This is a genomic window from Photobacterium alginatilyticum, assembly GCF_009910675.1.
GTDB lineage: Bacteria > Pseudomonadota > Gammaproteobacteria > Enterobacterales > Vibrionaceae > Photobacterium > Photobacterium alginatilyticum.
Map to the genome: position 1 here is coordinate 1 of NZ_RSEJ01000037.1, position 54,889 is coordinate 54,889.

Genomic DNA, 54,889 nt, shown 5'->3' on the forward strand with positions numbered 1-54,889 from the left:
GTCGGGCTCATAACCCGAAGGTCGTCGGTTCAAATCCGGCCCCCGCAACCAATTCTCYTATGAGAAWATGCGACACTAGCTCAGCTGGTAGAGCGCAACCTTGCCAAGGTTGAGGTCACGAGTTCGAACCTCGTGTGTCGCTCCAATTWRATAAGTTCTCACGGTACTTTRAACGGTGAAAATACGGACGCGGGGTGGAGCAGCTTGGTAGCTCGTCGGGCTCATAACCCGAAGGTCGTYGGTTCAAATCCGGCCCCCGCAACCAATTCTCTTATGAGAAAATGCGACACTAGCTCAGCTGGTAGAGCGCAACCTTGCCAAGGTTGAGGTCACGAGTTCGAACCTCGTGTGTCGCTCCAAATTTAAGAGAGTCATGGCACTCACGAGGAACCTCGTGYACCTAGCCGGCCGCGACGCTCCAATTTGATAAGTYCTCACRGTACTTTRAACGGTGAAAAATACGGACGCGGGGTGGAGCAGCTTGGTAGCTCGTCGGGCTCATAACCCGAAGGTCGTCGGTTCAAATCCGGCCCCCGCAACCAATTCTCTTATGAGAAAATGCGACACTAGCTCAGCTGGTAGAGCGCAACCTTGCCAAGGTTGAGGTCACGAGTTCGAACCTCGTGTGTCGCTCCAATTTCACTATCGCTATATCTGATAGTGAAACGGCAAAACTACTACTGTGAAGTATTAGTCCAAATGCAGCATTCCTGGGTTACTCGATCACCGATAGCCTTGTGTGTTGCTCCAAGTTCCGTAGCTTCGGCTACAAGGAACCATAAGAAGCAGTCAGCTTCGACGACATCATCAGAATTTTACCGAGACAGTCTTTAGTGACTGATTTTGTATCTTAGGTAAATACGATGCTCTGTAAGCCAATGCCGTGAGGTATTGGTGCCAAATGACGACACATGCTCTTTGATTTAGCTGATACCAGTAGTTGGCTTATACGCTGCTGATGAGGACTTGTGAATCGTATCTGCTCTCTTTATCCAGAATCAATAATTGCCTGAATGCTGATATATTCTGGGCTGCTGTCTTGATCTTTGGAACAAATCATTAGTTAGTACACAGACTTATCCACATGAGTCAAACTGTGGGTAAGTCAGTTGATTACGTGTGCCGACTCCGTGTGAATAACTCCTTTCTCCCAATAAATCCACCTCGGAAAAAAGTTATCCCAGAAAAATTATCAACAAGGTAAGGTGTTGATATTGCTGTATTTTAATATCTTTATTCAATATTTATATACAGCCTGATCAATATGTTTTGTCTTGGGATAACTGCTTTGATTCCCTGCATTCAGGCCTGTGTTTAATATTTTACGACTAGGGATAAAATCGTGGGGATGAAATTGTTTTCCACATTCATGCAGAAGCCTGATTTCGCTCCCAGTTTGTGTGTCCATAAATGTGCAGACGCTTAAAGGTCCCCGGGGTTACGCATCTCGCGGCAGGCCTTTTTCGACAATCCTGATCAGCCTTTTGGTTTTGCCCGGCAATATCTCAATGGCATGTTCCTGACGCCTCTTCGTTTGTATTTCCATTGCCCAGTGAATATGAATATCAAGCAATTCGTTTTCTCCAAGGCGCTGTTCCAAAGCCTCAAAGATATCTACGCTATATGGTGCGTTACCCATAGCAATCGTTAAGTTACGCAACCATTGGATATGACCGATACGCCGGATTGCCGAACCTTCCGTATTTTTCAAAAACTGTTTTTCTGTCCATTGGTACAGCACATGCAGTGGCTGTTGATACAGGCTATCACGACAATGATAGTCAACTTCTTCGGTAAGATCCGAAAAACGGTTAAACGGGCAGACCAGCTGACAATCGTCACAGCCGTAAATCCGGTTGCCAATGAGCTCTCGCAGCTCTTCAGGGATAATACCGTCAAACTCAATGGTGAGGTAGGAGATGCAGCGCCTGGCATCAACGACGCCTTCCTCAACAATGGCTCCGGTGGGGCAGCTGGTCATACAGGCAACACACTTGCCGCATTGGTTGTCGATGGGTGTATCGACTGGGAGAGGGAGATCAATGAACAATTCGCCAAGAAAAAACCAAGAGCCAGCTTCCGGGCTAAGGATTAGTGAGTGCTTCCCTGTCCAGCCCAGGCCGGCTTTTTCTGCCAGAGGGCGTTCAAGAATGGGGGCCGAGTCGACAAAAGGACGGTAGCCGAACTTGCCCACCTCTTGTTCGATAAGCTGGCCAAGGCGCTTCAGACGATTACGAATCAGCTTGTGGTAATCACGTCCCAGCGAATAGCGGCTGATGTAGGCGGTGTCGGGCTGTTTGAGGCTCTGGGCAAACCCGGCCTCAGGAGGCAGGTAGTTCATCCGCACACTGATAACCCGAACTGTACCGGGGTGCAGTTCGGCGGGACGGGCTCGCATCATACCGTGGCGGGCCATCCAGTCCATGTCACCGTGATAGCCGGCATCAATCCAGCGCTGAAGCTGAGCCTCGTGCTGGTGAAGATCTATATCGCTGATCCCCACTTGCTGGAAGCCGAGTTCCTTGCCCCATTGTTTGATTTTCTGGGTCAGTTCGCTGTAGTCGATGTTCATGCTCTGATTCACAGTGTGGCTGAATTCTTGGGGGCCGAAGTGTAACACAATCACCATTGCTTTCACTGATAATAGAAAACTCAGCAAGAATGGGAGCAGAAATACTTTTTTGACATTGTACCGGGCGGTAGTTTTGGGCACTATTTATTCATTATGTGGTTTGGTTGCCCTACCTATGCTGATTTTGGCAACCGTGAAGAACGTTAGCGGCTCAGAGGTAAGGCAATACCATGGTGACTTCGCAACTACCGACACACTTATACCGCGCCGAACAGGTTCGCCACGGCGAGCAGTTGGCGGCCAGGGCAATGCAGCTTGAGATGTACCAGTTAATGGAAAGAGCCGGGCAGGCGGTATTTTCGCATTTTCGCCAACAGTACCCGGAGGCTGCTTCACTGCTGGTATGTTGTGGTGGTGGTAATAACGGCGGGGATGGTTATGTTGTGGCCCGGCTGGCCCGGGAATCGGGGCTGGCGGTAACGCTGTGGCAGTTGGGACAGCCCGAACGCTTGTCGGGGGATGCCGCCCGAGCCCGGGATGCCTGGCTTGCCTGTGGTGGGACAATAACGCCGCCGCAGCCCAGGGTTCCGGATTCCGCCGAGGTGATCGTTGATGCCTTGCTGGGAACCGGACTGAAAGGGAGCGTCCGGGAAGACAGTGCCGGGCTGATTAGCCTAATTAATCAGGCTGGACGGCCGGTTGTCGCAGTCGACGTACCATCTGGGCTATGTGCTGATACGGGCAATATCCTTGGCACGGTTATTCAGGCACAATCGACAGTGACCTTCATCGGCCTGAAGCAAGGATTGTGTACCGGGCAGGCGGCTCAGTACTGCGGAGAGGTACTTTTTGCCGGCTTGGATGTCGATGATGCTTTTTGTCAGCAGGTGCAGCCGTCGGCTTACCGGATCTGTCAGGATGCGGTGAAGCAGTGTTTACCCCGCCGCGATCGCACTGCACACAAGGGCGATCATGGTCGGGTATTATGTGCCGGTGGTGATGTGGGGATGGCCGGTGCCATTCGGCTGGCTGCCGAAGCTTGTGCAAGAAGCGGAGCCGGGCTGACTGCGGTGATCACCCAGCCTGACAATGTGCTGTCAATTGTTACCGCCAGACCTGAGATAATGGTGCAGGGGTGGCAAGATAAAGCCCATGAAATCAGGCAGAGGCTGGAGTGGGCCGATGTTATTGTGATAGGGCCAGGCCTGGGGCAGAGTGACTGGAGCAAGGCACTGTTGTTCCACTTTGACGCTACCGAGAAAACGATGGTCGTCGATGCCGATGGATTGAACTTATTGGCCCTCTCACCAGACTATAAAAATAATCGTATAATGACGCCGCATCCGGGAGAAGCGGCCCGGTTGCTAAATACCACGGTCGCCGCTGTAGAGGCAGACCGGTTTGCTGCCGCGCAGTCGCTGCAGCAAAAGTTTGGCGGCGTCGTTGTTCTGAAAGGAGCCGGTACTCTGATCAATGACGGTCGGCAGTGCTGGGTATGTACTGCCGGTAACCCTGGAATGGCGACTGGTGGCATGGGTGATGTGCTTTCTGGCATTATCGGGGCGTTGGCAGGGCAGGGGCTTTCATTATCGGAAGCCGCCCGGACTGGCGTCTGGATCCACAGCACCGCCGCTGATCTTTGTGCCCGGGAGGGGGAACGTGGTGTATTGGCCAGTGATCTGTTTCCTTATATTCGACAATTAGTAAACCCAAGATAAAGATAACAATGCAAACATTTGAAACACTGCTTGCCGATGAACAGGCAACCGTAGATTTAGGCCTTAAATTGGCAAAGGCATGTAAGCGCCAGACAACCATTTATTTGTATGGCGACTTGGGTGCAGGCAAGACCACATTTAGCCGGGGCTTTATTCGAGCCCTTGGCCATCAGGGCAATGTGAAGAGCCCGACTTATACCTTGGTGGAACCGTACGAACTGCCACCCTGGCAGGTGTACCATTTCGACTTGTATCGCCTGGCGGATCCTGAAGAGCTGGAGTTTATGGGGATCCGTGATTATTTCAGCAGTGACGCCATTTGTTTGGTGGAGTGGCCAGATAAGGGCGAGGGCTTGTTGCCTGAACCGGATCTGGAAATCGAAATGCGCTATGCCGGAGAGCAGCGAAAAGTGGTTGTTACCGCAAGAAATGAATATGGTCTAGAGTTGATCAAGCGTTTGGAGTTGTGTTGATCAGGATGTCTTTACGGGCTTTTTTGTACTTATTATTTTTGGGGGTAGGGATGTTCGGCTCGGTGGCGATGGCCAACGAGCTGAAGAGCATTCGCGTCTGGCCCGCGCCAGATGAAACCCGCGTGGTGCTGGATCTGCAAGATGAGGTGACGTTTTCCTACTTCACTCTGACCAAGCCAGAGCGCCTGGTTGTCGATCTTAAAAATACCACCTTAAAAACCAAGTTGCCGGTAACGGTCAAAAACAGTGCGGTGTTGAAGAAAATTCGCAATAGCAGCGCACCGGAGAAAGGCACCTACCGTTTGGTGTTTGAAACCAAGACTGGCGTGAACCCAACTATTTTCAAGTTGGCACCAACGCCAGATGGCCATTATAGCCACCGTCTGGTGCTGGACCTGCCGCACAAGAAAAAGGCGGTGAAGGCCAAACCTGCGGCACCGAAAAAAACGGTGACGGAAAACCAGAAAGCCCTGTTGCCCTATGGCAATGATGACATCATCGTCGCCATTGATGCCGGTCATGGCGGGGAAGACCCTGGCTCTATCGGTCCGACACGTAAGTACGAGAAAAATGTCACTTTGGATATCTCGAAAAAAGTGGCGGCCAAAATCAATGCCACCCCGGGGATGAAAGCGGTACTGACCCGTCAGGCCGACTATTTTGTTAACCTCAACAAGCGCTCGGACATTGCCCGCCGCAATAAGGCCCACCTGCTGGTATCTATCCATGCCGATGGATTCCACAAACCACAGCCTCGCGGGGCGTCGGTATGGGTACTCAATACCCGCCGTGCCAATAGTGAAATTGGTCGTTGGATCGAACAGCATGAGAAGCAGTCAGAATTGCTTGGCGGCGGTGACGTGTTGTCCGGGGGGAACGATGATCAGTACCTGAGCATGGCCGTCCTGGACTTGCAGTTCAGCCATTCCCAAAAAGAGGGGTATGATGTGGCGACGCGGGTACTGAAAGAGCTGAGCCGGGTGACTACCCTGCATAAAAGCAAGCCGGAGCACGCTAGTCTGGCGGTGCTGAAATCGCCGGATATTCCGTCGTTGCTGGTCGAAACCGGATTCATTACCAACCCGAAGGAAGAGCGGTTGCTCAATTCACGCTCGCATCAGACCAAGCTGGCAAATGCCGTCTACAAAGGGGTGCTGGCTTACTTTAATGCCAAACCGCCGGAAGGTACTTTGTTTGCGGCGAGAAAAGGCGGGGTGAAACATAAGGTTACCTCTGGCCAATCCCTGAGTGTGATTGCCAGCAAGTACGGCACGTCGGTCGCGGCACTGAAGAAGGTCAATAAACTCAGCAGTAATACCCTGAAAGTCGGTCAGGTACTGGTGATCCCGGGGAGCACCGTTGCGGCGGCGAGCAGAACGGCGTCATCGGCCTCGTCGAAGCCTGTACAACGCACGGTCACAGTCACGACCCATACGGTGAAGCGTGGCGAGTTTCTTGGCAAGATTGCAGCCAATTATGGCGTGACGGTCGCCAGTATCCGCAGCCTGAATAAGTTACGCTCCGATGAGCTGGCGATTGGCCAGAAGCTAAAAATTGATACCAGTAACCGCAAGGCGATTAAGCATACGGTGAAGCGTGGCGAGTTTCTGGGCAAGATTGCTTCCCGTTATGGGATCAGTGTGAATAGTCTCCGCCAGGCAAATAAGCTAAGCTCAGATACATTAGCGGTAGGCCAACAGCTAACCATCCCGAGTAGTTAACCATACCTAGAAGTGAATTATGCCTATTCAGATCTTGCCCGCCCGGCTGGCAAACCAAATTGCTGCAGGCGAAGTTGTCGAACGTCCTGCCTCGGTGGTCAAAGAGCTGGTAGAAAACAGTTTGGATGCCGGTGCTACCCGTATTGATATCGATATTGATAAGGGTGGCAGCCGGACTATCCGTATCCGCGATAATGGCAAGGGGATCCCGAAAGAGGAACTCAGCCTGGCTTTAAGCCGCCACGCTACGTCGAAAATTACCTCGTTAGACGATCTCGAGGCCATTATGAGCCTGGGCTTTCGTGGCGAGGCGCTGGCCAGTATCAGCTCGGTTTCCCGTCTGACCCTGACCTCCAAGACGGCGGTTCAGGAAGAGGCATGGTCAGCCTATGCCGAAGGGCGGGACATGGATGTACAGCTGAAACCGGCGGCCCACCCGGTGGGTACCACGCTGGAGGTGCTGGACCTGTTCTTCAACACCCCGGCCCGGCGCAAGTTTCTGCGGACCGAGAAAACCGAATTTAGCCACATTGATGAATTGCTCAAGCGCATCGCACTCAGCCGGCTGGATGTCACGATCAATCTGCGCCATAACGGCAAAATGATCCGCCAATATCGAGCCTCCCAAACCCAGGTACAAAAAGAGCGCCGTCTGGCAGCGGTGTGTGGCTCTACTTTTCTTAACCATGCACTGGCTGTCGAGCTGGAACATGGTGACTTGAAACTGTCGGGCTGGATCTGTAGCCCACAGGGAGCCAGAGCCCAGAACGATATTCAGTATTGCTACGTCAATGGCCGGATGATGAAGGACAAACTCATCAATCATGCCATCCGTCAGGCGTACGAAACCAGCCTTGCAGCTGATCAGTATGCGGCCTATGTGCTGTTTATCGAGGTTGATCCGCACCAGGTGGATGTCAATGTCCATCCGGCGAAACATGAAGTGCGTTTCCATCAGGCGAGGCTGGTTCATGACTTTATCTGCCAGGGGCTGCAGAGCGCCCTGCAGCAAGGTCTGGAACACAGCCTGGAAGAGAGCAGCGAGGCTCTGTATCAGCCGCCTCGGCGGGGCAGTGCTGAAGCCAGCCAGGCTGTCGTCCCGCCAGATGATGGGATTGCCGAACCGTCGGCAGTCATGTCAGCGGTGGCGCGTACGCCTGATTATCCCAATAAGGCTCATGCTAGTGAGTGGTTGCCAACCTCAAATCATCATGAGCATGGTGGCAGCTACCGTGAGGCGGGTGCCTCAAGGGCCTCGGGGACAACTGGTGCCTCGGGGATGCCGAGAGGCCAGGGGCAGCAGCGCCAGTTCGGCCACGATGCACCGTCAAAACGCGAGGTTAGTGCTTACCAACAATTGATGCAAACACCGAAGCAGGCGGATTTTGAGCCTCTTTCTCAGGCACCTATACCGGTACCGACAGCTTCTTCTGCGCGGGAACCAGCCGTGCCCCGGCCAGAACCAACGCCTCGTGGGCCGGAGACCCGCTCTCCGACAACGCCAGTTCGCCAAACGGCCATTGATGCGCAGAATGGGATTGGTTTGGGCAAAGCTCTGTGTTTGACGCAGCAGCGGTACTTGCTGCTGAGTCGAGATAACGGGGTATTTGTTCTCTCGCTGGACAACGCACAGCGCCTGCGTTGCAAGGGTCAGCTGCAGCTGGCCCAAACGGAAGGGCTGAAACCGCAGCCATTGTTGATCCCACATTCCGTACCGGTCGAGCCAGGCATGATAGAATGTTCAGAACAGCATGCTCAATTGCTCAAGCAACTGGGCATTCATCTTAAAGCCAAGGGTAAAAACGGGCTGATCATCATGTCAGTTTGTATGCCGCTTAGGCAGCAAAACCTGCAACAGCTGATCCCGGCCCTGTTGGGGTATCTGGCTTTGGTAGCCGATGACCCTGAAGCGCAGGGGTGGGATAAGCTGCTGGACTGGTTAGCATCGCAGCTCGTGATTCCGACCGAAGGCTTCAGTTTGTCGCAGGCTATACAGCTGGTGACGGATTTGGAACAGCTATGGGGAGATTCACTTGAACACTATTATCCAAACTTGCTGCGTCCGGTTGACGTCGGCGCGGCAATAGAAGCATTTGATTTATGAGCAAGCCACTACCTCAGGCCATTTTTTTAATGGGCCCGACCGCATCGGGAAAAACAGATTTGGCCATTCGATTGCGCCAACAGTTGCCGGTGGAGTTGATAAGTGTTGATTCAGCCCTTATCTATAAAGAAATGGATATCGGTACAGCCAAGCCAGATGCGCGGGAACTTTCTCTTGCGCCTCACCGTCTTATCGATATTCGTGATCCAGCGCAAAGTTATTCAGCTGCAGACTTTCGCGCTGATGCACTGAAAGAAATGGCTGATATAGTTGCAGCAGGGAGAATTCCTCTGTTGGTTGGTGGTACTATGTTGTACTACAAGGCATTATTGGAAGGCTTGTCGCCATTGCCGGCGGCGGATCCGGAGATCCGGGCTGAGATTGAGCGAGAGGCCGAAGAGAAAGGCTGGCAGGCATTGCACGAGGAGCTAGTGCGGATAGATCCGGTATCGGGAGCCAGGATCCACCCTAATGACCCGCAGCGGCTCTCTCGGGCATTGGAAGTTTTCCGTATTTCGGGTAAAACTTTAACAGAGCTGACGAAAACCCAAGGTGAATCTTTACCATACAAGGTTCACCAATTTGCAATAACACCCAAGGATAGGGCTGTCCTACATCAGAGGATTGAGCAACGTTTTGACAAAATGATTGAAGCAGGTTTTGAACAGGAAGTTCGTGCTTTGTATGAGCGAGGTGATCTGCATCCAGATCTTCCATCGATACGTTGCGTGGGTTACCGACAGATGTGGGAATACTTGGACGGGAAGTGTGATTTGGACGAAGCGGTTTTTCGCGGAATCTGCGCCACCCGTCAATTGGCGAAGCGTCAAATTACCTGGCTTCGTAGCTGGAAAGATTTGACGTGGTTGGATAGCAGTGATGTGGATAAAGCGTTACAAACAGTCACAAACTCAGTTAGATGTGATGTTTGATTAGCGTGTATACTCTCACTGTTTTGCGTATTTTTAATTTTGTTCGTTGCTAAATACAACTACAAACAAATAAGGAAAAGAAATAATGGCTAAGGGGCAATCTTTGCAAGACCCGTTTTTGAATGCGCTGCGTCGTGAAAGAATACCGGTCTCTATCTACCTGGTGAACGGCATCAAACTTCAGGGCCAGATTGAATCATTCGATCAGTTCGTGATCCTTCTTAAAAACACTGTTAACCAGATGGTGTACAAGCATGCGATCTCTACAGTGGTTCCGGCTCGTCCAGTGAACCACCATCATGCAGGCGACCGTCCGGCTTCTGCTGAGCGTTCTCAAGAAAAAACTGAAGAATAAGAGTATTCTTCGATAAGGAGTTGATTGCTTGTTTGACCGTTATGAAGCCGGTGAGCAGGCTATTCTTGTTCATATCAACTTCACGCAAGAAGGGGAATGGGAAGACTTAAGCGAATGCGAAATGCTGGTCTCCTCTGCGGGAGTTAATACGCTACGTGTAGTTACAGGTAGTCGTAAAACTCCCCACCCTAAGTATTACGTGGGAGAAGGTAAAGCACAGGAAATTGCCGAAGCGGTTCGGGCTGAAGAAGCCGAGATCGTGATATTCAACCACTCCCTCTCTCCAGCGCAAGAGCGTAATCTGGAGCAGATTTGTAAATGCAGAGTATTAGACCGTACTGGCCTGATCCTGGATATTTTTGCCCAGCGTGCACGTACCCATGAGGGTAAACTGCAGGTTGAGCTTGCTCAGTTACGTCATATCTCCACTCGATTGATCCGCGGTTGGACCCACCTTGAACGACAGAAGGGTGGTATCGGTTTGCGTGGTCCGGGTGAAACCCAGCTGGAAACGGATCGCCGTTTACTACGAGACCGTATCAAAACTATTTTACGTAGATTGGAAAAGGTATCGAAGCAGCGCGATCAGGGACGCAGAGCCAGAAATCGGGCTGAAATACCGACCATCTCGCTGGTGGGTTATACCAACGCGGGAAAATCGACGTTGTTTAACCGAGTTACAGATGCCGGGGTTTATGCGGCCGACCAGCTGTTTGCGACCTTGGATCCAACCTTGCGCAAGATTGACGTTGCCGATGTCGGCACATCGATTCTGGCCGATACGGTTGGATTTATTCGCCACTTGCCCCATGACCTGGTGGCTGCGTTTAAGGCAACATTGAAAGAAACCCAGGATGCAAGTTTGCTGTTGCATGTGGTGGATGCCAGTGACGAGCGTTTTCGCGAAAACATTGATGCGGTGAACAATGTGCTCGATGAAATCGATGCCGGAGAGGTCCCTGTCCTGATTGTGATGAACAAGATCGACAATCTGGAAGGTGCTGAGCCGCGTATTGAGCGAGACGAAGACGGGATCCCCCGTCGGGTTTGGGTTTCGGCGATTGAAGGACAGGGCATAGACCTGTTGTTCGAGGCGCTGACTGAACGTTTGTCTGGCGCTATGGTGAAACATACGCTGTGTCTGCCGCCACATTTGATTGGCCGCTACCGCAGTAAGTTTTACCAGCTTGGGTGTATTTTGCACGAAGAATATGAGTCTGATGGCAGCCTGACGATTGATATTCGATTACCGTTGGCTGAGTGGTCTCGGTTACAAAAAAGAGAAAGTACTTCGTTAGATGACTTTATCGTTGCTTAATGGACTGCTAGAGTAATAAGAAAAACTGTCGTCATATCATATTGATGGAGTTCTATAATGGCGTGGAATGAGCCTGGTAACAACGGCGGCCGTGATAAAGACCCTTGGGGGAATAATAATCGCGGCGGGCGTGATCAAGGTCCACCGGATCTCGATGAAGTTTTTTCAAAACTAAGTCGTAAGTTCGGTGGCATTTTGGGGAATAAGAAAGGGCCTTCGGCTGGTGGCAGTGCTGCCGGTCTAGGGGCGATTGCAGTACTTGCGACTGCAGTATGGGGATTCTCGGGTTTCTATACCATTGGTGAAGCGGAACGAGGCGTAGTACTGCGTTTTGGTAAGTTTTACGAGATGGTTGATCCGGGTCTGAACTGGAAGCCGACGTTTATTGACGAAGTGACACCGGTCAACGTTCAGGCTATCCGTTCTCTGCGTAGCTCCGGCCTTATGCTGACCAAAGACGAAAACGTACTGAAAGTTGAAATGGATGTTCAGTACCGTGTGTCAGATGCCAACAAGTACCTGTTTAGCGTGACCAACGCCGATGACAGTCTGCGTCAGGCTACCGATTCAGCACTGCGTGCGGTAATTGGTGACTCGGCGATGGATGAGGCATTGACGACGGGCCGTCAGACTATTCGTGCCAACACCCAGGAAGCGATCGACAAGATTATCCAGACCTATGATATGGGTATCTTCGTTGTCGATGTGAACTTCCAGTCAGCGCGTCCGCCGGAAGCGGTAAAAGATGCGTTTGATGACGCTATCGCCGCGCGAGAAGATGAAGAGCGTTTCGTGCGTGAAGCCGAGGCTTACAGCAATGATATCTTGCCGAAAGCAACCGGTCGTGCGGAGCGTCTGAAGAAAGAAGCCGAAGGTTATTCTGAGAAGGCCATCAACGGTGCGCTCGGTGAAGTGGCACAGTTTGAGAAGCTACTTCCAGAGTACCAGGCTGCCCAGGAAGTAACCCGTAACCGTCTGTATCTGGAAACGATGGAACGCGTATACGGCAATACCAGCAAGGTCATGGTTGATTCTAACTCCAGCGGCAACTTGTTGTACCTGCCGCTAGACAAACTGATTAACCCGTCTGAGCAGGGCAGCAAGCCTAAGAGCAGCACATCAAGCGGCTCCTACGGTATTGAGCTTGAGAAAGTTGAAACAACAGCCCCTGTATCCACGGCTCCGCGTGGCGATACTGGCCGTCAAGGGAGATATTAATTATGCGTAAGTTAATGATCCCAGTGATTGTCATCTTTATTGCTGCGCTGCTGATGTCGATGTTCATCGTACAGGAAGGCGAGCGCGGTATTGTGGTTCGGTTTGGCCGGATCCTGAAAGACAACAATACTGAAATTGCACGTATTTACGAACCGGGTCTGCACTTCAAGGTGCCGGTATTCGACCGTGTCCGTATGCTTGATGCCCGTATCCAGACTATGGATGACCAGGCCGACCGTTTCGTCACGTCAGAGAAAAAAGACGTGATCATCGATACCTATGTCAAATGGCGTATCGAAGATTTCGGTCAGTACTACCTGACGACCGGTGGCGGTGATGCTTCAACGGCAGAAGCGCTACTGAAACGTAAAGTGGTTGATAGCCTGCGTTCTGAAATTGGTTCGCGCGAGATCAAGCAAATCGTTTCTGGTCCGGATCGCGGCAAGCTGAGCGATGAGAATGCACCGACAGCCGAAGATGATGCTCCAGCAACGGACATCGTCGCGGAAGTGGCTCCTCGCAAAGAGGTGGAAGGCCAGCGTGATCAAATCATGGCTAATGTACTGGCTGACATCAAGATAAGCGCAATGAAAGACTTGGGTGTTGAAGTGGTTGACTTCCGTATGAAGAAAATCAACCTGCCTGATGAAATCAGTGAGTCTATTTACCGTCGTATGCGGGCCGAGCGTGAGTCTGTCGCGCGTAAGCACCGCTCTCAAGGCCGTGAGAAAGCAGAAGTTATCCGCGCCCAGTCTGAGCTGGAAGTGGCGAAAATCCTGGCTGATGCTGACCGTCAGGCACGTGTAGTGCGCGGTACGGCTGATGCGAAAACGGCTGAGATTTACTCTTCAGCGTTTAACAAGGATCCGGAGTTCTATAACTTCCTGCGTTCTTTGAAAGCGTATGAGAACAGCTTCAACTCGAAGAACGATATCTTGGTGGTTGATCCAAGTACCGACTTCTTCAAGTACATGAAAGAATCAAGCGGCACTAACTAAGCCGATACAGATAAGCAGAAAGACAAGGCCTCGGCCTTGTCTTTTTTTTTGCCGTTATATCATAATCAGCGGCTCCCCGTTGGAGCAGTATGCAACGTTAAGGTAGTGAATATGAGTAAAGCAATTTGGTTGGCTTTGGGGTTAGTGTTGGTTTTTGAAGGGCTTGGACCGTTACTGGCTCCAAGAGGGTGGCGAGAGATGGTTAGTCAGCTGAGCCAGCAAAATGACAACACCCTGCGTCGGATCGGCGGCTGTCTGGTTGTCGCCGGCAGTGTGATTGCCTACATGATGTACACTAGTATGTAAATCGCCCTAGCATGCAACCGTGACAGTGTTCTTGCAGAAATAGCCGCTACGGTTAAAAAATGACTGCAAGGCGCTCTTTAAGGTGCTAGAATCCCTTTTTAACTACTGATAGACGAAGAAAGATGGCAAATAATGTAGTCGTTCTTGGCACCCAATGGGGTGACGAAGGTAAGGGTAAGATCGTTGATCTTTTGACCGAAGATGCAAAGTATGTAGTCCGCTACCAAGGTGGCCACAATGCAGGTCACACTCTTGTCATTGACGGTGAAAAAACTGTCCTTCACCTGATCCCATCAGGTATCCTGCGTGACAACGTTAAATGCATCATCGGTAACGGTGTTGTACTTTCTCCAGATGCACTGATGAAAGAAATGGGCCCGCTAGAAGAGCGTGGTATTCCTGTTCGTGAACGTCTGTTCCTGTCAGAAGCTTGTCCGCTAATCCTTCCTTACCACATCGCACTTGACCAAGCTCGTGAAATCGCTCGCGGTAAAAAAGCGATTGGTACGACGGGTCGTGGTATCGGTCCAGCTTACGAAGATAAAGTTGCTCGTCGCGGTCTGCGTGTTGGCGATCTGTTCGACAAAGAAGCCTTTGCCGAGAAGCTTAAAGAAGTTATGGCTTACCACAACTTCCAGCTTGAGCATTACTACAATGCCGAGCCAGTAAGCTACGAAGAAGTACTTGAAACTATCATGGGTCAGGCTGACGTACTGACTGCGATGGTTATCGATGTGACTAAAGAGCTTGACGATGCGCGTCTGCGTGGCGACAAGATCATGTTCGAAGGTGCTCAAGGTACGCTGCTGGACATCGACCACGGTACTTACCCGTATGTAACCTCTTCTAACACAACTGCTGGTGGTGTTGCTGCAGGTTCTGGCTTTGGTCCTCGTCACCTGGGTTACATCCTGGGTATCGCGAAAGCATACTGCACACGTGTTGGTGCAGGTCCATTCCCGACTGAGCTATACGACGGTCAGGATAAGCAAGACCCAGTTGGTAAGCATCTAGGTGAAGTTGGTAACGAGTTTGGTGCAACGACAGGTCGTCTACGTCGTACTGGTTGGTTTGATGCGGTGGCTATGCGTCGTGCTATTCAGATCAACTCAATCTCAGGTTTCTGCCTAACCAAGCTAGACGTATTGGATGGCCTGAAAGAAATCAAGATCTGTACTGGTTACAAGACTAAAGATGGCGAGCTTCTGGAAGTATCTCCAATGGCGGCTGACGCTTACGAAGATCTAGAGCTGATCTACGAAACTATGCCTGGTTGGTCTGAAAACACATTTGGTGCTAAGTCACTGGATGCGCTTCCACAGGCGGCTCTTGATTATATCGCGCGTATCGAAGAGCTAACGGGTGTGCCAATCGACATTATCTCGACTGGTCCTGACCGTAACGAAACTATCATCAAGGTTCACCCATACGGTGAATAATCATCGCTTCTGATGATCGGATGGATAAAAACCAACCCTGAGGGTTGGTTTTTTTATACCTGCGGGTTGGGGGAACGATGATACTCGCCGACTGTGGATCTTGCTCCCAATATTCGCCGCTACCGGTTGCGTCAATTTTCCTACTGTGTAAAGAATTCAAGCGGCAAAAAATTGCCGTTTTTCTGATAAAGAGGTTAAAGTCTGACTGACTTTTGCCGATAAGGTATCTACGGTTCAACAGAGACTAGTAAATGAAACTGCAAGCCCTGCTTCTTTCCACATTGCTGACAGCGACACCCGCCTATGCATTAGAAGATGTAGGTGAGGCAGTTCCCGTGTATACCGAGTCAGATCTGATCCGTATGTTTGACGCCAACAGCCATCTTCAGCAGGTAAAAGCCGATGATTGTCAGTTGCTTCAGGATATTGAAGCACGTGCGGTCCGGGTTGAATCTCCGGCTTACCAGTTCTTATATGGTGACATGCTGGCATGGGGTGTTTGCGTTGATCGTGATGTCGAGACGGGCATCTATTACATGCAGTCTGCAGCTCACCAGGGATCACCGGCAGCACTGGAGCAGTTGGGTCGCTACTACGCGACGGGAACGCTGGTTCAGCAAGATCGGGAGCGAGCGATTCCTTACTTGCGTGAAGCGGCATCCATGGGCAATGTCGATGCCCGTATTCAGTTAGCCGAATTGTTGCTCAGTAACTACGGCAGCCCGCTGGATTTCGAGGATGCCTATCGCTGGCTCTATAACACGGTGACGGCTAGCCGTAAGACCCACAGTAAGATCACAAGTTTACGCCGTAGCCTGGAAAACCGCATGCCAGGCAATGTGATTGCGCGGGCGAAGCGTCGCGATACCTTCTGGTAGAGCTGCGTTATTATGATGAACATATGAAAGAGAGGCCCTTGGGCCTCTCTTTTCGTATCCGCGCTTGCTCTTGCGTACCTTACAGCACTTTATGAGGGCCGAAGCATTCGTAGTGAATACGATCTTCACTGATCCCCATGTTGATCAACTGCTTGCCGATATGCTGCATAAAGCCGACCGGTCCGCAGAAATAGTAATGCATCCCCGGTGTTGTCAGTTTGTCTTTAAGGCTACCCAGATCCATCAGGCCCTGATGCTGGTAGTCTTCTGCTGGCAGGTCAGATGCAAGTGGCTCGCGATACCAGGTGTTGATGGAAATATGCTCGTGCTGGTCGGCGATGGTACGCACCTGTTCTTTGAAGGCGTGCTGGGCGCCGTTTTCGGCCGCGTGCAGCCAGTGCACCTCGGCCTGATGACCGGTGAGGGTTTCTAGCATTGACAGCGTCGGCGTCAGGCCGACACCGGCTGAAATCAGGGCGACAGGCGTTGTCGGTTCAACCTCCAGGAAGAAGTCTCCGGCGGGAGCGGTAAGTGCAACTTTGTCGCCAACGACAAGGGTATCGTGCAGGTAGCCAGAAACCTTGCCGCCGTCTTCACGCTTGACGGAGATACGGTAGCTGTCTTGGGATGGTGCGCTCGACAGGCTGTACTGGCGGATCTCCTGGAACTCGAACTCGTCAGGCTTGAGGTAAATCCCCAGATATTGTCCCGGCTTGAAGGGAGCTACAGGGCCGCCATCGACCGGCTTGAAGGTGAAGCTGGTGATCACATCGCTTTCTTGGCGCTTGTCGACAACTTCAAACTGACGGGTACCGCGCCAGCCTCCGCTTTTGCTTTCGTTCTCCTGATAGATTTCTTCTTCGCGTTTGATGAAGACATCTGCCAGCACGCCGTAAGCTTCGCCCCAGGCATCGAGAACCTCCTGGCCCGGCGAGAGTAGCTCGTCGATGGTCGCCAGCAAGTGGCCGCCGACAATCGCGTATTGCTCGGCAGTGATCATAAAGCTGGTGTGCTTGTGGGCAATTTTCTCGACGGCCGGCAACAAAGCCGCCAGATTGTCGATGTTGTTGGCGTAACCGCAGATAGCGTTGAACAGGGCTTCGCGCTGATCGCCGTTTCGCTGATTACTCATATTGAAAATATCTTTCAGCTCAGGGTTATGGCTGAACATTCGCTGGTAGAAATGGGCCGTGAGCGACGGACCGGTTTGGGCAAGCAACGGAGCAGTTGCTTTAACTGTATCGATGGTTTTTTGACTTATCATGACTTATTTTACTTTCTCACATTAAAGTTATATTTATAATGCATCTTATAAGTTGTATCTGATCTGTATCTTTTAGTCAATAACCAGACTAAAATGGCGGCAGGAGGAGTTATTGTGCAGTTAACAAGTTTTACCGATTATGGCCTGCGGGCCCTGATATACTTGGCAACGTTACCGGAAGGTGAGCTGGCCAGTATCTCTAAAGTGACCGAAATATATAGCGTGTCACGCAACCATATGGTCAAAATCATTAATAGATTGGGCCAACTGGGCTATGTCGAAACCGTTCGGGGCAAGAATGGCGGTATTCGCCTGGGTATGCCTGCGGACAAGATAGTTCTCGGCGATGTGGTGCGTGCGATTGAACCGTTGCAGATCGTCAATTGTAGTGAAGACTTTTGCCACATTACACCGGCATGTCGCCTGAAAGGGATCCTCGATTCCGCGAGGCTGGCATTTTTGGCCGAGCTTGACAGACATACGCTGGCAAGCCTGATTTCGGATAACCCGCCACTGCGTGTATTGTTGGATCGCCCTGTCGCATAATCGTACAGCCAATCAATAACTTCTAAATTTTTCAGTGGAGCAAAGAAATTGAACTTTGCTCCCGTCTGTTCACCTATGGCCCGGATATACTATGGTTATATCTTCGCCAATATGGATCTGCTTATGTCCAAAGGTACTACCGATTTACCGGTCGACCCTTTTCGCGATCGCGAAGCATCAAATTATGAAAACCCAATCCCAAGCCGTGAGATGCTCCTTGAAGTGATCCGCGGCTTTACTGCTCCTGTTAGCCGTGACCAGCTGTTTGCTGAGTTAAAGCTGGAAGGGGATGATCAGTATGAAGGGCTGCGTCGCCGTTTACGGGCGATGGAGCGTGACGGCCAGCTTATTTTTACCCGTCGTCAGTGTTATGCCCTGCCAGAGCGCCTTGATCTGATCAAAGGCCATGTCATTGGTCATCGCGACGGCTTCGGCTTTTTGCGCCCTGAAGGCACCAATGCCAAAGAAGAAGATCTGCTGCTGCCGCATCACCAGATGCGCGGAGTGATCCACGGTGACTACATTCTTGCCCAGGTGGCTGGCACTGATAAGCGCGGTCGCCGTGAAGGCCGTGTAGTTCGTGTACTTCAGGAGTACTCCGGTCAGATCGTCGGTCGTTTCTTTATCGAAGACGGTATGGGCTATGTGGTGCCGGATGACTCCCGGATCTCCCAGGATATTGTGATCCCGAATGAGCACCGGATGGGTGCCCGCATGGGGAATGTCGTGGTGGTCGAGATCAACCAGCGGGCAACCCGTCAGTACAACGCTGTCGGTAAGGTCGTGGAAGTGCTGGGTGAGAACATGGCGCCGGGGATGGAGATTGAGATCGCCCTGCGTACCCACGATATTCCTAATGAGTGGCCGGGTGAAGTTGAAAAACAGATCCAGGGGCTATCGGAAGAAGTACCTGAAGAGGCCAAAAAAGGCCGGGTTGATCTGCGTGATCTGCCGTTGGTGACGATTGATGGCGAAGATGCCCGCGACTTTGATGATGCCGTTTACTGTGAGCGCAAGAAGTCTGGCGGCTGGCGTCTGTGGGTCGCAATTGCCGATGTCAGCCACTATGTTCGTCAGGGCTCGGCACTGGACAACGAGGCGGTCAAGCGCGGCAACTCGGTGTATTTTCCGTCCCAGGTGATCCCGATGTTGCCGGAAGTGCTGTCGAACGGCCTGTGTTCGTTGAACCCGCAGGTTGACCGTCTGTGTATGGTCTGCGAAATGACTATTTCGGCCAGTGGCAAGCTGTCAGGGTACAAGCATTACGAAGCGGTGATGAACTCCCACGCCCGTCTGACCTATACCAAGGTGAGTCATATGCTGGAGGGGGACGAGGAGCTGCGTGAGCGCTATGCACCGTTGGTTCCGCACCTTGAAGAGCTGTACAGCATGTACAAAGTGCTGAAGACCGAGCGTGAATCGCGCGGTGCGATTGAATTTGAAACGGTGGAAACCAAGTTCATTTTCAATGCGGATCGCAAGATTGACCGTATTGTACCGGCAGAGCGTAATGATGCGCACAAGATCATCGAAGAGTGTATGATCCTGGCCAACATCGCCTCGGCCCGTTTGGTCGAGAAAGCCAAAGAGCCGGCTCTGTACCGGGTCCATGATGCGCCGGGTGAGGAGCGCCTGATGGGGTTCCGTGATTTCCTCGGTGAGCTGAGCCTGAACTTATCTGGTGGGCTGGAACCGTCGCCACGTGACTATGCCGAGCTGGCTTCGCTGATCCAGAATCGTCCGGACAAGGAGCTTATCCAGACCATGCTGCTGCGCTCGATGAAGCAGGCGGTATATCAGGCCGATAACATCGGTCACTTTGGTCTGGCCCTGAAGCAGTACGCGCACTTTACCTCGCCAATCCGCCGTTATCCGGACCTTACCTTGCACCGTGCAATCAAATACCTGATTGCGAAGCAGGAAGGCAAGAATACCGATCGCTGGACACCGACGGGCGGGTACCATTATTCGTTTGATGATATGGACGTGCTGGGCGAGCAGTGCTCGATGACCGAGCGCCGGGCCGATGACGCAACCCGCGATGTGGCTGACTGGCTGAAGTGTGAATACATGCAGGATCATGTCGGCGACGAGTTTGACGGTGTGATAGCGAACGTGACGGGCTTCGGTTTCTTTGTTCGCCTCAATGAGCTGAACATTGACGGCTTGGTGCACATCTCCAACCTGGCCAATGACTACTACCAGTATGATGCCATCGGCCAGCGCCTGATTGGCGACAGCTCCGGCCAGGTCTACCGCCTGGGTGATACGGTGAAAGTGAAGGTTGCCTCGATTAACCTCAATGACCGCCAGATTGACTTCGACATTGTCGGCAGTACCCGCAAGCAGCGCGGTGCCGGTAAAACGGCGAAGAACCGCGAGAAACAACAGCGGATGCGCAAGGCCGAAGGGCTGCAGCGCCAGAGCATGAAAGTCTACCGGGTTGAAGACGGCGAGGCGCAGCAGGAGCACCGCAGCAAGTCGAAAAAAGAGCGTAGCTCGGTTCGCCAGAAACTGAAAGCGGGGGCAATCCCGCGTCTTGAGGACGACAAAGCCCCTAAAGGCAAGGCTGACGATAAGAAGAAAGCCAAGAAGAAGTCGACCAAGAAACGAAAGCAACGAGCTGGAAAAAAAGAACGCGCAGCGAAGAAGAACTAAGTAATGAGTAATCAAGTAATTTTCGGCATTCATGCCGTGAAAGCCGTATTGGCTTCCGATCCGTCACGCTTTATCGAAGTGTTTGTGCTGAAAGGGCGCCAGGACGATCGTCTGATGCCAGTATTGAATGAGCTGCAGATGCTGGGTATTACCATGCAGCAGGCTGGCCGCAAGGCGATGGATGATAAAGTGAAAGGCGCCTCCCACCAGGGTATTATTGCGCGCGTCAAGCCGGGCAAGCAGTACAACGAGAATGATCTCGACGATCTGCTGGCTGGCAAAGAGAACCCATTGTTGTTGGTATTGGACGGTGTGACGGACCCGCACAACCTGGGCGCCTGTCTTCGCAATGCAGATGCGGCCGGTGCCGTGGCTGTGGTTGTCCCTAAAGACCGCTCGGCACAACTGAATGCAACGGCCAGCAAGGTGGCCTGTGGGGCCGCTGAAGTGATGCCATTGGTCCGCGTAACCAACCTGGCTCGCTCGCTGCGCACATTGCAGGAGAAAGGAGTCTGGGTGGTTGGCACGGCAGGAGAGGCGACGCACGATATCTATCATAGCAAGCTGACCGGCCCGCTGGCGATTGTCATGGGGGCCGAGGGTGAGGGTATGCGCCGTCTGACCCGCGAGACTTGTGACGACCTGATCAAAATTCCGATGGCGGGCTCGGTGTCGAGCCTGAATGTCTCGGTAGCCACTGGTATCTGCCTGTTTGAAGCGGTTCGCCAGCGGCAGGACGCTTAAAAGCCGATACTGGGAAAGCAGAATCTAGGTTCTAGGGAGAGCAGGAACGGAGCAATGGCTGTGTTCCTGCTTTTTTATTCCCGCCAAACCATAAAATTAGCTTGCTTAGATTGTCCATTCTCTGTACTATTCTGCCTCCAAATTCTCGGTTCTTTTTTTAGTTCCTTGCTTCTCCTGGATGACCGAGCCAAATAGAGAAGCTGATTAATCCGTAAGGAGCAACCAATGCGTCATTACGAAATCGTATTCATGGTGCACCCTGATCAGAGCGAGCAGGTTGCTGGCATGATCGAGCGTTACACTGCTGCTATCAAAGATTCTGGCGGTCAGATCCACCGTCTAGAAGATTGGGGTCGTCGTCAGATGGCTTACCCAATCAACAAACTGCACAAAGCACACTACGTTCTAATGAACGTTGAAGCTGAGCAGTCTGTTATTGACGAGCTGGAATCAACTTTCCGTTTCAACGATGCAGTGATCCGTAACATGATCATGCGTACTAAAGGCGCTATCACTGAGCCATCTCCAATGATGAAGGCTAAAGAAGAGCGTGCCCCACGTCGTGAAGAGCGTGCAGAGCAGCCAGCTCCAGCACAGTCTGAAGGCGAAGCAGCAGCTGAGTAATTTGTAAATGACCAATCGTCTGGAGTTATCTGGCGTTATCGCCAAAGACCCCAAACGAAGCAAGTCCCTGGCGGGAATTCCTCATTGTCACTTTGTGCTTGAGCATCGTTCCTACCAGCGGGAAGCTGATTTACCCCGTCAAGTGTACTGTTACATTAACGTGGTCGTCAGCGGGCAAGGTCAGCAAACACTCACTCAAGATTTAGCTGTCGGCAGTCACATTAAGGTAGGGGGCTTTGTCTCTTATCAAACCGGCCGAAATGGCATTGGTAAATTAGTGTTACATGCCGATCACATTGAAAAAATTTAGTTCAGGAGATAAGCCCATGGCACGTTTCTTCCGTCGTCGTAAATTCTGCCGTTTCACTGCAGAAGGCGTACAAGAGATTGACTACAAAGACGTAGCAACTCTAAAAAACTACATCACTGAAGCTGGTAAAATCGTACCAAGCCGTATCACTGGTACTCGCGCTAAATACCAGCGTCAGCTAGCTCGCGCTATCAAGCGTTCTCGTTACCTAGCACTTCTACCATACACTGACAAGCATCAGTAATCGGTAGCGGTTTAATTAAGTTTAAGAGGACAAGATAATGCAAGTTATTCTACTTGATAAAATCGGTAACCTAGGTGGCCTTGGCGATCAGGTTAACGTTAAAGCGGGTTTTGCTCGTAACTTCCTTATCCCACAGGGTAAAGCTGTTATGGCAACTAAAGCTAACGTTGAAATGTTTGAAGCTCGTCGTGCTGAGCTAGAAGCAAAAGTTGCTGAGCAACTATCTGCTGCTGAAGCGCGTGCTGAAAAACTAAACGCTCTAGAAGCTGTAGAAATCGCTTCTAAAGCGGGTGACGAAGGTAAACTATTCGGTTCTATCGGTACTCGTGACATCGCTGATGCTGTAACTGCAGCTGGCGTTGAAGTAGTGAAGAGCGAAGTTCGTCTACCTGAAGGCGCACTACGTACTACTGGCGAATTCGAGATCAGCATCCAGCTGCACTCTGATGTATTCGCAACTATCAACCTAAACGTTGTTGCTGCAGAGTAATAGCTTTTAGTGTTGCTAGAAAAAACCAGCCTCCGGGCTGGTTTTTTTGTATCTGGAATCTGACAAAATGCAGTGTTACCGGCAGGATGGCATTGTTAGATCTTGAACAGCAGGTTGATTGTCATCGTCGAGTCTCGCTTTTCCAGCCCGTCCGGTACCCAGCTGTTGACCTTCTGGGTATTGCTGAACTTGATTGCGATGTGGTCGGTGATTGAGCTGGTCAGGTCAATCTCAGTTTCCAGGGTACTGTTACTGTTACCGGCTACACCGGTAAAGCGGGCATTGAGCTCGACGGTCTTCGAAGGCTTCCAGGTAAACTTGGCACTTCCCCGCAGGATCAGCTCATCGACTGTTTCCGGTACGATGATGTCATCATCGTCAATTTCATCAATATTCGGTTCCTGGTGGCGATAGCCCGGACCGGCTTCGACTTCCATCTGGAAGGTTTCCAGCCGCAGCAATTGATAACCGAGACCGGTAGCCAGGGTAAAGTCGGTAAAGTACGGACCGTACCTGTCGTCAACATAGTTGGCGTTTCCCAGCACATAGGTACGCTCGTTAATCTTCACGTCACTCTGTAGCTCAATCTGGCCCTTGCGTTTGTCTTCCTCGCCGTCTTTTTCCGCCAGCAGGTACTTGGCTTCGGCCGTCTGGCGATACTGGTTTTTCACATAGGTCAGTTCGACCCGGGTGTTGAGCGATTCCGAGTCAGAGTTCCCCCCGAGAGACTGGTAGCCGAGTTCTAGCTCGCTGGACCAGGGGGGCGGGATCTGGGTTGGCTTGTCATCGTCGGCATAGGCGGGGGTATTGGCAAGCAGTAATAAGGCCAGTAAATATCTTGCCAAGAGTGTCCTCCTTAGGGACATGAATAAGCGAAAAATGGAACCGGGCTACAAAGTTTACCTGAACTATGTCAGCTTTTGGTCAAGAATCATGGCAATTCTCGATATCGAGCTGAAATAAGCGGCATAATCTTCCAGGGAGCAGCAAGCTTGTCAGTTAATGTGTTTTTCCCCACTATATTGATACATAGACCTCGCATGAATAAGGTATAATCCCCGGCCTAGTTTCCGGTAAGCACGCAGTTCCTATGGCAGAGAAAAGTAAACCGTATAAACCCAAAGATTCCCAGATGGACGCAATCAAAATGCCTCCTCACTCTCTGGAAGCCGAGCAATCCGTCCTGGGTGGCTTGATGCTGGACAACGAGAAGTGGGATACCGTGGCTGAGAAAGTGGTCCCCAAAGACTTCTACAGCCGCCCTCATCGGATTATTTTTGAAGGTGTTTCGGTTTTACTTGAAGGTGGTCAGCCTCTGGATCTGATCACTCTCTCTGAGCAGCTCGAGCGTTCCGATCAGCTGGAGGATGTCGGCGGCTTTGCCTACTTGGCGGAGCTGGCCAAAAATACCCCGTCAGCGGCAAACATCTCGGCCTACGCGGAGATTGTGCGTGAGCGGGCGCTGGTTCGCGATATGATCGGGGTGGCCAATGAGATTGCCGATGCCGGTTATGATCCGCAGGGACGAACCAGTGAAGACCTGCTCGATATGGCAGAGAGCAAAGTATTTGCGATTGCCGAGCAGCGAACCAATGAAAATGAAGGCCCGCAGAATGTCGATACGATTCTGGAGAAAACCCTGGAGCGTATTGAGCTGCTGTACCAGACTCCTCAGGACGGGGTAACCGGTGTCTCGACTGGCTTTAGCGATCTGAACAAGAAAACAGCCGGCTTGCAGGGCTCTGATTTGATTATCGTGGCGGCGCGTCCGTCGATGGGTAAAACCACCTTTGCGATGAACCTGTGTGAAAATGCAGCCATGGAGCAGGAAAAGCCGGTACTGATTTTCTCGCTGGAGATGCCCGCCGAACAGATCATGATGCGTATGCTGGCTTCCCTGTCTCGGGTCGATCAGACCAAGATCCGTACCGGTCAGCTGGATGACGAGGACTGGGCGCGGATTTCATCGACGATGGGTATTCTGATGGAAAAGAAGAATATGTTCATCGATGATAGCTCGGGCCTGACCCCGACGGAGGTACGTTCCCGTGCCCGTCGTATTGCTCGTGACAGCGGTGGCTTGAGCATGATCATGATTGACTACCTTCAGTTGATGCGAGTACCTGCCCTGCAGGATAACCGTACCCTGGAGATTGCCGAGATTTCACGCTCCCTTAAAGCATTGGCGAAAGAGCTGAATGTTCCTGTCGTGGCGCTGTCGCAGCTGAACCGCTCGTTGGAGCAACGTGCTGACAAACGCCCGGTAAACTCAGACTTGCGTGAATCGGGAGCCATCGAGCAGGATGCCGACTTGATCATGTTTATCTACCGTGATGAGGTTTACCACGAAGACAGTGCCCTGAAAGGAATTGCCGAGATCATTATCGGTAAGCAGCGTAACGGTCCTATTGGCTCGGTGCGTCTGACCTTCCAGGGACAGTTCTCTCGATTTGATAACTATGCCGGCCCGGCTTTCGACGAAGAGTAAGCGGACGGATTTTCTTGATGACTTGGCGCCGGCTTGCCGGCCCAGGCCGGATTCATTGATGTAGGATTTTTAATGAAAGCGGCGACAGCTTATATCAACACAGCAGCACTGACCCATAATATCAGCCGACTCCGGTTGCAGGCTCCGAACAGCAAAATTCTGGCAGTGGTAAAGGCCAATGCGTATGGCCACGGTTTGGCTCACGTGGCGCAAAGCTTGCCGGATGTGGATGGTTTTGGTGTCGCACGTATTGAGGAAGCCCTAACCCTTCGGGCGGGCGGAGTCGTGAAACCTGTCCTGTTGTTGGAAGGTTTTTATGCCGCCACTGATCTGCCGGTACTGGTAACCAACAATATCCACACCGTGGTGCACTCTGTCGAGCAGCTAGAGGCCTTGGAACAGGCCCGGCTCGATAGCCCGGTTGTGGTGTGGCTGAAAATCGATACCGGCATGCACCGCCTTGGTGTTCGCCCCGAGCAGCTCACTGAATTTATCGAACGCCTGCATGCATGCCTGAATGTGGCCAAGCCGCTGCGTTATATGAGCCACTTCGGATGTGCCGATGAGCTGAACAGCTCGGTTACCCATCAACAAATTGATACCTTTCTTAGCCTGACTGACGGTTGCCGTGGCGAGCGTTCTCTGGCCGCCTCGGCAGGTATCCTAGCCTGGCCCGACAGCCAACTGGAGTGGATCCGTCCGGGGATCATTATGTACGGCGTGTCACCGTTTATGGAGCCCGAGCGCTCGTCGTCGTCTTTCGGTATGAAGCCGGTGATGACGTTGACGTCCAGCCTGATTGCCGTCAGAGATGTAAAAAAAGGCGAGGCGGTGGGCTACGGCGGGATCTGGACCAGCGAGCGGGACACCAAAGTAGGGGTTATTGCGATTGGTTATGGCGATGGCTACCCGCGTGCGGCCCCGAATGGTACGCCAGTGCTAGTCAATGGCCGCACCGTGCCGATGGCCGGCAGGGTCTCGATGGACATGCTGACGGTCGATCTTGGCCCGGATGCTGCCGACAAAGTGGGTGACGAAGCGATATTGTGGGGAGAAGGTCTGCCCGCCGAGGTGGTTGCCGAGCATATTGGCACGATCGCCTACGAACTGGTGACCAAGCTGACTTCCCGGGTGGCCATGGCCTATTTATAACCCAAAGATTCGGACAGTTTTGATTAAGTCTTATTGTTTCAAAGCCGCAGCGGTTGCTGCGGCTTTATCATATTCATTCGTGACGCATGCTGATGGCTGGCCGAGCTGGGAGCCAGAAACCGCGGCGGTGCCGTTTGTGTTTACCAGTGACTCGATGGGCCTGGCAGTTGGTATGGCCGGGGTGCTGAAAGGTGCCGGGCAGCCGCAGGCAGCACTGCTGGGCGCCGGGCTGGTAACGGACAAAGAAACCTGGCTTGCCTACCTTGGCGCCAGTAACTATATCATTGATACCGATAGCCGCTGGTTGTTTGGTGCCGAGCTGTATTCGGCCGAGTTCAAGCAGTTTGACTACTATCTTGGCGAGGCGACCCGTAATGACTCGGTAGCAGATGACGCCACGATTGCCGATGCGGCAGAAAGTCAGTATCGCATTTCTGCCCGCTATATATTGCCGCTCGGTGCGGCGGAAACTCAGGGAATAAAAGCGGCGCTGAGACCGGAACGGCCGTTGTCTGGCCATACGCCGTGGACGAGCGGTGTGACCTCGTTAGAGTTCAGGCCGTTTTATCAGAGCCGTGAGTTTTTCGACCTTGCCACCGATGATCCGGCGTTTAACGAGGCGGAAAGTGTCTGGGGGCTGGAAACCCGGCTGGATTGGGATAACCGCAATAACAGTCGTAATCCCACCACGGGTAGCCGCAGCCAGTTCGGGGTGACTTATGATCCCGGAAGCTCTGATCATGCCAGCTGGTGGAAATGGGAATTGAGCCAGAGTTGGTTCTGGGATATCGGTGCGCTGGGAGAGGTTTTCGATCAGCAGGTGATGGCCCTGAATGTCTATACCGGGGATACCCCGAGCTGGAACAGCACGGAAAGTGTCAACGGTGTCGACACGCTGCGCCGTCCACCGGCCTATGCCGGTACCCGCCTTGGCGGTCTGTACCGGCTCCGGAGCTTTCAGAGCGGCCGGTTTGTCGATCGTGCGGCCCTGAGCTATAGCATGGAATACCGGGTATTGCCCGATTGGCAGCCGCTCAGCGACTGGCCGGTGTTCAACTGGTATGACGTACCTTGGTGGCAGTGGGTGGCCTTTGTCGATATCGGGCGGGTGGCTGGTGAATATGATTTGAAAACGCTGCACCAGGACATGAAATGGAGCGCCGGCGGGGCAATCCGCTTTCAGGTCGAGGGGATTGTTGTCCGCACCGAAATGGCCTGGGGTAGCGAGGACAGTTTGTTCCGCGTGATGATTAACCAGCCTTTCTAAACGATGTTGGGTATCGGGCTTCGGTATTACCTACCCGATACTCGTCTTTCGCTCTGCAGATGATTTTCTGTCAGGGTTATCCGCCTACCAGCGTTATTCTCCCTGTATTGTTACCACGAGCCGTCGACTTCCTCCGTGGTTGCGATGTTCGCCCAGATAGATCCCTTGCCAGGTTCCGAGCGCCAGGCGCCCTTGTGACACGGGCAGGGTGATACTGCTGCCCAGGGTAGATGCCTTGATGTGGGCTGGCATATCGTCGTCACCCTCATAGGCATGCTGGTAGTAGGGCGCGCGTTCCGGAGCGGATTGATTAAAGTGGGATTCCAGATCACTACGCACGGTTGGGTCGGCATTCTCATTGATGGTCAGGCTGGCGGAGGTATGTTGGATAAAACAGTGTACCAGGCCGATACTGTACTGATGGAGTTCCGGAATTTGTTGTTCAATTTCATCGGTTATGAGATGAAAGCCTCGGCGCCTCGGCTTGAGTTGAATTGCCTTCTGGAACCACATAGCGTATACCTTTTTATTACCGTATTGCTGTCATATTAGATGATTACTGTACTCATCAGGGAATTTTCCGTCTATTATTTACTCTCTGTTTTCGTGACCTGACTCAATGAAGGTAGAGGCGGCTTCGAGTCATAATCTGACATAAGTCGTAAAATTACAAAAAAATAGCCTACTTTGCTGGTTGCGCTAAAATTGACAACATTCAGAAATATCGGGGATCCATGGTCTGGATGATACTGACTGGATCAATGGATTAAGAATTACAATATCAGGAACTTCACCATGTTGAAAAACATCAATCCAACGCACACTCAGGCGTGGAAAGCGCTGACAGCCCATTTCGAAGATGCACAGGATCTTCAGATGAGCGAACTGTTTGCACAGGATAGCGAGCGTTTTGCCAAGTTTTCGGCGAACTTTGGCTCAGACATTCTGCTTGATTACTCCAAGAACCTTATTACTGAAGAAACCATGAGCAAGCTATTTGCTCTGGCTGAGCAAACTGAACTGAAAGCTGCGATTGCTGATCTGTTCAGCGGCGAGAAAATCAACCAGACTGAAGGCCGTGCGGTACTGCACTCTGCACTGCGTAACCGCAGCAATACGCCTGTGATGGTTGACGGTGAAGATGTGATGCCGAAAGTGAATGCCGTGCTGGAGAAGATGAAAGGCTTCACTGCGCGCATCGTTGACGGTGACTGGAAAGGCTACACTGGCAAAGAGATTACGGATGTCGTTAATATCGGTATCGGTGGTTCTGATCTGGGCCCATACATGGTCACTGAAGCACTGGCACCATACAAAACGCGCCTGAACATGCACTTTGTATCGAACGTTGACGGTACGCACATTGCCGAGACGCTAAAAGCGCTTAACCCGGAAACGACCCTGTTCCTGATTGCGTCTAAGACGTTTACTACTCAGGAAACCATGACCAATGCACACTCTGCGCGTGACTGGTTCCTGGCAACCGCTCAGGATCAGGCCCACGTTGCCAAGCACTTTGCTGCGCTGTCTACTAACGCGGGTGCGGTGTCTGAGTTCGGTATTGATACTGACAATATGTTCGAGTTCTGGGACTGGGTTGGCGGTCGTTACTCACTGTGTTCTGCGATTGGCCTGTCAATCAGCCTGGCTATCGGCTTCGATAACTTTGTTGAGCTGCTGGACGGTGCCCATACAATGGACAAGCACTTCGCAGAAGCGCCATTGGAAGAGAACCTGCCGGTCATTCTGGCGCTAATCGGAATTTGGTACAACAACTTCCACGGTGCCGAGTCTGAAGCTATTCTGCCGTACGACCAGTACCTGCACCGCTTTGCGGCTTACTTCCAGCAGGGCAACATGGAATCTAACGGTAAGTGCGTTGATCGTGGTGGTAACCCGATTGACTACCAGACAGGTCCAATTATCTGGGGTGAACCAGGCACCAATGGCCAGCATGCGTTCTACCAGCTGATCCACCAGGGTACCAAGCTTATCCCGTGTGACTTTATTGCGCCTGCACTTAGCCACAATCCATTGAGCGATCACCATCCTAAACTGATGGCAAACTTCTTCGCTCAGACAGAAGCACTGGCGTTTGGTAAGACCAAAGAGCAGGTTGAAGCTGAGTTTGTGGCTGCCGGTAAAACTTTGGAAGAGGTAAAAGAGCTGGTGCCGTTCAAGGTCTTTGAAGGTAACCGTCCGACTAACTCTATCCTGGTTAAGCAGGTAACACCTTCGGTACTGGGCTCGCTGATTGCGCTGTACGAGCAGAAGATCTTCACTCAGGGTGTTATTTGGAACATCTTTAGTTTCGACCAGTGGGGTGTCGAGCTGGGCAAACAGCTAGCAAACAACATCCTGCCAGAGCTGAACAATGCCGAAGAGATTGCTAGTCACGATAGCTCTACCAATGGACTGATCAATGCATTTAAGCAGTGGCGTAGCTAAGCTGCCGCTTTAATATCGATAAAAAACGCCGCTTAGCGGCGTTTTTTTCATTCTGAGGTTAACAACGCTCAGCAGCATTAAGAAAGCGCGACAACTTCGCTTGCTTGTGGACCTTTCTGACCATCTGTCACGATAAACTCAACACTTTGGCCTTCTTGAAGTGTGCGGCGGCCCTGAGCCTGGATAGCACTAAAGTGAACGAATACATCTTTGCCATCAGCACCAGAAATGAAGCCAAAGCCTTTTTCATCGTTAAACCATTTTACGGTTCCAGTCAGTTTGTTCATGTTACGATCTTTCCTTTGAATGAGGGTAGTTCCTTGCTTGACCGATAGCAGCCAGCAAAATTACGAGCTGAAGGCTGACACTATAAGTGTGTAGATGCTTATTCAGCATATCCAGTCTAGACCGAATACATGGAAGGTGGTAGTTTTTTATCTGGGATTTGTGGCAACTTCACAGAAATTTCAAAGTGATAGTTATCATTATTTCAGGCAGGAAGAATCGCCAGTCAGAGAGCTCTGACTGGGGCGATTAACAGGTATGGTCGTGCTGACTAGCCGTCAAAGCAGATTTCAATAAATGCCTTACCGTACTCAGAGTCAAACGGCATAATGATGATAGCGCCGTCACACTTGTGAGTGATGGTATGGCCGCGGCCAGATACAACGGCTGGTGTGGCCATTTCAAAATCATAGCCTCTGTCAGCCAGGATACGCTTCGCGCCACCGGTCACCATATTGGTGATTTCACCAACCATATCAGTGACTTCTTCATTGATACCGTTCGGGCGCTCGCCCAACATGCGTTGCATGATTTCAAGAGCCAGCGGCTCGTCAAAGGTGATTGACATCGAGCCTTTGGTTTTAGGCCCAATCATGCCGATCAGGCCTGATACATCACCGCGAGCAACTTCGTCTTTCTTTACTCGAGGCTTTTGCGGTGCTAGCTCCATCGATGCCATGGTCTTCAAAACATTCAGAAGTGAAGCTAGAAAAGGGTTTACAAATTCTGCGCGCATAATCTGATAATGACTGTATTAGTAAAAGTAAGAGTTACTGCTTGCTGTTCTGACATTCATGACAAATGCCGTGGCTTTCCACTACATGATTCGATATCTGGAAGCCGTGCTTTTCTGCTTTCTGGCGCAGTAGTTTAGCCAGTTCATCATCATGGCATTCTTCGACAGTACCACACTCATCACATATTAGCAGCTGAGAGCAGTGGTCAGCATGTCCGAGCACACAACAGGCTATATAGCTGTTGGTGGATTCGACCTTATGTACAAAGCCCTGAGCCAATAAAAAATCAAGGGCCCGGTATACCGTCGGCGGCTTCGCTTGTGGTTCGGTTTCCCTGAGAAGATCCAGCAGCTCATAGGCGCTAATCGAACTATGATGCTCCACGATAATCTCGAGAACCTTCAGCCTTTGAGGTGTCAGCCTTACTCCTCGTTGCTCGCAAATCTGTTGTGCCTTTGTCAGCAGTTGCGTTTGATTTGCCATATAACCTCAAAAAACAGCGATAAGTCCAGTAGTTTATCATAGCATTTGGAAAACGTACCTTACTTCGCTTAATTCCGGCGAAATAGGTCAGAAAATTCGTGTGCCTGATCACGTCAGCTTATCCAGCAATTGCTGTGAAGAACAAATAATGCCAAGGGGAGGAAGCAAGGCTCTTCACCCCATCAATCCTTCGATTCTTCACCTGTTGCGTCCTGCTTTGCCTTGGAAGTACACCGAAAAGCTGTACGCTTAATATTCTCAAAGAAACGAATTCCATTAAGTTATTGATTTATATCTTATGTACAGCTTGTACAGCTTTTTCGGCATTATAACTCAAAAGCTCATAAAGCTGTACGGAAGAAGAATGAAAACAAAGATATGCTTTTTAACTCAATATGTTATCGAATTTATCAAAAAGAACATCATATTACTTTTAGTGAACCTTTTTGGCCTACAGTAGGCAAAAAACTGAAATGCGGAGTGATTGCTTCCGGCCTGTAAGCGAGGGCTCAAGTGTTGGTAGAATGGTTATTACTTTGAGCATATCTGGTGCGAAACCCTTTTACGGGGAGCGACAGGCAAATGGAAGAAAGCTAAATGGCAGAGCACTTTATTGGTAAGTATGAAGTGGAATACAAATTTCGGATCCAAGGGCATGAGGCGATCCTGCAGCGCTTGCGCTCCCTCGGTGCCACCGAATTTGTAGCGAATAACCAAGAGACAGACACCTATTTCGATAGAGCGGGTAGTCCTTTGGTGCACCGGGATATCAGTATGAGTGTACGTAGTATGGAGCCTTCCGGCATTAAGTTATGGATCGTGAAAGGGCCGGGAAATGACCGTTGTGAGGCCGTCAAGGTAGAGTCGGTTGATAAAACACATAGCATGTTGAAAACCTTGGGCTATCAGGCTGCATTTAGCATTACAAAGACCCGGAGTATTTATTTCCTCGGGCAATTTCACATCACCCTGGATAGGGTGAGTGAGTTAGGAGACTATGCTGAAATTGCCGTCATGACGGATGATAAATACCGGCTTGACGACTTAAAAGCGGGCTGTCTCGAGCTGGGAGAGAAACTGGGATTGGGACGTTCTGACATTGAGTCTCGATCCTACCGTCAGTTACTGGGCTACTAGTCGCCGGTTAGCCTACGATCAGATGGAATAAGCGTTGTGCAGCTTATTGCGTGAAGAGCAGTAAAAAGGTGGGCGACCTTTCTGGGGTGGCTGGTAATGATCTGTAACCTGCTGATAGCTAGGTGTATATTCAGCATGTGCAGCTTTTCTAGGTTTATTGGTGTCCAAAAACTATTATTGCTGTACTTTTTGGATGGCGGTTAAATTTTTATTTATTATCAATGCTTTAATTATGGTGTTGTTTTTCCTGTCATGTCCCTTTTGCTGGGTTCTGTTTATCGAACTAGACTCACAACACAATAGCAGTAGGGGCGAATTATTCACCTCTTCTATCCCTGGTCCTGTTGGGCAAACGACCGATATGGGGTAGAATCCGCTCTCTTTAAAGTAAACTGCCGTTCAAAGACGGGTACACGGGTCAAAATGAGGCTTTTCGATGCTAGATAATGCTGTTGCCAACCGCGACGATTTACAAACTGAATCCACCCGGAGTGCTGATTATCCATCAGGCCGCTTTTCCGTTGCACCGATGCTCGATTGGACAGATCGTCACTGCCGTTATTTCCATCGTCAGTTGAGCGAGCATGCGTTGCTGTATACCGAAATGGTGACAACCGGCGCTATTATTCATGGCAAGGCAGACTACCTGGCCTATAACGAAGAAGAGCATCCGCTGTCGCTGCAGCTAGGTGGCTCGAACCCGGCAGATCTGGCTCATTGCGCCAAACTGGCTCAAGAGCGTGGTTACGATGAAGTAAACCTGAATGTCGGGTGTCCGTCAGACCGAGTCCAAAACGGTCGCTTCGGTGCCTGCCTAATGGGCGAAGCCGAGCTGGTGGCGCAGTGCGTGTCGGCTATGCGCGAAGTGGTTGATATCCCTGTAACGGTAAAAACCCGAATCGGCATCGATGATCAGGACTCTTACCCGTTCCTGACTGACTTCATCGGTACAGTCAGTGAGAAAGGCGGATGTGATGATTTTACTATTCATGCCCGCAAGGCCTGGCTCAGTGGCCTGAGCCCGAAAGAAAACCGTGAGATCCCACCGCTGGACTATCCGCGTGTATACCAGCTTAAGCGCGATTTCCCCCACCTGACCATGGCGGTTAACGGTGGAGTAAAAACATTGGCCGAAATTGAAACTCACCTCGAGCATCTTGACGGGGTAATGGTTGGCCGCGAGGCGTACCAGAACCCGTATATGATGGCTGAACTGGATCAGCGCCTGTTTGGCAGCAATAAGCCGGTGAAGAAGCGTCGTGAGGTTGTTGAGGCGATGTACCCGTATATCGAGCGTCAGATCGCCAACGGCTCTTACCTCAATCATATTTCTCGTCATATGCTGGGGCTGTTTCAGAACATGCCGGGCGCGCGCCAGTGGCGCCGCCACATCAGTGAAAATGCGCATAAGCCGGGAGCGGGTATTGAGGTGCTCCAGCAGGCACTGGAAAAAATACCGGCACACCTGGATGTCTAAGCGGTAGCCAACCATTAACGTGGCTTTTTTCGCCATATATCATGGTGAAAAAAGCCAAGTCAGATAGGGCGTTGATCATATATGATCAGCGCCTTTTTTGTATGTAATTGAAAGTAAATGATTATTTTAAAAATCATGCTGTTGGCCTGAATTGTGCTATTACAAAACAAGATAGGATAAAAACTAAAGGGGTCAAAAGATGATTGAGTTTCTGTTTTTACTGGTATTTGCGATGGTATTGATTTTCACCGGCGTGAGTTTGGTCGGTATGGCTTTTGCCGTGCTGGCAGGCTTTGTGGTGATGGCGCTGGCGGGAATGATTGGCGTGATGCTCAAGCTTCTGCCTTGGTTAATTTTAATCGGTGTTGCTGTTTGGTTGTACCGCGGAAAGAAGGGTGACTGCCAGCATAGAGGTCGCTATCACCGTCGCTGATGACGATACCAGATAAATTCTTTTGCTTACAAAAGCTTGCCTAGCAATTGAACTGAAAGTGGTGGTTCTGCGAAGGAAGTGCGGTTTTCTTGTACGGCATCTGGTATAGTTTGGCCGTTTTTAAAATCTAATAAAGAGCGGAGACTCGGATGAATAAATTGGCTATTTCTGCAGTGGCGGCTGCAGTAGCATTAGCAGCGGCAGTGCCAGCTCAGGCGGCAATGCTTCTTGGAGTAAAAGCAGGTGCAGACGCATGGTTTGCAGATGCAAAAGTGAATGATGCCAGCACCAGCGGTGATGATACCCACCTATCGTATCACCTGGCCTTTGAGCACTTTATTCCATTGGTGCCTAATTTCCGTCTACGTTACGCTGACATTGATGCAGGCGCAGTATCATTTGGTCAGACTGACTACACGGCTTACTATGAAATCTTGGACAACGACGCGATTGCGTTCGATGTGGGTGTCACCCTGTCCAAGTTCAATGCGGGTAAATTCCTGGGCGAAGACTTCAGCGAGTGGCAGCCGAACCTGTACGGTAACGTAGAGGCAGGTATTCCAATGACGCCGGTATCAGTATTTGGCGATCTGAACTTCGGTAACTATGACGGCACAAACACGGTTGATGGCCAGGCTGGCGTGAAGTGGTCACTACCGCTGATTGCCGCCGATCTGAACCTGCGTGCCGGCTACCGTGTGATGGACTATGACTTTGACTTTATCAAGCAAACAGAAGGCAAGGTGAAGCTAGACGGTTGGTTTGCCGGTGTAGAACTGGACTTCTAAGCGTTATTGGCAGAACACAGAATATCGAAGCCACGATTTATCGTGGCTTTTTTGTTGCCTGTTTTCGCTTTTCTGTACCATTTTTAAAAGTGATACAACAGTCAGGAAGTGGGCAAATGACATTAACTGAACTACAGCAACTGTATGCTAATAGCGATATCGTGGAAGCGGTTATCGAGCCATCAATTCAGGCCAACGGCTGGATTGTGGAATTTCGCCATCGCCGGGGCGGCTTTGTACCATTGACTGATGGTGCTGGCAGTGAAAAGTGTTACCGGGATATTGATACGGCCACGGAGCGGGCTTTCGAGGTCGGGTTCCACCAGGTCCGTATCGCCGATACCTTTTGATTTAGTGTGTAGTAACCCGGCTTAATATCAGGTTAAGCCGCTTTTCTCTGTCTTCTAACCTTACTAAAAGTTATAAAACATTCTTATCTATTCTTTCTTGTTATTTCTTTGAGTAGCTAATCTAACACTACGCAATGTATAGGGATCGTCGTGTCATGTTACTTAAGGAACTCTCGGCCATAGCCAGCCCACTCAATGATCAACAAATAGGTCAACTGCAACAGGCCGCTGCAGAACTGTCGCCACAGCAAATGGCGTGGATAAGTGGGTACTTTTGGGGGCTGAGCCAAACTCAGTCTGCGGACCAGTCGCAGCCTGCCCAACAGCTTTCCGCTGCGGCAGTTGCCCAGCCAGCCGGCAAGCTAACGATTATTCATGCTTCCCAGACGGGAAATGCAAAAGGGGTGGCTGAAGCGCTCAAAGAAGAAGCATCGGCTGCCGGTATCGCTGTCGAGCTATTTGCCGCCGGTGACTACAAAGGCAAAAATCTAGCCAAAGAAACCCATGTGATCATTGTCGCCTCTACACACGGTGAGGGTGAGGCACCGGATGATGCGATTGAACTGCATGAGTTCTTACAGTCGAAGAAAGCGCCGAAACTACCGAATCTAAAGTATGCCGTGATTGGTCTGGGAGACTCGAGTTATGAGTTCTTCTGCCAGACGGCAAAAGACTTTGACAGCTATCTGAGCCGCCTGGGCGGCGAATCGATACTTGAGCGTCTTGACTGTGACGTTGACTATGATGCACCAGCCGCAGAGTGGCGAGAAAAAGCCCTTGAAAAGGTGAAAGAAACTTTGTCGACCGGTGAGGCTGAAGTGGTTCAGCTACCGGTAGCCAATAGTAAGCAGGCAGTTGCACAATATTCCAAGCAGAACCCTTATGAGGCAACACTGCTGACCAGCCAGAAGATCACCGGACGGCGCTCGGGCAAAGATGTGCGCCATATCGAAATTGATCTTGAAGATTCCGGGCTGACCTATCAACCGGGTGATGCGCTGGGGGTTTGGTACGAGAACGACTCGGTTTTGGCTGAAGCCTTGGCGGCGCGGGTTGGTCTGGACGGAACCGAAAGTGTCGAGGTCGACGGAGAAGCGCTGCCGCTGAAACAGGCGCTGATCAGCAAGTATGAAATTACCGCAGCGAACCCGCAGTTGGTGACTAAGTACGCTGAGCTCTCAGGCAGCAAAAAGCTGGAAAAGCTGGTAGCTGACAAAGACAAGTTGCGTCAGTATGCCGGCCAGACGCAGGTGATTGATGTTTTAGCCGAAAAGAAATCAAAGCTGACTGCCGAACAACTTACCGGGCTGCTGCGCCGTTTGACACCGCGCCTGTATTCGATTGCTTCCAGCCAGGAAGAGGTGGGCGAGGAAGTGCACCTGACGGTGGGAGTTGTTGAATACGAAAACGGTGACGAAACCCGACAGGGGGGAGCATCGAGCCATCTGTCATATCGCCTGGAAGAAGGTGATAACGTCAAGGTCTTTGTCGAGACTAACAACAACTTTAAGTTGCCGGCTGACGACAATACTCCGGTGATCATGATTGGTCCGGGAACCGGTATTGCACCATTCCGCGCGTTTGTTCAGGAGCGGGATAACCGGGAAGCCGCAGGTAAAAACTGGTTGTTCTTTGGTGATCGCACCTTTACTGAAGACTTTCTGTATCAGGTGGAGTGGCAGAAGTATTTGAAATCCGGCGTAGTGAGCCAGATTGATGTCGCCTTTAGCCGTGATCAGGTGGAAAAAGTATATGTCCAGCATCGACTGCTTGAGCATGCTGCCCAGGTTTGGCAGTGGCTGCAAGATGGGGCGCATGTGTATGTCTGTGGCGATGCGAACTATATGGCCAAAGATGTTCACGAAGCTCTGGTGACTATTGCCGAGCAACAAGGTCAGCAAAGCCGCGAACAGGCGGAGCAGTATTTAAACGAGCTGCGTAAGAACAAGCGTTATCAAAGGGATGTGTACTAATGAGCGAGCAAAAACTATCAGATAACGAACGCCTGAAGCGGGAAAGTAACTTCTTGCGCGGCACCATCGAGAACGATTTGCAGGATCGCATCACCGGTGGTTTTAACGGTGATAACTTCCAGCTGATCCGTTTTCACGGCATGTACCAGCAGGATGACCGCGATATCCGCGCTGAGCGTGCCAAGCAGAAGCTTGAGCCGTTGCAGAACGTGATGCTGCGTGCCCGGATGCCGGGGGGGGTGATCACACCGAAGCAGTGGCTGGCCATCGACAAGTTTGCCGAGGAACACAGCCTGTACGGCAGTATTCGCCTGACAACGCGCCAGACCTTTCAGTTTCACGGTGTACTGAAACCCAACATCAAGCTGATGCACCAGACGCTCAATAAAATCGGGATAGACTCGATTGCCACCGCGGGGGATGTTAACCGTAACGTACTGTGTACGACCAACCCGGTTGAGTCGGAGCTCCATCAGGAAGCGTACGAATGGGCAAAGAAAATCAGTGAACACCTGTTGCCGAAAACACGCGCCTATGCCGAAATCTGGCTGGATGGCGAGAAGGTCGAGGCAACGGACGAAGAGCCGATTCTGGGCAGCACCTATCTGCCGCGTAAGTTCAAGACCACCGTGGTGATCCCGCCGCAAAATGACGTCGATGTGCATGCCAATGACCTTAACTTTGTTGCTATAGCCGAAGAGGGCAAGCTGGTTGGCTTTAATGTCCTGGTCGGCGGCGGATTGGCAATGACCCATGGCGACAAGTCGACCTATCCGCGCCGCGCCGATGACTTAGGCTTTATTCCTGTGGAAAAAACGCTGGATGTGGCCGCTGCGGTCGTAACAACCCAGCGAGATTGGGGTAACCGCTCCAACCGTAAAAATGCCAAAACCAAGTACACCTTAGATCGTGTCGGTACGGATGTGTTCAAGGCCGAGGTGGAAAAACGGGCCGGTATTGCGTTTGCCGAGAGCCGTCCTTATGAGTTTACCGACCGCGGCGACCGGATTGGCTGGGTCGAAGGGATTGATGGCAAGCATCATCTGGCCCTGTTTATCGAAAACGGCCGTTTGCTGGACTTCCCGGGCAAGCCGTTGAAAACCGGGATGGCTGAAATTGCCAAGGTCCATAAAGGTGATTTCCGCATGACTGCCAACCAGAACCTGATTGTGGCTGGCGTGGCGGCGAAGGATAAAGCCAAGATCGAAAAGATCGCCCGTGATCACGGCCTGATCGACGACGGTGTCAGTGAGCAGCGCAAGAATTCTATGGCCTGTGTATCTTTGCCTACCTGTCCGCTGGCAATGGCCGAGGCCGAGCGTTTTCTGCCTGACTTTGTCACCGATGTCGAAGGTATTTTGGCCAAGCACGGCCTGGCGGCAGATGACAATATTATTTTGCGGGTGACCGGTTGTCCGAATGGCTGTGGCCGGGCAATGCTGGCCGAAATTGGCTTGGTCGGAAAGGCGCCGGGGCGCTACAACCTTCACCTAGGTGGTAACCGCAGCGGTACCCGGGTACCGAAAATGTACCGGGAAAATATTACAGTGGCTCAGATCATGGAAGAGATTGACTCGCTGGTGGCACGTTGGTCGCAAGAGCGTGAAGACGGTGAAGGCTTTGGTGATTTCACTATCCGTGCCGGGATCATTGAACCGGTGTTAGTCTCTAAGAGGGATTTTTATGCCTAAGTTAGCGTTAGCAGAACTGCTTCAGAAAAATAAGGTGGAGCAGATCCTGCAGCTAGCGGAAATTAATGCTGAGCTGGAAGTCCTGACGGCCCAAGACAGAGTGCGCTGGGCGTTGGAAAATCTGGACGGCGAGTTTGCGCTGGCGTCAAGTTTTGGTATTCAGTCGGCTGTCATGCTGCACCTGGTGACCCAGGAAAAACCGGATGTGCCAGTGATTTTGACGGACACGGGTTATCTGTTTCCTGAGACCTATCAGTTTATTGATGAACTGACGGCACGGTTATCGCTGAACCTTTATGTCTACAAGTCGGAAATGAGTTCGGCTTGGCAGGAAGCCCGGTTTGGTCAACTGTGGGAACAAGGCGTTGAGGGGATTAAGCAGTATAACCAGCTGAACAAGGTTGAGCCTATGCGCCGAGCACTGGACGAGCTCAATGTCGGCTGCTGGTTTTCGGGGCTGCGACGTGAGCAGTCTGATACCCGGGCGACCTTGCCGGTACTGGCAATCCAGAACGGTCTGTTTAAGTTCTTGCCATTGATCGACTGGACGAACAAGGAGATCCATCAGTATCTGACTTTGCATGATCTGCCTTACCATCCGTTATGGGAGCAGGGTTATTTATCCGTCGGTGATACCCATACTACCCGTAAGTGGGAACCTGGCATGAAGGAGGAAGAAACCCGTTTCTTTGGCCTCAAACGCGAGTGTGGTTTGCATGAGGATGATGCTGAATATGACGGTTCGGGCATTTGATGCACTAGTACTCTGACGATCATTGGTAACAACAAAAACCTTATCTGATACTGCGACTCGGCAGACAGATAAGGTTTTTTATTTGTGAGCTTAATGTCAGTTTGCTGTTTTAATTACCTATTTTTACTTGCTTCTGACAGGAAGCGTAGCAATTTCAGTATCCTCGTTGCCGCGTTTTTTAGAATCCGTGTTGTTAGCCTGCTGGCGTCCACACTTTGCCGAGGGCATCCAGCAAGCCGGCACTGGCTCCCTGATTGCCAAGAAACTGCATGACGACAGGAATAAACTGGCTGACCATGCTGGCATCCATACCGAGAGCGGAGAACACCTGGTTAATGGTATCTATGTTGGTCAGCATACCGCCAAGGCCTGGAGGAATTGCCGTGCTGAGGGCATCACTGCCGGGGATCATCTTGCTGAGCTCGCTCGCCTGATCGCCGCTGAGCTGGCTGGATGCCAGTGACAGCAGGGCGCCGGCACCACCAGCCGCTTGTTCTTGGGTGACTCCGAGCTGGCTGGTCAGTATGTCTGTTAGGGGGTTGGCTGCGCTGGCCTCTGCCTGTTCGTCATCACCGCCGCCAAACAGATCTGACAGGCTAAAAGCCTGGCTGCCGGCAGAGAAAGCAAGGCAGCTAAACAATGTGGTGAGTAAAAGTAGTCGGTTAAAAATTGATGGTTTGTATCCCATGGCATCCTCCTTTGATTAACGTTATAAGCGTAGTGGGGAATGCGGCGTAAATACCAAATTTAAATGAAAAAATATGATTTACTGGGATGAAGTTTGTCGGAAGGAAATGAAAAACGGTGCCGTGGCACCGTTTGGAAATTCTGTCTGGCTTCGGGAAGCTTACAGGATGTCTAGTAGTTCAACTTCGAATACTAGCGCTGCGTATGGGGGGATAGCAGCACCTGCGCCACGCTCGCCATATGCTAGGTCTTGTGGGATGTATAGTTTCCACTTAGAACCAACAGGCATCATCTGAAGCGCTTCAACCCAACCAGCGATAACGCCAGTTACTGGGAACTCTGCAGGCTGACCGCGAGATACAGAGCTGTCGAATACAGTACCGTCAGTCAGTTCGCCGTGGTAGTGAACACGAACTTGCTTGTCTGAAGTTGGGATCTCGCCGTTACCTTCAACAAGAACTTCGTACTGAAGACCAGATTCAGTCACTGTTACTTCAGAGCGTAGTGCGTTATCTTTTAGGAAAGCTTCACCGTCAGCTGCTGCAGCTTTAGCTTGCTCTTGACGCGCTTCTTCTGCACGAGTGTGAATTTCACGCAGTGCATTGTTGATTTCGTCAACTTCGATCTCTGGCATCTCACCAGTTAGGGAAGTTGCGATACCTTTAGCGATAGCAGCAACGTTCAGGCCTTCAAGACCGCTTTGTGCTAGCTGTTGGCCCATTTGTAGACCGATACCGTAGCTTGCTTTAGTTTCAACTGTATCTAGTTTAACGTCAGACATGGTGTCTTCTCTCAATGTAGAGTGAATTAAAGCAGGCAGGATAACAGTTTCGACCCCAAGGGGTAAACTTTTGTGACAAGATGTCGTTTGATAGCGTGAGTTGAGAACGCCGGAGTGTTGAATATGGGACAGGCCAGACGCCGTTCAAAGAAAAAAAGTGAATTTAAACTTCCCCGTCTTTCGTTTAGCAAGGAAAGTCTGAGTGTCAGCAGCGATCGACTGAAAGCCAAGTTGGCGCCTTTAAAGGCTAAATGGCAAGCGTTGCCACCGTTGCACCGCCGGGGGCTTTCGGTATTGCTTCCCGTGGTAGGGGTGTTGATGTTATTGCCGGTGAGCGAGCCGACATCAACCTCGACGCCTGGTCAAACCGAACGACGCGAACTCGCGCTTGATCTCGGTAATAATGAAACCTCGCTTCCTCCGGTTGGTCAGCGTAGTGAGCCTGCGTCGCCGGTACGTACTGCCGTGAAAACCCCGGAGCCGGTCTCTTCAGCTAGTCAGCCACCTGTGGAAAAAGTGCCGGTTGAAGTCGAGTGGCAGAAATATCAGGTTAAGCAGGGTGAGACGCTGGCCAATATTTTCCGTGACAAGTCGTTACCATTAACCGATCTCTATGCGGTCGCGGCCATTGAAGGCAAGGACAAACCCTTGAGCCGGATCAAGGCCGGCCAATGGCTCCGTTATAAGCAGACGGCAAAAGGCGGGCTGGATGTGTTGCAGATAGAAAGCCGCAAGGGAGAATCGGTAATGTTTTTCCGCCGCTCCGATGGCAGTTTTGTTCGTAGCCAGTAGCGAATGGTGGTGAAAAGGCAGTTGTGAAAAAAGGCCGAAAGTGGCCTTTTTTCAATTTGACAGCTTTTTAACTGAATACTGTTATTGCGCCGCGTCATCGCACAGGGGCTTTGAACGACGTAACTTAGGCAGAGGCAGCATCGGCAGCACAATGAGTACAATTCCCATCGTTGTCAGTAAATCAGGCCGTTCATCAAACCCGACAATCCCCAAAAGGGTGACAAAAATCAATCCGGAGTACTCAATCAGTCCGAGCTGACAGGTCGTCGCGCGTCGGTAGGCAGCTACAGCGCAGCCGTGATACCCCAGGGTAAAGAATGCGCTGGCTGCAATGAGCATCAGCTCTTCTGTGGTGATGGGTTGCCAGAACAATGCAGCAAGCACGCCTGCCAGAGGCAGAGAGAAAACGCCGGTCCAAAATAGTGTACTGACGACGGGTTGCTGTTCAGGCAACTTTCTGACCAGCACGTTGTACAGTGCCAGCGTGAAAGCACACCCCAAAGCGGCCAGTGCCGCCCAGTGGTACTGATCGGGCCGCAGTACGACCAGGACGCCGCCAAAGCCGGTGAGGGTTGCCAGTACTTTCTGCCGTTCTGGCTTTTCTTTTAGTAACCAGGCCGATAGCGGCAGCATCAGCAGTGGCGCAGCGTAAAACAGAGCGTTGGCAGTCGCTAGCGGCAGCCAGGTCAGGGCGACCATGACGAAGCCGCTTCCCGCCAACACCAGATGAGAGCGTACCAGGGTAATACCATAGTTGCCGACAACCTGTTGCCGGGGTGTCAATCTGAGCCAAAGCGGAAACAGTAATAAGACACTGAGCAACTGGCGGATGAACATGTATTGAAAGGCGCTGATGCCCCCTTCAAGTAGTTTTACCGCCACATCAGAGAAGGATGCGGACAAGTTGCCCAGCAGCAGTAGCAGCGCTCCGGCGGCGAACGGGGAGAGTTTATTCACTCACAATCCCTTTGCGCAGTCTCATGTCTACATGCGGAATGCCATCTTCCAGATATTCGTCAGAAATTGCCTCAAAGCCATATCGGCGATAGTAGTGCTGAAGATGAGACTGGGCACCGATATCGATTGTCTGATTTGGCCAAAGTTGTTCGGCGTATTCCAGCCCTTGCTGGATTAGCTCGTGACCGGCCCCTGTCCCCCGGGCACTGGCTGCCGTCAGTACGCGGCCGATGCTGCTGTTGGCATAGGTGGTCCCTGGTGGCAGCAGCCTGAGGTAGGCTACAAGCTCATCATTATGGTAACCCAGCAGATGGTGGGTGCCTGCTAGACGGTCGCAGTTGTCCAGCTCGGGATAGGGGCAGTTTTGCTCGACCACGAAGACATCGACTCTGAGCTTGAGCAAGTCATAGAGTTGGTGGGTTGTGAGCTGTTCAAAAGGCAGGCATTGCCATTGCATCGTATTCTCCTTGATGGATACAGGGTCTGGCAGCAGAGTACCGCCAACATGTCTGCTAGGCATTAACGATTGTTAATTATTCTTCCTCAAGACGTTTTTTGATCCGGCTGAGGCTTATCGGGGTGATCCCCAGATAAGAGGCAATCTGATAGTCGGCAATCCGGCTCAATAATTCCGGGAAGCTGGTGGTAAATAACTGGTAGCGTTCCTCTGGCGTATGCATCAGCATAAAGCGTTCTTTTTGTTCTTTATAGCTAAGCTGCCGTTCAAGCAGGCGCAGGTAGAGAGGATTGCCCTGTGCTCGCCACTGCACTAGCAGACCGACAGGCAAGGCTAGCAGCTTGCTGGCAGACAGGGTCTCGAGCAAGAAGGGTGACGGCGCATCATTGATAAGGCTTTCAAAGCCAATCAGGACATCCTGGTCCCAATAGAACTCTTTGCTGAACTGTTTTCCCTCGGGCGTGAGATAGCAGGCATGACAAAGTCCGTCGAGGAGAAAGTAGCAATAGCCCGGCTTTTCCCCTTGGTTGAGCAATACGTGCCGGGTTGGCAGCTCCATGGGGTCGGCGGCAGCGACGGCTTCTTGGATGGTTTCCGCTGAAGCACCAAGCTGACTGAGAAAGGCTTGCAGGACGTCGTTCATAATAATGGTTACAGGTTGGGAACTATGCTGCCATCATAGCAAAAAAATACCGCGGGCTAAGCCGCGGTATGTGTGAGTGATGGAGACTCAGGGGTTATTTTTGCAGATCGATACGATAGACTGCAAAGCCAACCTTGTCCGTACCCACTTTCTCCATCGGGTACTGACCTTTGTCTTTAATAAACTGCGTCGCCTTGTCGCTTGGCGAGGTTTCAAATGTCACATTCAGCTTCTTGTCGCTCTTCAGTGGCGCAAAAGACCAGTTGTTGTCAGCACTCGGGGTAACCAGGCCTTTTTCTTTGCTGATACGGGAGATGTAGTCGGCAATGACCGTACGGTTTTCATCCGGTGAGGCAAAGGCGACATATTGCTCGCCGGTACCGGCAAATTTGCCGCTGTATGCCCGGTAGTTGTTGGTCGCAATGATAAAGGCCTGCGTTGGCTCGACAGGTTTGCCGTTGAACGTCAGCTCTTGGATTCGCGAGGCTTTGTCATTGATTAGCTTGCAGTTACCGTCGTAACGGGCAGGCTGCGAGATATCGATGGTGTAGTTTACGCCGTCGATCACATCGAAGTTATAGGTTCGGAAACCGTCCCAGTTGATCAGCCCCTGCTGTTCGGTGCTGTTGAGATCGATCTGGTTGAACTGACCTGCCGAGCATTCCAGCCATTCTTTGACTTCTTTGCCGGTGACTTTCATGGCAACCAGGGTGTTCGGGTACAGATACAGATCGGCGGCGTTGCGGAATGTTAGCTGACCGGACTCGACTTCGGTGAAGTTCGCTGGATCGTTACCGCGACCACCTGCCTTGAATGGTGCCGCTGCAGACAGAACCGGAATTCCGTCCAGATCAGGATCGCCCTGGATGAAGCGCTCGACATAGTCTTTCTGGGCCAGGCTAACAATCTGAACCGTTGGATCGTCCTGAACCAGTGCCAGGAAGCTGTACATCACATCGCTGGCTTTGCCGATTGGCTGATTGACGAAATCACGGGTGGCCTTGTGGTCTTCGCTTACAGATGCAACCAGCTTTTCATCCGCTTCGACAAGGGCTTCTTTCTTGTACTTGTCATAGATAGGGCGAGCTTCGGTCTGGGCATCAGTGACGACCCACTTGCTGTCTTCTTTTTCCAAAACAAGGTCCATCACGCCCAGGTGATCACCCCAGCGGCCCGGCATAACAGCAGCAACACCGTTGATGGTACCTTTCTTGATATCGGTATTCGGCAGGTTGGCAAAGCCTTTGCCTGGGAACACTGCATGCGAGTGGCCGAAGGCAATAGCGTCAATTCCCTCTACCTCTGTGAGGTAGTAAACCGAGTTTTCTGCCATCACTTTATACGGATCAGCAGAGACGCCGGAATGAGGGATCGCAACAATAACATCTGCCCCCTCAGCTTTCATTTGCGGCACAAACTTTTCCGCGGCTTGTTTGATATCGAGTGCTTCTACCTTGCCTTCCAGGTTCTTCTTGTCCCAGATAAGAATCTGCGGCGGAACAAAGCCGATATAGCCTACTTTGATTTCGTGCTCGACACCATCAGTGTCTTTGAAGGTGTGCGGCATGATGATGTATGGCGTGAACATGTTTTTGCCTGTCTTCAGGTCAATCACGTTCGAGTTGATATATGGGAAGGTCGCACCTTTAAGAGAGGTTTTCAGGAAGTCCAGCCCATAGTTGAATTCGTGGTTACCCAGGTTACCGACATCATAATTCAGCTGGTTCATCGCCTTGTATACAGGGTGAACTTCGCCGGCCTTGATGCCCTTGGCAGCCATGTAGTCACCCATAGGACTACCCTGCAGTAAATCACCGTTGTCGACCAATACGCTGTTAGTGACTTCGGCACGAGCTTCTTTAACTAGCGTGGCGGTACGAACAAGGCCGGTTTTTTTGGTTGGTTTATCTTTGTAGTAATCGTAATCCATCACGTTGGTGTGGATATCGGTTGTTTCCAAAATACGTAACTTGATCGTTTCAGCCGTGGCAGGACCCGCCATAGTCAGCAGGCCACCAAGTACTGCAATTGACAGCGGCTTGGCAGATAGTTTCATGATTTTCTCCAGGATATAGAACGGGAAAGCGTGCTTAAGGTATCAAAATTTATGTCGGTATTACGCGAGCTGGTTACCTTATTGTGTTATGAATCTCGTTTTTTTGCTCAAAAAGGCGGTGCAAATCTCATTATGCTTATGATTTCACCTGTTCCGAGTTTTTCAGTAATACAAAAAAGGCATAACTTAAACCCGATGTGGCTGGAGCAATTATGAGCCTGAGCTATATTTACCTGTAATTACTGCCTTTTTAAGATTGATTGATTAGCTGAGGCGATAATTTCTCTTTAATGGGTCTCATTTATGCGTCCCCCAAACTTTTTGGAATAAAAAATGAAATTTTAGAATTTCAGGTAATATTCCAGCCCGACTATAGTGCTGTTAGATATAGAACAGAGGGCGCTGTAAATGGATTACTTGCCAATTTTTGCAGACATAAGACGTCGACCATGTTTGGTTGTCGGGGGCGGCGACGTCGCATGGCGTAAAACTCGCATGCTATTGAAGGCGGGTGCCGATGTGCGGGTGATTGCCCGTGAGCTCAATGGCGATTTCCAGCAAGCCCTGCAGGCAGGAGAAATAGCGCATCAGGCAGAAGAGTTTGCCCCGTCAGATCTTGATGGGATTTTCTTGGCTATTGCCGCCACTGATCGCAAGGCCGTCAATGCACTTGTATACCAGTCAGCCAATCAGCGTCAGGTGATGGTCAACGTGGTTGATGATACGCAGCGCTGCAGCTTTATTGTGCCTTCTATCGTCGATCGTTCGCCGATCATTGTTGCCATTTCTTCTTCAGGCAAGGCCCCTGTTCTTGCTCGTTTAGTTCGAGAAAAGCTCGAAGCGCTTCTGCCTCAGCACCTGGGGCGGATGGCTGATATTGCTGGGCGCTTCCGCAACCGACTGGCCCAAATTGTATCTTCTGCCTCACAGCGGCGGTATTTCTGGGAGCAGGCTTTTAACGGTCGTTTTTCTGAGTTAGTTGCTGCCGGTCAGGAAAAGCAAGCCGAACAGGAGTTGGCTGACTTGTCCTTACAGGCGCAGCAACAACGCTTTTCCCAGGGGCAGGTTGCCTTGATTGGTGCCGGTCCTGGTGATGCAGGGCTATTGACGCTTCGAGCCTTGCAACTGATGCAACAGGCCGACGTGGTGCTTTATGACTACTTGGTCTCTGATGAGGTGATGGATCTCGTTCGCCGTGATGCTGAGTTGGTCTGCGTCGGTAAAAAAGCCGGTTTTCACAGTGTCCCGCAGGAAGAAACCAACGAGCTTATTGTTCGCTATGCAGAACAAGGCAAGCGCGTGGTTCGTCTCAAAGGAGGAGACCCGTTTGTCTTCGGCCGGGGGGGCGAAGAGCTGGAAGTCTTGTTCGATGCCGGTATTCCGTTCCAGGTGGTGCCGGGTATAACGGCGGCTGCGGGAGCGACGGCTTACGCCGGCATTCCGCTGACCCACCGTGATTATGCCCAAACAGCCATGTTTATTACCGGTCACCTCAAGCCTGATGGCGATCAGCTGGACTGGTCAACCCTGGCACGCGGTAAGCAAACGCTGGTGATTTATATGGGGCTGATGAAATCCAGCCATATCCAGCAACAGTTACTGGGCCACGGACGGGCGGCGGATACGCCTATTGCTATTATTGAACGTGGTACCCAGAAATCTCAGAAAGTTTTGAAAGGTCAGCTCGGTGAGCTGGCGACATTAGCTCAACATGCCGCTTCACCCTCATTGATAGTGGTCGGGGAAGTGGTGAATTTATCAGAAAAATTACATTGGTTCGGCAAGCAGGAACAGCAATTACAACAGTCTGCTGTTGTGAAGCTGGCATAGTATGGAGAGAGTGATGGACCCTAAACGTTTAACCCACCTCAAGCAGCTAGAAGCGGAGAGTATTCATATTATCCGCGAAGTGGCTGCTGAGTTCGATAACCCGGTAATGATGTACTCCATCGGGAAAGATTCATCGGTTATGTTGCATCTTGCCCGCAAGGCATTCTACCCGGGCAAGATTCCATTCCCTCTTCTGCATGTGGATACCGACTGGAAATTCCGCGAGATGATCGAGTTTCGCGATCGTACTGCTAAGAAGTATGGTTTTGATTTACTGGTGCATAAGAACCCTGAGGGGCTCGCGATGGGAGTTGGCCCCTTTACCCATGGTTCTTCAAAGCACACCGATATTATGAAAACCCAGGGGCTGAAGCAGGCTCTGAATAAATATGGCTTTGATGCCGCATTCGGCGGTGCACGCCGTGACGAAGAGAAGTCTCGGGCCAAAGAGCGTGTCTATTCGTTCCGTGACAAAAACCATACCTGGGATCCGAAAAATCAGCGCCCCGAGTTGTGGAAAACCTACAACGGTCAGATCAACAAAGGCGAGAGTATCCGCGTTTTCCCGTTATCGAACTGGACCGAGCTGGATATCTGGCAGTATATCTACCTGGAAGGCATTGAGATTGTGCCGTTGTACCTGTCTGAGGTACGTCCTGTTGTTGATCGTGACGGTATGTTGATCATGGTGGACGACGATCGGATGGAGCTGCAACCGGGTGAGAAAATTGAACATAAGAGCGTACGCTTCCGTACCTTGGGCTGCTATCCGCTGACCGGTGCGATTGAGTCAGAGGCCAATACCCTGCCGGGTATTATTGAGGAGATGCTGGTGGCGACATCGAGCGAACGTCAGGGACGGGCGATTGATCATGATCAGTCAGGCTCGATGGAATTGAAAAAGCGTCAAGGTTACTTCTAAGGAAAGATACATGAACAGTCTTATTGAACAACAAGTGGCTGAGCTAGGCATAGAAGCTTACCTTGACCAACATCAGAACAAATCGCTGCTTCGCTTTTTGACCTGTGGCTCTGTGGATGACGGCAAGAGCACCTTGATTGGTCGTCTGCTTCATGATTCGCACCAGATTTATGAAGATCAGTTGGCGGCCATTCATACCGACAGTCAGAAAGTTGGTACAACGGGTGATAAGCCCGATCTGGCATTGCTGGTTGATGGCCTTCAGGCTGAGCGGGAGCAGGGGATCACCATTGATGTCGCCTACCGCTATTTCTCTACCAAGAAGCGTAAGTTCATCATTGCCGATACCCCGGGCCATGAACAGTATACGCGTAACATGGCGACGGGTGCCTCGACCTGTGATGTAGCCGTGATTTTGATTGACGCCCGAAAAGGAGTCTTGGATCAAACTCGCCGCCACTCCTATATAGCGAGCTTGCTGGGTATCCGCCATTTTGTGGTTGCCATAAACAAAATGGACCTGGTTGATTACCAGGAAGAGCGTTTCGATACAATTCGTGATGAGTACCTGGCCTTTGCCGAGAAGCTGAATGCCGATCTTGATATCAAACTGGTGCCGCTGTCGGCATTGGAGGGTGACAATGTTGTTGGTCTGAGTGACAAAACGCCTTGGTATGACGGTGATTCGTTACTGGCGTTGCTTGAAAATGTCGATATTGGCCAGGAACGTGAAACGGGAGATTTTCGTTTCCCTGTGCAATATGTTAATCGCCCTAACCTGGATTTTCGTGGCTTTGCCGGCACGGTGGCCTCGGGTGTGGTTAAAGCTGGTGATCAGATTAAAGCGCTGCCTTCGGGGAAAATCTCTACGGTCGAGCGTATCGTGACCTTTGACGGTGACTTGCCAGAAGCGCACCCCGGTCAGGCGGTGACATTAACCCTGACTGACGAAATCGATATTAGCCGTGGTGATACCATAGTGGCTGCCAATGATGATGTCCCACAGAGCAATCATTTGTTGGCTGACATTGTATGGATGGCAGAAGCCCCATTGGAGATTGGTCGCCAGTACGATATTAAGGTTGCCGGTAAGAAAACTGTTGGCTCAGTGGAAGCCATTCGCCATCAGGTCGATATCAATAACCTGGAAACTTTCTCAGTCGATGCGTTACCGTTAAATGGTATTGGCCTATGTGAAGTGACACTGAATGAAGAGATTGCCGTTGATGCCTATAAGGACAGTGTCGATACCGGTGGCTTTATTGTTATCGACCGTTTGACCAACGTAACGGTGGGGGCTGGGATGGTGCGTGAGGCGTTGGCAGGAACAGGAAGTCAACAAGAAAGCCCGTTCAGTGCCTTCGAGATTGAATTCAATGCGCTGATCCGTAAGCATTTCCCTCACTGGGATGCAAAAGATATCAGTAAACTACTGGGATAATAGCATGGGCTGGGAACAAGGAATGGTTCTTGCCATGTTAATGGTGATAGTAACCTGTCTGCTGACAACACGGATTAAACCGGCTTATTTATTTGCCGGAGCTGCCTTTGTCGGTTTCCAGGTTGGTATGATTGACTTGCCGACCTTGGCAGGCAACTTTACTAATTCATCGTTGTTAACTTTGGTATTGCTGATCCTTGTTTCTGTTGCCCTTGAGAAAACACGCCTGATCAGCTGGGTCGGGCGTCAGATTTCGCAAGGCGGTCAGTCTAGCGTGGTTGCAAAGCTTGGCTTGTCGACCGCGTTTTTGTCTTCATTTACGAATAATACGGCCGTGGTCGTGTCATTGATTGGTGCTATCAAGCGAAATCAGCGTCATGCACCATCCAGATTGCTGATCCCCCTTTCTTATACTGCCATATTAGGGGGAACACTCACCTTGATTGGCACTTCAACGAATCTAATCATAAATAGTTTCGTTGAAGATGCAGGGCTACCTAGCCTGGGCTTTTTTGCGCCTACCTCTATTGGGTTGGCAGTCTTGGCGATCGGGCTGATTATTATTATTCCTCTCAGCTATCTGTTACCTGTCTATGATGACAATAGTCAGGATGACTTACCGTATTTTCTCGAAGCCCGAATCGTAGGGGGCTCGCCGCTGGCGGGCAAAACGGTTGCCGAGAATGGTCTGCGCGCGTTACGCCGCCTGTTTTTGGCGGAAGTGATACGTAATGGCAAAAAGATAGCTCCCGTGTGCCCGGATACCCGCTTGCTGGCTGGTGATACCCTGCTGTTTTGTGGCGATGTGGAAAGTGTCACCACGTTGCAGGAAATAAACGGTTTGCATTTATTTGGTCAGCACCACCTTAATGGTCAGTCGATGCTGGAGGTGATCGTCAGTCACTCTGCGGGAATACGAGGCAAAACACTGAAAAGCGTTCGCTTTAGGGAGCGCTTTGATGCTGTTGTTGTTGCCATCCGCCGGGGGCATGAACGTCTGGGGGGAGGCCTCGGCAATATCGAATTGCATGCCGGTGATACATTGGTCATTGTGCCTGGTAAAGCGTTCAATGAGAAAAAGCAGCAGCTTAACCGAGAGTTTGTGTTGGTCAACGGGCTCGATTCCAGCGCGCGTTTAGATAGCAGAAAGAGCTTCAGCGTTCTGGCGGGGTTTATGGGAGTCATTGCTGCGGCGTTGCTTGATATTTTGCCGATTATCAATGGGCTTGCCGCTTACCTGTTGGTACTGGTTGCCACTGGCATTATTTCTTTCACCGAAATTCGACGGCGCTTTCCGGTCGACATCGTTGTGATTGTCGGTTCGGCGCTGTCGCTTGCTCAGCTAATGATCTCCAGTGGCTTGTCAGAGCGCATGGGCAATATGCTGATGACGGTATTTAACGGTTGGGGGATCTATGGAGCATTGGTTGCGGTATATCTACTGACGCTAATCCTTACGGAGCTGGTGACCAACAATGCTGCAGCGGCACTCTCTTTTCCTATAGCCTACAGTTTGGCGGTGAGTTACGGCGCGGATCCTATGCCTTTTATTATGGCGATCTTATTCGGTGCCAGCGCCAGTTTTATTTCTCCCTATGGTTATCAGACCAATTTATTGGTCTATAGCGTGGGAAATTACAAATTAATAGATTACTTACGGGTAGGGTTACCGATCTCCATTGTGTATTCAGTGGTTGTACTTGCGTTGATCCCTCAGCTATTTCCTTTTTAATATGATTTTTAATCGTATGTCATGAAACGGAGTTAAATATGACAGCCGCGGTTCAGCCTCATGATGATGAGAATGTTGTATGGCACAGCCATCAGACAGATAAGGCCTTTCGTGCCAAGCAAAAAAAGCAAAAGCCTTGTGTAATGTGGTTCACCGGGTTGAGTGGCGCCGGGAAATCAACGGTTGCCGGTGCCCTGGAGTCCCGTCTAGCGGAGTTGGGCCATCATACCTATCTTCTTGACGGTGATAATGTCCGACATGGATTGTGCCGTGATCTTGGGTTCTCGACGGAAGATCGCCGGGAAAACATCCGACGCATAGGTGAAGTCGCAAAGTTGATGGCTGATGCTGGGCTTATTGTATTAAGTGCTTTTATTTCCCCACATCGTCAAGAGCGTCAGTTGGTCCGTGACTTACTACCTGAAGGTGAGTTTCTTGAGGTATTTGTCGATACGCCGCTGGCTGAATGTGAGAAGCGTGATCCGAAAGGCTTGTATAAGAAAGCCCGAGCAGGTGAAATTAAACAGTTCACAGGGATCGACTCTGAATATCAGGCTCCGGAATTGCCAGAGATCCATTTACAAGCTGGTGAGGCATCGGTCGCAGAGTTGGTAGAGCTGTGTTTGGAGTCGTTGAGACAACGTCAGATCATCCGCTAATAAAAGGAGTCGCTACGAGTGAGTACTCTACTCGAATCGATATATGGCATAGCGCTTGAAGCCGGAGAAGCTATCATGGAGCGCTATCATGGCAATGTTCAGGTTTCTGAGAAGGCTGATAGTAGCCCGGTGACCGAAGCAGATCTCGCAGCCAATACCATTATTGTTGAACAGCTAAAAGCGTTAACGCCAGACATTCCTATTCTTTCTGAAGAGTCTGCTCATACTCCTTGGCCTGAGAGGCAGCATTGGTCTTCTTTTTGGCTGGTGGATCCTCTTGATGGCACTAAAGAGTTTTTGCGCAAGAATGGTGAGTTTACTGTCAACATTGCTCTGATTGAGAATGGTAAGCCAACCATAGCGGTTGTCCATGCTCCGGCATTGGACAAGTCTTGGTTAGGAGATAGTGAAAAGGCTTGGCTTCAGACAAAAGCAGGACGAGATCAGATAAAGGTTCGACCTGCAACTGTACCAACTGTGGTGGGCAGTCGTTCTCACCCTAGTCCAGACATGGAGAGTTATCTCGAAAAACTGGGTGAGCACAAAATGGCGGAAGTTGGTTCATCGCTGAAGTTTTGCTTGGTTGCCGAAGGTCGAGCACAATTTTACCCTCGGTTAGGTCCCACTATGATGTGGGATACCGCTGCCGGACAATGCATAGCGGAAAGCGCAGGAGCAACGGTGAAGCAGTTCAACGGTGATACATTAAGTTACCATCGAGAAGAATTGTTAAACCCATATTTTGTTGTAGCTATTTAAAGTCACTGTTTTTCGACAATATTAAGGCAGCCACTGGCTGCCTTTTTTTGCGAATTCTCTAAAACAAGACCACTCTACTCCGTTATTGGCTACGCTTATTCTACTGCAATGAGTTTTGACGCTTTGATTGGGGGAGTTGAATAGCTTTATTTGTTGTCATTTTTATAGGTTATGGCTTGAATTATCAGCAATCGATGAAAAAGTTCAAAAAACTGGTTGTCATATTCTTCACCCTCCCTATAATGCCGCCTCACCGACAAGGAACAACGATACTTAGTAAGCTATTTGCAAACTGTGTATAACTTGTAGGTAAGTGGGATATCTAAGAAAACAATTGAAAAAAGGTGCTTGACACCAGTTTGAAATTGCATAGAATTGCCATCCTCTTCAGTAAGTAAGTCGAAAGCGCTAAAAAATAAGCTTTTGCATTATTGAAGTGAGTCAGGAAGCGGTTTTGAAAAAATCAAAAAACAGCTTGACTTAAAAATAGAGGCGCGTAAGATACGCAGCCTAGCCAACACAAAGTGTTAGCGAAACGTTCTTTAACAATTTGACCATGCAATCTGTGTGGGCACTCGTGAAATGATTAGTCAAACCTTTTGTCTTCACTCCTTTTTGTCTTCACTTTTATAAAGTGAAAGTAAATTGGGAAGTGAAAGCAAATTTGGCATCAGTGAACTGAGTGACCAATACAAAATAGCTTATGTTATTTTGGCACAGTCAATTCGAGTTCTCGTTACTAGCTTCTAGTAATGGAAACTCAATCAGTATTCATTGAGCCGACCAAAATCTTAAATT

At 50.9% G+C, this 54,889-nt stretch carries 51 protein-coding genes and 5 tRNA genes; 43 read left to right on the top strand and 13 right to left on the bottom strand.

The window, feature by feature from the left end; translation table 11 throughout:
- The first annotated feature begins 69 nt into the window (after positions 1 to 69).
- The 5 genes from EIZ48_RS25030 to EIZ48_RS25050 all read left to right on the top strand — a co-directional run bounded on the left by EIZ48_RS25030 (position 70) and on the right by EIZ48_RS25050 (position 636).
- Positions 70 to 145 (top strand) — tRNA-Gly (locus tag EIZ48_RS25030).
- Positions 146 to 188: 43 nt separating this feature from the next.
- Positions 189 to 265 (top strand) — tRNA-Met (locus EIZ48_RS25035).
- Positions 266 to 283: 18 nt separating this feature from the next.
- Positions 284 to 359, top strand: a tRNA-Gly gene (locus EIZ48_RS25040).
- A gap of 106 nt (positions 360 to 465) precedes the next feature.
- Positions 466 to 542, top strand: a tRNA-Met gene (locus EIZ48_RS25045).
- 18 nt (positions 543 to 560) lie between these two features.
- Positions 561 to 636 (top strand) — tRNA-Gly (locus EIZ48_RS25050).
- A gap of 802 nt (positions 637 to 1,438) precedes the next feature.
- Here the strand turns inward: EIZ48_RS25050 and queG are convergent.
- A complete protein-coding gene (queG, locus tag EIZ48_RS25055) occupies positions 1,439 to 2,572 on the bottom strand; it encodes a tRNA epoxyqueuosine(34) reductase QueG (RefSeq protein WP_160657838.1) in 1,134 nt (377 codons plus the stop codon).
- Between the two features lie 230 nt (positions 2,573 to 2,802).
- Between queG and EIZ48_RS25060 the strand changes: the two genes are divergently transcribed.
- The 12 genes from EIZ48_RS25060 to motX all read left to right on the top strand — a co-directional run bounded on the left by EIZ48_RS25060 (position 2,803) and on the right by motX (position 16,032).
- Entirely contained in the window at positions 2,803 to 4,290 is a 1,488-nt protein-coding gene (locus EIZ48_RS25060; protein ID WP_160657750.1) for an NAD(P)H-hydrate dehydratase, read from the top strand.
- Positions 4,291 to 4,298: 8 nt separating this feature from the next.
- A complete protein-coding gene (gene tsaE / locus EIZ48_RS25065) occupies positions 4,299 to 4,763 on the top strand; it encodes a tRNA (adenosine(37)-N6)-threonylcarbamoyltransferase complex ATPase subunit type 1 TsaE (RefSeq protein WP_160657753.1) in 465 nt (154 codons plus the stop codon).
- 5 nt (positions 4,764 to 4,768) lie between these two features.
- Positions 4,769 to 6,484 carry a LysM peptidoglycan-binding domain-containing protein gene (locus tag EIZ48_RS25070; RefSeq protein ID WP_439126596.1) on the top strand — a complete coding sequence of 572 codons (1,716 nt, stop codon included), beginning with the start codon at positions 4,769 to 4,771 and terminating at the stop codon, positions 6,482 to 6,484.
- Between the two features lie 19 nt (positions 6,485 to 6,503).
- Positions 6,504 to 8,588 carry a DNA mismatch repair endonuclease MutL gene (gene mutL, locus EIZ48_RS25075; protein WP_160657755.1) on the top strand — a complete coding sequence of 695 codons (2,085 nt, stop codon included), beginning with the start codon at positions 6,504 to 6,506 and terminating at the stop codon, positions 8,586 to 8,588.
- Complete coding sequence (gene miaA, locus EIZ48_RS25080) at positions 8,585 to 9,520, top strand: tRNA (adenosine(37)-N6)-dimethylallyltransferase MiaA (protein ID WP_160657758.1); 936 nt, start codon at positions 8,585 to 8,587, stop codon at positions 9,518 to 9,520. The genes mutL and miaA overlap by 4 nt, the downstream gene beginning before the upstream one ends.
- Before the next feature lie 85 nt (positions 9,521 to 9,605).
- Positions 9,606 to 9,875 carry an RNA chaperone Hfq gene (hfq, locus tag EIZ48_RS25085; protein WP_160657761.1) on the top strand — a complete coding sequence of 90 codons (270 nt, stop codon included), beginning with the start codon at positions 9,606 to 9,608 and terminating at the stop codon, positions 9,873 to 9,875.
- Positions 9,876 to 9,903: 28 nt separating this feature from the next.
- Positions 9,904 to 11,193 (top strand): ribosome rescue GTPase HflX, encoded by a 1,290-nt coding sequence (hflX, locus tag EIZ48_RS25090; RefSeq protein ID WP_160657763.1) that lies wholly within the window; start codon positions 9,904 to 9,906, stop codon positions 11,191 to 11,193.
- Positions 11,194 to 11,250: 57 nt separating this feature from the next.
- Positions 11,251 to 12,411 (top strand): FtsH protease activity modulator HflK, encoded by a 1,161-nt coding sequence (gene hflK, locus EIZ48_RS25095; RefSeq protein WP_160657766.1) that lies wholly within the window; start codon positions 11,251 to 11,253, stop codon positions 12,409 to 12,411.
- Between the two features lie 2 nt (positions 12,412 to 12,413).
- Complete coding sequence (gene hflC / locus EIZ48_RS25100; protein ID WP_160657769.1) at positions 12,414 to 13,409, top strand: protease modulator HflC; 996 nt, start codon at positions 12,414 to 12,416, stop codon at positions 13,407 to 13,409.
- A 111-nt stretch (positions 13,410 to 13,520) separates the two neighbouring features.
- Positions 13,521 to 13,715, top strand: a complete 195-nt coding sequence (locus EIZ48_RS25105; RefSeq protein ID WP_075767861.1) for a DUF2065 domain-containing protein — start codon at positions 13,521 to 13,523, stop codon at positions 13,713 to 13,715.
- Positions 13,716 to 13,837: 122 nt separating this feature from the next.
- Positions 13,838 to 15,154: an adenylosuccinate synthase gene (locus EIZ48_RS25110; RefSeq protein ID WP_075767862.1), complete on the top strand. Its 1,317-nt coding sequence runs from the start codon at positions 13,838 to 13,840 to the stop codon at positions 15,152 to 15,154.
- A gap of 251 nt (positions 15,155 to 15,405) precedes the next feature.
- Positions 15,406 to 16,032, top strand: coding sequence for a flagellar protein MotX (gene motX, locus EIZ48_RS25115; protein ID WP_075767863.1), 627 nt, complete (start codon positions 15,406 to 15,408; stop codon positions 16,030 to 16,032).
- Between the two features lie 79 nt (positions 16,033 to 16,111).
- On the opposite strand, the gene hmpA is transcribed toward motX, so the two are convergent.
- Entirely contained in the window at positions 16,112 to 17,296 is a 1,185-nt protein-coding gene (hmpA, locus tag EIZ48_RS25120; RefSeq protein ID WP_160657771.1) for an NO-inducible flavohemoprotein, read from the bottom strand.
- A gap of 114 nt (positions 17,297 to 17,410) precedes the next feature.
- Between hmpA and nsrR the strand changes: the two genes are divergently transcribed.
- The 7 genes from nsrR to rplI all read left to right on the top strand — a co-directional run bounded on the left by nsrR (position 17,411) and on the right by rplI (position 22,912).
- Positions 17,411 to 17,842, top strand: coding sequence for a nitric oxide-sensing transcriptional repressor NsrR (nsrR, locus tag EIZ48_RS25125; protein WP_160657774.1), 432 nt, complete (start codon positions 17,411 to 17,413; stop codon positions 17,840 to 17,842).
- Between the two features lie 123 nt (positions 17,843 to 17,965).
- On the top strand, positions 17,966 to 20,500 hold the full coding sequence (gene rnr / locus EIZ48_RS25130) for a ribonuclease R (protein WP_160657777.1): 2,535 nt from the start codon (positions 17,966 to 17,968) through the stop codon (positions 20,498 to 20,500).
- A gap of 3 nt (positions 20,501 to 20,503) precedes the next feature.
- Positions 20,504 to 21,244 (top strand): 23S rRNA (guanosine(2251)-2'-O)-methyltransferase RlmB, encoded by a 741-nt coding sequence (gene rlmB / locus EIZ48_RS25135; RefSeq protein ID WP_160657779.1) that lies wholly within the window; start codon positions 20,504 to 20,506, stop codon positions 21,242 to 21,244.
- A gap of 225 nt (positions 21,245 to 21,469) precedes the next feature.
- A complete protein-coding gene (rpsF, locus tag EIZ48_RS25140) occupies positions 21,470 to 21,868 on the top strand; it encodes a 30S ribosomal protein S6 (RefSeq protein WP_075767867.1) in 399 nt (132 codons plus the stop codon).
- Between the two features lie 7 nt (positions 21,869 to 21,875).
- On the top strand, positions 21,876 to 22,178 hold the full coding sequence (gene priB / locus EIZ48_RS25145; RefSeq protein ID WP_160657782.1) for a primosomal replication protein N: 303 nt from the start codon (positions 21,876 to 21,878) through the stop codon (positions 22,176 to 22,178).
- 16 nt (positions 22,179 to 22,194) lie between these two features.
- Positions 22,195 to 22,422: a 30S ribosomal protein S18 gene (gene rpsR / locus EIZ48_RS25150; RefSeq protein WP_002539422.1), complete on the top strand. Its 228-nt coding sequence runs from the start codon at positions 22,195 to 22,197 to the stop codon at positions 22,420 to 22,422.
- A gap of 37 nt (positions 22,423 to 22,459) precedes the next feature.
- Positions 22,460 to 22,912, top strand: a complete 453-nt coding sequence (gene rplI, locus EIZ48_RS25155; RefSeq protein ID WP_075767869.1) for a 50S ribosomal protein L9 — start codon at positions 22,460 to 22,462, stop codon at positions 22,910 to 22,912.
- Positions 22,913 to 23,007: 95 nt separating this feature from the next.
- Here rplI and EIZ48_RS25160 read toward each other — a convergent pair whose 3' ends face one another.
- Complete coding sequence (locus EIZ48_RS25160) at positions 23,008 to 23,757, bottom strand: DUF481 domain-containing protein (RefSeq protein WP_160657784.1); 750 nt, start codon at positions 23,755 to 23,757, stop codon at positions 23,008 to 23,010.
- 245 nt (positions 23,758 to 24,002) lie between these two features.
- Here EIZ48_RS25160 and EIZ48_RS25165 point away from each other — a divergent pair, with 245 nt between their 5' ends.
- The 3 genes from EIZ48_RS25165 (at position 24,003) to EIZ48_RS25175 (ending at position 27,819) form a co-directional block, all read left to right on the top strand.
- Entirely contained in the window at positions 24,003 to 25,400 is a 1,398-nt protein-coding gene (locus EIZ48_RS25165; protein ID WP_160657786.1) for a replicative DNA helicase, read from the top strand.
- A gap of 72 nt (positions 25,401 to 25,472) precedes the next feature.
- On the top strand, positions 25,473 to 26,552 hold the full coding sequence (alr, locus tag EIZ48_RS25170; RefSeq protein WP_160657788.1) for an alanine racemase: 1,080 nt from the start codon (positions 25,473 to 25,475) through the stop codon (positions 26,550 to 26,552).
- 22 nt (positions 26,553 to 26,574) lie between these two features.
- A complete protein-coding gene (locus EIZ48_RS25175) occupies positions 26,575 to 27,819 on the top strand; it encodes a BamA/TamA family outer membrane protein (RefSeq protein ID WP_439126597.1) in 1,245 nt (414 codons plus the stop codon).
- Positions 27,820 to 27,912: 93 nt separating this feature from the next.
- Here EIZ48_RS25175 and EIZ48_RS25180 read toward each other — a convergent pair whose 3' ends face one another.
- Positions 27,913 to 28,332: a secondary thiamine-phosphate synthase enzyme YjbQ gene (locus EIZ48_RS25180; protein WP_160657790.1), complete on the bottom strand. Its 420-nt coding sequence runs from the start codon at positions 28,330 to 28,332 to the stop codon at positions 27,913 to 27,915.
- 282 nt (positions 28,333 to 28,614) lie between these two features.
- Here EIZ48_RS25180 and pgi point away from each other — a divergent pair, with 282 nt between their 5' ends.
- The gene (gene pgi / locus EIZ48_RS25185; protein ID WP_160657792.1) at positions 28,615 to 30,267 is read left to right on the top strand and encodes a glucose-6-phosphate isomerase; all 1,653 of its coding nucleotides are present in this window, start codon (positions 28,615 to 28,617) and stop codon (positions 30,265 to 30,267) included.
- A 77-nt stretch (positions 30,268 to 30,344) separates the two neighbouring features.
- Here the strand turns inward: pgi and EIZ48_RS25190 are convergent, their stop codons facing one another.
- The 3 genes from EIZ48_RS25190 to zur form a co-directional block, all read right to left on the bottom strand.
- Complete coding sequence (locus EIZ48_RS25190) at positions 30,345 to 30,554, bottom strand: cold-shock protein (protein WP_047875438.1); 210 nt, start codon at positions 30,552 to 30,554, stop codon at positions 30,345 to 30,347.
- Positions 30,555 to 30,823: 269 nt separating this feature from the next.
- Positions 30,824 to 31,288, bottom strand: coding sequence for a chemotaxis protein CheX (locus EIZ48_RS25195; protein ID WP_075767875.1), 465 nt, complete (start codon positions 31,286 to 31,288; stop codon positions 30,824 to 30,826).
- A 34-nt stretch (positions 31,289 to 31,322) separates the two neighbouring features.
- The gene (gene zur / locus EIZ48_RS25200; RefSeq protein ID WP_075767876.1) at positions 31,323 to 31,772 is read right to left on the bottom strand and encodes a zinc uptake transcriptional repressor Zur; all 450 of its coding nucleotides are present in this window, start codon (positions 31,770 to 31,772) and stop codon (positions 31,323 to 31,325) included.
- Positions 31,773 to 32,369: 597 nt separating this feature from the next.
- Between zur and cyaB the strand changes: the two genes are divergently transcribed.
- The 8 genes from cyaB (at position 32,370) to EIZ48_RS25240 (ending at position 40,375) form a co-directional block, all read left to right on the top strand.
- Positions 32,370 to 32,909, top strand: a complete 540-nt coding sequence (gene cyaB / locus EIZ48_RS25205) for a class IV adenylate cyclase (RefSeq protein ID WP_160657794.1) — start codon at positions 32,370 to 32,372, stop codon at positions 32,907 to 32,909.
- 436 nt (positions 32,910 to 33,345) lie between these two features.
- Positions 33,346 to 34,386, top strand: a complete 1,041-nt coding sequence (dusA, locus tag EIZ48_RS25210) for a tRNA dihydrouridine(20/20a) synthase DusA (protein ID WP_160657796.1) — start codon at positions 33,346 to 33,348, stop codon at positions 34,384 to 34,386.
- A 199-nt stretch (positions 34,387 to 34,585) separates the two neighbouring features.
- Positions 34,586 to 34,819: an envelope stress response protein PspG gene (gene pspG / locus EIZ48_RS25215; RefSeq protein ID WP_160657798.1), complete on the top strand. Its 234-nt coding sequence runs from the start codon at positions 34,586 to 34,588 to the stop codon at positions 34,817 to 34,819.
- A gap of 149 nt (positions 34,820 to 34,968) precedes the next feature.
- Positions 34,969 to 35,607, top strand: a complete 639-nt coding sequence (locus EIZ48_RS25220) for a TIGR04219 family outer membrane beta-barrel protein (RefSeq protein WP_160657800.1) — start codon at positions 34,969 to 34,971, stop codon at positions 35,605 to 35,607.
- Between the two features lie 116 nt (positions 35,608 to 35,723).
- Positions 35,724 to 35,957 carry a thymidylate kinase gene (locus EIZ48_RS25225; protein ID WP_075767902.1) on the top strand — a complete coding sequence of 78 codons (234 nt, stop codon included), beginning with the start codon at positions 35,724 to 35,726 and terminating at the stop codon, positions 35,955 to 35,957.
- A gap of 155 nt (positions 35,958 to 36,112) precedes the next feature.
- Positions 36,113 to 37,930 carry an assimilatory sulfite reductase (NADPH) flavoprotein subunit gene (locus EIZ48_RS25230; RefSeq protein ID WP_160657803.1) on the top strand — a complete coding sequence of 606 codons (1,818 nt, stop codon included), beginning with the start codon at positions 36,113 to 36,115 and terminating at the stop codon, positions 37,928 to 37,930.
- On the top strand, positions 37,930 to 39,621 hold the full coding sequence (cysI, locus tag EIZ48_RS25235) for an assimilatory sulfite reductase (NADPH) hemoprotein subunit (protein WP_160657805.1): 1,692 nt from the start codon (positions 37,930 to 37,932) through the stop codon (positions 39,619 to 39,621). The genes EIZ48_RS25230 and cysI overlap by 1 nt, the downstream gene beginning before the upstream one ends.
- Positions 39,614 to 40,375 (top strand): phosphoadenylyl-sulfate reductase, encoded by a 762-nt coding sequence (locus EIZ48_RS25240; protein WP_160657808.1) that lies wholly within the window; start codon positions 39,614 to 39,616, stop codon positions 40,373 to 40,375. Before cysI ends, EIZ48_RS25240 begins: the two co-directional genes overlap by 8 nt.
- Before the next feature lie 193 nt (positions 40,376 to 40,568).
- Here the strand turns inward: EIZ48_RS25240 and EIZ48_RS25245 are convergent, their stop codons facing one another.
- Both EIZ48_RS25245 and bamJ read right to left on the bottom strand, forming a co-directional pair.
- Positions 40,569 to 41,063 carry a DUF2780 domain-containing protein gene (locus tag EIZ48_RS25245; RefSeq protein ID WP_160657811.1) on the bottom strand — a complete coding sequence of 165 codons (495 nt, stop codon included), beginning with the start codon at positions 41,061 to 41,063 and terminating at the stop codon, positions 40,569 to 40,571.
- 159 nt (positions 41,064 to 41,222) lie between these two features.
- Positions 41,223 to 41,843, bottom strand: coding sequence for a BamJ family beta-barrel-assembly machinery protein (gene bamJ, locus EIZ48_RS25250; RefSeq protein WP_075767907.1), 621 nt, complete (start codon positions 41,841 to 41,843; stop codon positions 41,223 to 41,225).
- 123 nt (positions 41,844 to 41,966) lie between these two features.
- Here bamJ and EIZ48_RS25255 point away from each other — a divergent pair, with 123 nt between their 5' ends.
- Positions 41,967 to 42,635, top strand: coding sequence for a LysM-like peptidoglycan-binding domain-containing protein (locus tag EIZ48_RS25255; RefSeq protein WP_160657813.1), 669 nt, complete (start codon positions 41,967 to 41,969; stop codon positions 42,633 to 42,635).
- Between the two features lie 81 nt (positions 42,636 to 42,716).
- Here EIZ48_RS25255 and EIZ48_RS25260 read toward each other — a convergent pair whose 3' ends face one another.
- The 4 genes from EIZ48_RS25260 to EIZ48_RS25275 all read right to left on the bottom strand — a co-directional run bounded on the left by EIZ48_RS25260 (position 42,717) and on the right by EIZ48_RS25275 (position 46,748).
- Positions 42,717 to 43,592 (bottom strand): EamA family transporter, encoded by an 876-nt coding sequence (locus tag EIZ48_RS25260; protein WP_160657816.1) that lies wholly within the window; start codon positions 43,590 to 43,592, stop codon positions 42,717 to 42,719.
- Positions 43,585 to 44,049, bottom strand: coding sequence for a GNAT family N-acetyltransferase (locus EIZ48_RS25265; protein WP_160657818.1), 465 nt, complete (start codon positions 44,047 to 44,049; stop codon positions 43,585 to 43,587). Before EIZ48_RS25265 ends, EIZ48_RS25260 begins: the two co-directional genes overlap by 8 nt.
- Before the next feature lie 76 nt (positions 44,050 to 44,125).
- Positions 44,126 to 44,692 carry a Crp/Fnr family transcriptional regulator gene (locus EIZ48_RS25270; protein ID WP_160657821.1) on the bottom strand — a complete coding sequence of 189 codons (567 nt, stop codon included), beginning with the start codon at positions 44,690 to 44,692 and terminating at the stop codon, positions 44,126 to 44,128.
- A gap of 94 nt (positions 44,693 to 44,786) precedes the next feature.
- The gene (locus EIZ48_RS25275; protein ID WP_160657823.1) at positions 44,787 to 46,748 is read right to left on the bottom strand and encodes a bifunctional 2',3'-cyclic-nucleotide 2'-phosphodiesterase/3'-nucleotidase; all 1,962 of its coding nucleotides are present in this window, start codon (positions 46,746 to 46,748) and stop codon (positions 44,787 to 44,789) included.
- Positions 46,749 to 47,156: 408 nt separating this feature from the next.
- Here EIZ48_RS25275 and cysG point away from each other — a divergent pair, with 408 nt between their 5' ends.
- From cysG to cysQ, 6 genes are read left to right on the top strand one after another with little or no spacing between them, the layout of a single operon-like run.
- The gene (gene cysG, locus EIZ48_RS25280) at positions 47,157 to 48,578 is read left to right on the top strand and encodes a siroheme synthase CysG (RefSeq protein WP_160657826.1); all 1,422 of its coding nucleotides are present in this window, start codon (positions 47,157 to 47,159) and stop codon (positions 48,576 to 48,578) included.
- Positions 48,579 to 48,591: 13 nt separating this feature from the next.
- Entirely contained in the window at positions 48,592 to 49,500 is a 909-nt protein-coding gene (cysD, locus tag EIZ48_RS25285; protein WP_075767914.1) for a sulfate adenylyltransferase subunit CysD, read from the top strand.
- 10 nt (positions 49,501 to 49,510) lie between these two features.
- Positions 49,511 to 50,941 (top strand): sulfate adenylyltransferase subunit CysN, encoded by a 1,431-nt coding sequence (cysN, locus tag EIZ48_RS25290; protein WP_160657828.1) that lies wholly within the window; start codon positions 49,511 to 49,513, stop codon positions 50,939 to 50,941.
- Positions 50,942 to 50,945: 4 nt separating this feature from the next.
- Positions 50,946 to 52,673 carry an SLC13 family permease gene (locus EIZ48_RS25295; protein ID WP_160657831.1) on the top strand — a complete coding sequence of 576 codons (1,728 nt, stop codon included), beginning with the start codon at positions 50,946 to 50,948 and terminating at the stop codon, positions 52,671 to 52,673.
- Between the two features lie 38 nt (positions 52,674 to 52,711).
- A complete protein-coding gene (gene cysC, locus EIZ48_RS25300) occupies positions 52,712 to 53,332 on the top strand; it encodes an adenylyl-sulfate kinase (protein ID WP_160657833.1) in 621 nt (206 codons plus the stop codon).
- Positions 53,333 to 53,350: 18 nt separating this feature from the next.
- Positions 53,351 to 54,091 (top strand): 3'(2'),5'-bisphosphate nucleotidase CysQ, encoded by a 741-nt coding sequence (cysQ, locus tag EIZ48_RS25305; RefSeq protein WP_160657835.1) that lies wholly within the window; start codon positions 53,351 to 53,353, stop codon positions 54,089 to 54,091.
- Positions 54,092 to 54,889: the final 798 nt, after the last annotated feature.

What these genes read in the sequence shown, in the direction of transcription:
- queG (WP_160657838.1), bottom strand. Translation starts at nt 2,572, where the DNA reads ATGAACATCGACTACAGCGAACTGACCCAGAAAATCAAACAATGGGGC.
- EIZ48_RS25060 (WP_160657750.1), top strand. Translation starts at nt 2,803, where the DNA reads ATGGTGACTTCGCAACTACCGACACACTTATACCGCGCCGAACAGGTT.
- tsaE (WP_160657753.1), top strand. Translation starts at nt 4,299, where the DNA reads ATGCAAACATTTGAAACACTGCTTGCCGATGAACAGGCAACCGTAGAT.
- EIZ48_RS25070 (WP_439126596.1), top strand. Translation starts at nt 4,769, where the DNA reads ATGTCTTTACGGGCTTTTTTGTACTTATTATTTTTGGGGGTAGGGATG.
- mutL (WP_160657755.1), top strand. Translation starts at nt 6,504, where the DNA reads ATGCCTATTCAGATCTTGCCCGCCCGGCTGGCAAACCAAATTGCTGCA.
- miaA (WP_160657758.1), top strand. Translation starts at nt 8,585, where the DNA reads ATGAGCAAGCCACTACCTCAGGCCATTTTTTTAATGGGCCCGACCGCA.
- hfq (WP_160657761.1), top strand. Translation starts at nt 9,606, where the DNA reads ATGGCTAAGGGGCAATCTTTGCAAGACCCGTTTTTGAATGCGCTGCGT.
- hflK (WP_160657766.1), top strand. Translation starts at nt 11,251, where the DNA reads ATGGCGTGGAATGAGCCTGGTAACAACGGCGGCCGTGATAAAGACCCT.
- hflC (WP_160657769.1), top strand. Translation starts at nt 12,414, where the DNA reads ATGCGTAAGTTAATGATCCCAGTGATTGTCATCTTTATTGCTGCGCTG.
- EIZ48_RS25105 (WP_075767861.1), top strand. Translation starts at nt 13,521, where the DNA reads ATGAGTAAAGCAATTTGGTTGGCTTTGGGGTTAGTGTTGGTTTTTGAA.
- EIZ48_RS25110 (WP_075767862.1), top strand. Translation starts at nt 13,838, where the DNA reads ATGGCAAATAATGTAGTCGTTCTTGGCACCCAATGGGGTGACGAAGGT.
- motX (WP_075767863.1), top strand. Translation starts at nt 15,406, where the DNA reads ATGAAACTGCAAGCCCTGCTTCTTTCCACATTGCTGACAGCGACACCC.
- hmpA (WP_160657771.1), bottom strand. Translation starts at nt 17,296, where the DNA reads ATGATAAGTCAAAAAACCATCGATACAGTTAAAGCAACTGCTCCGTTG.
- rnr (WP_160657777.1), top strand. Translation starts at nt 17,966, where the DNA reads ATGTCCAAAGGTACTACCGATTTACCGGTCGACCCTTTTCGCGATCGC.
- rlmB (WP_160657779.1), top strand. Translation starts at nt 20,504, where the DNA reads ATGAGTAATCAAGTAATTTTCGGCATTCATGCCGTGAAAGCCGTATTG.
- rpsF (WP_075767867.1), top strand. Translation starts at nt 21,470, where the DNA reads ATGCGTCATTACGAAATCGTATTCATGGTGCACCCTGATCAGAGCGAG.
- priB (WP_160657782.1), top strand. Translation starts at nt 21,876, where the DNA reads ATGACCAATCGTCTGGAGTTATCTGGCGTTATCGCCAAAGACCCCAAA.
- rpsR (WP_002539422.1), top strand. Translation starts at nt 22,195, where the DNA reads ATGGCACGTTTCTTCCGTCGTCGTAAATTCTGCCGTTTCACTGCAGAA.
- rplI (WP_075767869.1), top strand. Translation starts at nt 22,460, where the DNA reads ATGCAAGTTATTCTACTTGATAAAATCGGTAACCTAGGTGGCCTTGGC.
- EIZ48_RS25165 (WP_160657786.1), top strand. Translation starts at nt 24,003, where the DNA reads ATGGCAGAGAAAAGTAAACCGTATAAACCCAAAGATTCCCAGATGGAC.
- alr (WP_160657788.1), top strand. Translation starts at nt 25,473, where the DNA reads ATGAAAGCGGCGACAGCTTATATCAACACAGCAGCACTGACCCATAAT.
- EIZ48_RS25180 (WP_160657790.1), bottom strand. Translation starts at nt 28,332, where the DNA reads ATGTGGTTCCAGAAGGCAATTCAACTCAAGCCGAGGCGCCGAGGCTTT.
- pgi (WP_160657792.1), top strand. Translation starts at nt 28,615, where the DNA reads ATGTTGAAAAACATCAATCCAACGCACACTCAGGCGTGGAAAGCGCTG.
- EIZ48_RS25190 (WP_047875438.1), bottom strand. Translation starts at nt 30,554, where the DNA reads ATGAACAAACTGACTGGAACCGTAAAATGGTTTAACGATGAAAAAGGC.
- EIZ48_RS25195 (WP_075767875.1), bottom strand. Translation starts at nt 31,288, where the DNA reads ATGCGCGCAGAATTTGTAAACCCTTTTCTAGCTTCACTTCTGAATGTT.
- zur (WP_075767876.1), bottom strand. Translation starts at nt 31,772, where the DNA reads ATGGCAAATCAAACGCAACTGCTGACAAAGGCACAACAGATTTGCGAG.
- cyaB (WP_160657794.1), top strand. Translation starts at nt 32,370, where the DNA reads ATGGCAGAGCACTTTATTGGTAAGTATGAAGTGGAATACAAATTTCGG.
- dusA (WP_160657796.1), top strand. Translation starts at nt 33,346, where the DNA reads ATGCTAGATAATGCTGTTGCCAACCGCGACGATTTACAAACTGAATCC.
- pspG (WP_160657798.1), top strand. Translation starts at nt 34,586, where the DNA reads ATGATTGAGTTTCTGTTTTTACTGGTATTTGCGATGGTATTGATTTTC.
- EIZ48_RS25220 (WP_160657800.1), top strand. Translation starts at nt 34,969, where the DNA reads ATGAATAAATTGGCTATTTCTGCAGTGGCGGCTGCAGTAGCATTAGCA.
- EIZ48_RS25225 (WP_075767902.1), top strand. Translation starts at nt 35,724, where the DNA reads ATGACATTAACTGAACTACAGCAACTGTATGCTAATAGCGATATCGTG.
- EIZ48_RS25230 (WP_160657803.1), top strand. Translation starts at nt 36,113, where the DNA reads ATGTTACTTAAGGAACTCTCGGCCATAGCCAGCCCACTCAATGATCAA.
- cysI (WP_160657805.1), top strand. Translation starts at nt 37,930, where the DNA reads ATGAGCGAGCAAAAACTATCAGATAACGAACGCCTGAAGCGGGAAAGT.
- EIZ48_RS25240 (WP_160657808.1), top strand. Translation starts at nt 39,614, where the DNA reads ATGCCTAAGTTAGCGTTAGCAGAACTGCTTCAGAAAAATAAGGTGGAG.
- EIZ48_RS25245 (WP_160657811.1), bottom strand. Translation starts at nt 41,063, where the DNA reads ATGGGATACAAACCATCAATTTTTAACCGACTACTTTTACTCACCACA.
- bamJ (WP_075767907.1), bottom strand. Translation starts at nt 41,843, where the DNA reads ATGTCTGACGTTAAACTAGATACAGTTGAAACTAAAGCAAGCTACGGT.
- EIZ48_RS25255 (WP_160657813.1), top strand. Translation starts at nt 41,967, where the DNA reads ATGGGACAGGCCAGACGCCGTTCAAAGAAAAAAAGTGAATTTAAACTT.
- EIZ48_RS25265 (WP_160657818.1), bottom strand. Translation starts at nt 44,049, where the DNA reads ATGCAATGGCAATGCCTGCCTTTTGAACAGCTCACAACCCACCAACTC.
- EIZ48_RS25270 (WP_160657821.1), bottom strand. Translation starts at nt 44,692, where the DNA reads ATGAACGACGTCCTGCAAGCCTTTCTCAGTCAGCTTGGTGCTTCAGCG.
- EIZ48_RS25275 (WP_160657823.1), bottom strand. Translation starts at nt 46,748, where the DNA reads ATGAAACTATCTGCCAAGCCGCTGTCAATTGCAGTACTTGGTGGCCTG.
- cysG (WP_160657826.1), top strand. Translation starts at nt 47,157, where the DNA reads ATGGATTACTTGCCAATTTTTGCAGACATAAGACGTCGACCATGTTTG.
- cysD (WP_075767914.1), top strand. Translation starts at nt 48,592, where the DNA reads ATGGACCCTAAACGTTTAACCCACCTCAAGCAGCTAGAAGCGGAGAGT.
- cysN (WP_160657828.1), top strand. Translation starts at nt 49,511, where the DNA reads ATGAACAGTCTTATTGAACAACAAGTGGCTGAGCTAGGCATAGAAGCT.
- EIZ48_RS25295 (WP_160657831.1), top strand. Translation starts at nt 50,946, where the DNA reads ATGGGCTGGGAACAAGGAATGGTTCTTGCCATGTTAATGGTGATAGTA.
- cysC (WP_160657833.1), top strand. Translation starts at nt 52,712, where the DNA reads ATGACAGCCGCGGTTCAGCCTCATGATGATGAGAATGTTGTATGGCAC.